Consider the following 55906-nt stretch of genomic DNA (forward strand, 5'->3'; position numbering starts at 1 on the left):
TGTTCATGCTAAAGATTTACTCGACGATATAAACGAGGCCGTAAAATATATGCAGTCACATGCTTCAGAATACGGATTTGCTTCGAAAGGTTACCATTTTTCGGGAATCAGCGCCGGTGCACATCTCGCGATGTTGTACAGTTATACGCGAAATGCTGGCGTCAAATCTGTAGCCGTGCTTTGCGGACCGACGCAATTCGATACCGACGAAAATAAGAAGCATATCGAAAAACTGCTATTGACCCAAGTACTCGAGCAGCTCGCCGATTCGAAATACGAAAAGGACAAAAAACCGAATGCGAAGTTTACCGCGATCAGTCCGTATGCGCGAATCAGCAATATCCCGACTTTGTTGTTTCACGGCGATAAGGACGAACTTGTACTGTATTCCCAATCGGTGTTGATGTTACAGGAATTGAAGAAAGCCAATGTGGAAAGCAAACTGATAACCCTCGAAGGCAAAGGGCACGACTGCGGCATGAATCAGCCCGATTCAGAAAAAATGGTACTCGACAACATCGAAAATTGGGTGAGGATACATTCGTAAAACCGTCATCCGTATGCTATTTTCAGAACGCTTATCACTCGACAGGCCGCGCAATGAAGATTTTACGCGGTACTACGAAATCAATTCCGATCCGCAGACCAATCTTTTCAATCCGAAAGGACCGATGGATTTCGATACCGCACGAACACGTTTCGACGGATTCCTGCAGCATTGGGAAGAACGCGATTTCGGAAGTTGGGTCGTCAGGCTTAAAGATTCCGGGCACATAATCGGTTTCGGCGGATTGTCTTATCTGATGTACGGCGATCAATTGCGGCTCAATTTGGGATACAGGTTTGACCAAGCGGCATGGCATAAAGGTTATGCGACCGAACTAAGTCGATTCGCGATCGCACACGGATTTTCAGATTTGCGATTGTCCGAAATATACGCACTCGTCAGACCCTCGCATTCGGTGTCGATAAAAATCCTTGAAAAATGCGGACTGACTTCGTTCGGTACTTTAGATGACGCGCCCGGTCAGCATCACAGTTTAGTATATAGGATCGAAAATCCGAAAGCGGTTTAAGGTACGAAATTATTCGTCCTTCATGCTTCTGACAATCGTCGCCAATCCGCGAAAAGCGAAATAAACGGCACCGAAACACATGGTAATCCCGACGGCAAGAACCACATAATGCCAATTGTTCTGTTGGTTCTGGAACGCGTTGTAAATCACGGGCGGCCCGATAAAAAAAAGAGGCAAGGCGTAAACCAGGAATTTGATTCCTTTGTTGAGTAAGTCTTTATCTGTCGGCATTTTCGTTGTTTTTTTCAAGTGATAGATTGATGCCGATGCTTATCGCAAAAGCAAGCGCGGTATGTAAAAAGCCACCAAAAAAAGCGGCTATGTAGCGCGCGTAACCATAGCGGTCGTGGCCTGTATCTATAACGTCGGTCGTGAGCAATACACTTTCCATAGCAAAGAAAAACAACAGGTTCACGATCAGGAACGTATTCCGGAAGCGCCATTTCCGGATCATCCATACAGAAATGATCCACAGCACCGGGCAAAGGACAAGTATGATCGGCACCATCCTTTTTGAAATTTACAGTTCGAGCTTTTTGGGATCGTAATGGTCTACGGCCTTGCGCACGCTTCCGTATTTCACGAGCATTTCGGACGCTTCTTCGTAAGAAACCGGGATTTCTCCCATAATCATGCGTACGCCTCTGTCTACTAGTTTGTCATTGCTGAGCTGCATGTCGACCATTTTGTTGCCTTTGACGCGTCCGAGTTGGATCATCGTCGCCGTCGAAATCATGTTAAGCACCAATTTTTGCGCGGTTCCGGCTTTCATTCGCGAGCTTCCGGTTACGAATTCCGGGCCTACGACAACCTCGATCGGAAATTGGGATACCAAAGCCAAAGGGCTTCCCGCATTACACGTAATTCCGCCGGTCAGGATATTCTTCTCGTTGCATTTGGTCAAGCCTCCGATCACATAAGGGGTCGTACCCGATGCCGCGATACCGATTACCGTATCATTCTCTGAAATGCCAGCTTGCTCAAGGTCGATCCACGCTTGTTGCGTATCGTCTTCGGCGTTTTCGACCGCACGTCGTATGGCTTTGTCACCACCGGCGATGATGCCGTTGACCAAATCGAAAGGCACGCCGAAAGTAGGCGGGCACTCCGACGCGTCCACGATGCCGAGACGTCCCGAAGTTCCGGCTCCTATGTAAAACAAACGCCCGCCGTTTTTCATCCTGAGCACGATTTGGGAAACCAAAGCCTCGATTTGCGGAAGCGCTTTTTCCACGGCCAAAGGAACGGTTTTGTCTTCGTTGTTGATGTTGCGCAACAATTCCGAAACGGGCATGTGCTCTAGCGAGTCGTATTTAGAGGATTGTTCGGTGGTTTTGGTGAAGTCGGTGGACATGTAATTTGTTTAAGCCGCGAATTGCACGAATTCCGCGAATGGGATAGTGAATCCGAGGTGTTGGACATTCTTTTTATTACGCGAATGACAAAGATAGGCAATGTAGCCGATGGAACTTCAAAACGTTGCTTCTTCGTCGAAAACAATCGCTAAAGAAAAGTCGCCAGCAAAATCCCGAGTACGATTACCGTAATCTTGGCGATATTGAATTTGTGGTTCTCGCTCGCCTCAAAAATGATCGTAGACGAAATATGGAACAAAATCCCGATCACGACGGCCGTAATCTGCGGATAATAAGCCGCCAATCCAGGCAACGCCACCGAAGCGTACGTGCCGATCGGCGTCATCAGCGCGAAAGTGAACATGAACGCGAACACTTTTGTCTTGTCCAATCCGGCGTTGAGGAAAAAAAGCGTGAGGATGATCGCTATAGGCAAGTGATGGATCGCGATTCCCCAAGCCAGATCGTGATGATGTCCGACAGGGAAACCTTCGAGCAGCGCGTGCAGACACAAACTGATGAAAAGCGACCACGGAATCTGGTTCATATGTCCGTGTCCGTGGACATGTCCGTGTTCGGCTCCTTTCGAAAAGAATTCGAGTACGATCTGCAGCAAAATCCCGCCCATGATAAAAATCCCGACAGACAAACCGTGGTTGTGTCCGTCTCCTGTTTCATGCGAGTGCGAAGTCGCTTCGTACACTTCGGGCAACAAATGCAACACCGTCAGCGAAAGCAGGAACGAGCCGCTGAACGCGAGCAACAGTTTGAGGTTGGTCTTTTTCTGCGGACGCAAAACCAAAGCGACCGCATATCCGATCAATACCGAAAGCAAAGGCAGCAGATAATTCATCATTTGAAAACCATGATTAGTCGTTCGCTATCGTTTTTGTGGAATTTGCGCAGCTTGTAATCGCCGAAAACGTCGAGCAGGTAAATGCCCGCCTGATCCATCATGGACTCGAAATCGGACAGGGTAAGCGCCTTCACTTTTTCGTAGAAGCAAAAATCCTGGGCGTCGTCGTTGAATTTGATTTCCTTGACGATGTGGTTGTCCTCGACGTATCGTTTGATATGGAAATCGATGCCGTCGACGCTTTTCGTTTCGGACGGCACGAGATTTTGTATCACTTGGTCGACGTTCATGAAATCGATGACCGCGAACCCGTATTCCGAAAGGCTGTCGTGGATGGCCTTGAGCGTCGTGAAATTGTCGTCGTCGCTCTCGAAATAGCCGAAACTCGTGAACAGGTTGAAGATCGCGTCGAATTTTTCTTCCCAAGGCTCACGCATATCGTGCACTTGGAAATGCAACGTTTCATTCGCGTATTTCGACGCTTCGTTAATGCTGTTTTCAGACAGATCGGCGCCTGTGACGTCGTATCCGAGTTGATTCAGGTAAATCGAATGTCGTCCTTTTCCGCACGCCAGATCGAGGATTTTAGCGTTTTCAGGCAAATTGAGGTAAGACGTGATGTTGTCCATGAACAACTGGGCTTCGGCATAATCACGGTCTTTGTAAAGGATATGGTAATAAGGCGTGTCGAACCAAGAGGCGTACCAGTTTTCGGGTTTGCCGCCATTGGTCGTCGTGCTGTGGGAATTTGGCATGTACGTATGGGCTGAGTCTTGCAAATTTAGACTATTTTTGCAGCGTTTAAGCGATTTCCGGATGGAAAATAATTTTGCGATGGTCGCCAAGACCTTCTTCGGATTTGAGGAAATTTTGGCCAAGGAACTACAACAATTGGGCGCCCAAAGGGTAGAACCCGGCGTGCGTATGGTAAGTTTCTTCGGAGATAAAGGGTTCATGTACAAAGCCAACCTGGCCTTGCGCACGGCGTTGAAAATCCTCAAGCCGATTCACAAGTTCCGAGCGTTCAACGAAGCGAGCCTGTATAAAGGCATCCAAATGATCGACTGGTCGGAGTTTATCGATGCGAACCAGACGTTCGTGATCGATGCGACCGTGCATTCCGATCATTTCAAGCATTCCGAATTCGTCGCCCAAAAGTGCAAGGATGCGATCGTGGACCAATTCCGCAACAAGACGGGCCAGCGTCCGAGCGTAGACAAAAACCACCCCGATCTGAGGATCAACATCCATATCGGGCGTGAGGATTGCAATGTTTCGCTCGATACGTCGGGTGCGTCGCTTCACCACAGAGGATATCGCACCGCCACGAACATCGCACCCATAAACGAAGTGCTTGCCGCGGGTATGCTTTTGCTTTCGGGTTGGGACGGACGCAGCGATTTTCTCGATCCCATGTGCGGTTCGGGAACCATTTTGGCTGAGGCCGCGATGATTGCATGCAACGTTCCGGCGAACATCAACCGAAAGGAATTCGCTTTCGAGAAATGGAAGGATTGGGACAACGAGCTTTTCGACATGATCGTGAATTCACTGCTTAAGAAGACACGCGAGTTCCATTATGCGATCGTGGGTTACGACAAGGCGCCATCGGCCGTAATGAAAGCCAAGGACAATATCCGCAACGCCAACCTTGAGGATTACGTCAAGATTTACGAACGCAATTTCTTCGATACGCAAAAAGAGAACAACGGGCCGTTGCACATGGTGTTCAATCCGCCGTATGGGGAAAGGCTCGACATACAGCTCGAGCGTTTTTACCGTGAACTTGGGGATACGCTCAAGAATTCCTATCCGAATACGAACGCGTGGTTCATCACCGCGAATCTGGAAGCGTTGAAATACGTCGGGCTCAAGCCTTCGCGCAAAATCAAACTGTTCAATGGCAGCCTAGAGGCACGTCTTGTGAAATACGAGATGTACGAAGGCAGCCGCAAAGCCAAATTCCAGCAATGACGCCACAAACCAAAGCTTTGATCTACAATTTCGTGGGATTCGCGATCCTGTATATCCCGTTGTATTTCATCATCCAGCACTTTACCGATCTGTCGGGTTGGTGGCGACCGATCACGGCAGCCGTGGCCACGACGATACTTTCGCCCAAATTCCAGGCGGTACGCACCAAAGACGGCATGAAGATCTTTATGTCGTGGTTGTTCGTCAAGGGATTGAGGGAAGTGAAGTAGGTATGGGCAGTGGCAGTGACAGTAGCAGAAAGCAGTTGCAGAAACAGTTAGTTCCGGTGATCATAATTCTCTCTGAAATATCAAAATGATTGAGCCTTTAATCGGATTTACGATCTTTTCCGTGTTTGTGTTTTTGCTTCTCAAATTACCCAATAAGACGAGAGCGGCACAATATAAAACGTTGATCGACAAAATAAAACCGCAAACCAAACGCTACATTGAACAAACAAAAAGTTCAACTTCTACTTGGGGATTGAATAATCCTGAGTTTTTATTCAATCGCTGCGATATCTATTTAACGCAAACGGCCATCGTAATTTTAGGTTTCACAAAAGATAGTTTTTTCAAGCAATTGTCATTGCCCATCATTTTGACAAAGGATATTTCGGCGTATGCTGCTGAATATCCGTATTGCCATGTGACACAAGTCAACAAGATGGATTTCGGAAATAATGTAGTGACGATTGACTTCGGAGAAAAAGGAATTCTCCAGACAGAAGTGAAAATAAGATTGGCTCACTTGGATGAAACCGCGATAGGTATGATGAAGCTTATTGTTGAGAAGAAGAACTGGTAACGGTCCTTTCTACAAAAATCCGAGTTGTTTTTTGATTTTGGGCGGAAGTTTATCTTTCACCAATCCATACGATTGCGTGATGTAGGCTTCGAGTTCCTTTTTTGCGATCGCATTCGCATCTTCGAGCAAAACCCATTTGTAGCGCGCCACGTATGGAGCCGGTTTGAAGATTTCTCCCGAAGTGAGTTCTTCGAATTCGGCATCGGTGACTTTGAACGTTATGGAAGTGGGCGTCTGGTCGAGACCGGTTACGCAAAACATTTTTTCGCCTACAGAAAACACGAGGTCGTGGCCCCATTTGATGTCTTCGGTGACCTTCTCAAGACTGTTGCAAAAACTTCTGATCGCTTCTACGTCTGTCATTTCTTTTTGGGTTTGGCTTCTTTTTCGGCGGCTTTTACTTTCGACTTGTAGATTGGAATGAAATACGAAACGGTATAATTCATACCGACGCCGAACTTCCCTTCGTAGGTGCGATGGAATCCGGGAATGTAAAGGTTCGCGAAATTATCGGGCGTTTTCTCGGAAACCATGTAATTGAGACGCGCGCTGAATCCGACATATATATTAGTCAATACTTCGGCTTTCATGCCTAAAACGACTTCGGCCCAACTTGCCGACAAACCTTTGAATTCCTCTCCCGAGATAATCGTGATTTCCTGTCCGTAATCGTTGTGCGGATTGTAGATTTTGTACGAATTCAGTTTTTGGCTGAACGAACTCACGCCGTAACGCAACCCGATCGTGATCACGTTCTCCATGTCGAGCCAGTTGTCGTAGAAATTGTAATCGAAGCCCACTTTGAAATACGTGCCTTTCGTGGTGAAGTTCACGCGGTCGTCGTCGGTCGTCTTGTCTTCGTTGCCGATTTCGGCGGCGAGGAAATAATTGCGCGTAAGACGGTAATCGCCTACGAGTTCGAGCCCGCGGTAATCGTCGTCCCAAAAGCTTCTGCTCAATTTGAAAAGATCGACCCCGACGCGAAGCCCGTGCCTGGTATATTTAGGCGCGACGGTATCGGTCTTGACGGCTACCGAATCCTTTTGGGCAAAAGACGCGGCGCAACAAAAAAGGCTAAAAATAAATGCGTATATGCGTTTCATCCTCAAATTCTATGGTATGGGTGTCGATTACGATATTCCTGATCCACGTGCCCGGATTCCCATTGTTCAAAATTACGGCCGGAATTCCTATGTCCTGACTCAAATCGAAAACGGTCTTGTAACCGCAGGCCCGAGACACATAAACATCTCTGGTAGCGTAATTGAACATGAGGGAATCGGTAAACGTAAGCGTGTTCGGGTTTTCGTCGTCGTTTATGGTAAACGCATACGTCGTTGTCGTGTCGAATGTCTTCAGCGGGACGAATACTTTGTTCGTGGCCGTGTAGGTAAGTACCGAATCGGTTTCGGTAGACTTCAACGTCATGTTGGTCACGTTCTTGGCCAGCGTCGTATTGTTGTAATCGTAGAATTCGACCACGATACGAGGCGTAGTAGGCGTAGATCCGCCGCATACGTCGTCGCGTTCGCAATTCACCTGGAATACGGCAAAAAGTACGACAAGACAGCAGCAAAAGATTCTTTTCATAGCAAAATCAGATCAGCGTTTTTCCAAAAGTACGACATTTTCTACGTGGTGCGTTTGCGGGAACATGTCTACCGGACGAACGCGAACCACTTTGTAAGCCGCATCCATCAATGCCAAATCACGTGCCTGCGTGGCCGAGTTACAGCTCACGTAAACGACTTTTTGAGGCGCGATCTTCAAGATCTGCTCGACGACGTCCTTGTGCATACCGTCTCGAGGCGGATCGGTAATCAGCACGTCGGGATGCCCGTGTTGTGCAATGAACGCGTCGTTGAACACCACTTTCATATCGCCCACGAAAAACTCGCAGTTGTCGATGTTGTTGCGTTTGGCGTTTTCCTTGGCTTCGGCGATCGCTTCGGGTACGCTTTCCACGCCGATTACCTTGCGCGCTTTTTTCGAGACGAATTGGGCGATGGTTCCGGTTCCGGTATATAAATCGTATACGAGCTCGTTTCCGGTCAATCCGGCGAAATCGCGCGTAATCTTATACAATTCGTAGGCTTGCGACGGATTCGTCTGATAGAACGATTTGGCGTTGATCGAAAACGTCAAGCCTTCCATTTCCTCGAAAATATGGTCGCGTCCCTTGTAGACTTTGACGTCCTGATCGTAAAGCGTGTCGTTCTGTTTTTGGTTGACGACATATAACAAGGACGTGATCTGCGGAAATCTCGCCGAAACAAAGTCGAGCAACAGTTCGCGTTGCTGCTTGTTGTCGTCGAAAAACTGTACGAGAACCATCACTTCTCCTGTCGACGAGGTTCGTATCATCAACGTCCTGAGCAATCCGTCGTGGTTTCTTGGGTCGAAGAACGGCAAATCGTTTTCTATCGCGAATTTCCTTATTTCATTGCGGATGTCGTTCGACGGATCTTCCTGCAACCAGCATTTATGGATGTCAAGAATCTTGTCCCACATTTTCGGAATGTGGAAACCAAGAGCGTTGCGGTCGTCCAAATCTGTAGTCGAGGCGATTTCCTGTTGGGTTAGCCAACGCGAATTCGAGAACGAGAACTCCATTTTGTTGCGATAGAAGAATTGCTTTTCGGAACCTAAAATCGGCTCGAATTCGGGCAATTCCACTTTTCCGATGCGTTTCAGGTGATTGAAAACCTCATTTTCTTTGTAATGCAATTGTCGCGAATAATCCATATTCTGCCATTTGCAACCTCCGCAAGAACCGAAATGCTCGCACACAGGTTCTACGCGATGTTCGGAAAGCGCATGGAAATTGACGGCCTTGCCTTCGTAATAGGCTTTGCGTTTCTTGAAAGTCTGCACGTCTATGACGTCGCCGGGAACGACATTCGGTATGAGAATCACTTTTCCGTCGGGCGCTTTGGCCACCGAAACCCCTTTGGCTCCCGCGTCGAGCACTTCTATGTTTTCGAAGACGATCTTGTCTTTGGTTTTTCTTGCCATGGCGCAAAAGTAATCACAATTGAGGTTTGATGGCGGGCAATTGACAATTTATTATGGATATGTAAAGTTTCGCATCAAGTCTAAGATAAATTTGCCTTGTCTGTAGATTTAATCTAAATTAGAGCAGCCGTTTCGGCAAAAAGCCCTTTATCTGCCTATGCGATTGTACAAACAACTATCCTCAGTTGGTTTTCTTAGGAAAAGCTATGCGTTCAAGTTCTTATTTGTAGCGTTTTTTGGAATACACATCCCGTTGATCGGACTGATTTTTTTCGTACTGTTTTCGAACGTGCGCGAAGAACCTGAAATCATTTTGCTGTTCACGCTTGTGATGACGCTTTTGGCGACGGCCATTACGTTGATTTTGCTCAGAAGATTGACGTGGCCCGTGCGTACGGCCGCGCATCAACTCGAGGAATATCGCACGAAAGGCATCATGCCAAGTTTGCCGCGCAGTTACCACGACGAAGCCGGTATTCTTATGGCCAACGTGCAACGCACCATAGAGGAAAACCACGATATGGGCAGTGAAAAGCTCGACCTGATTTATCTGCTGTCGCACGATTTGCGCAATTTCGCCGTGAATTCACAGGCATTGGCCAAATTGATAATTGAGGAAACCGAGAATCCTTCCGTCAATGAATATGCGGGGTTGATTGTCGATTCGACACAACAGCAATTCCACTTTCTTGAGAATTTCATCCGATTGATCAAAGATGAGGAAGAAATATCGAGAAAAGTTCCCGTACTGCGCATGTTCGCGATCAGTGAAATACTGGAAATCCTCAATAAAGAAAGAGGAAACGAACTTTCCAAGAAGGCTTTGGCTCTCGTGGTCGACCACAACGTTTCACACATCCAGCTCGCGGTCGAATTCGAATTGCTGATGCGCGTTTTGGTCAACCTGCTCGACAATGCGATCAAGTTTTCGCAAAGAGGTTCTTGTATCAGGCTCAATTTTCATGAAGACAAGGTCAAGACGCTGATCAGTATTTCCGACGAAGGTGTAGGATTCGACCCCGATAAAGCCGATGCGTTGTTCCGCAAATTCACGCCTATGGCTAGGAAAGGGACCGAGAGCGAACCGTCAACCGGAATCGGCCTGTATTTGTGTCGGAAAATAATCGAAAAATACGAAGGCAAACTTTTGGCCGAAAGCAAAGGACCTAATAAAGGCGCAACTTTCAGGATACTTTTCGCAACACCAGAAGTCTGACGCAATAAAAAATAAATAATAAACAATTAAGGAATATAAATACTACGAAACCTCATGAAAAGAAACGCAACCGCCGTATGGCAAGGATCGCTCAAAGACGGAGCGGGCAAATTGACGACACAGAGCAAAACGCTCGACAACACACAGTATTCGTTCAAAACGCGCTTTGAAGAAGGCGTCGGCACGAATCCCGAAGAATTGGTAGCGGCGGCGCACGCGGGCTGTTTCACGATGCAGCTTTCGGCTTTCCTCACACAGGAAGGACACAATATCGAATTTATCGAAACGCGTTGCGACATTGACTTACAGGACGGAACCATCGTAAGTTCCGAACTCAACCTGACTGCGAAGATTGAAGGTATTTCCGACGAGAAATTCCAGGAGCTCGTCACAAAAGCCGAAAAGAATTGTCCGATTTCGAAACTCTTCAATGCCAAAATCACCTCGACCGCGAAATTGGTATAAAAATGAAAAGCCCCGTAATACAACGGGGCTTTTTTATTGTTTGTGTTTTAATTATACGTGACTTCGAACGAACCGTCGGTAATGGTTTGGGTGCTTCCGTCCTCGGTAGAGACAAGCGTTCCCGAAAAAGTCCCTTTTATGTAATTGTTGTCGCTCTCGGTTACGTGCGTAATGAAGTGTTCGTCTTTTACGAAAGGTTCTTCTTCGTGGAAATGCGCGAAATACCAACTTGCGTCGTGTCCTGTCGCACCTTCCATGACTACGATGGAAATTGTGCGTGAAGGGTCGTTGTTGATCGAACCCGTAATTTCCACGTCGGTATATTCAAACCCATTCTCGTTATATGGGTGTTGTTCTACGACAAGCGTATTGAAAATATACGTCTGGCCGTCGATAGTGGCTTTGATGTTGCGGCCTCTTTGGTCGTTTTCGTCCGATGAACACGAGAGAAACGGTAATGCCGCTACGAACAGCAAAAGGGTAATTTTTTTCATAGGGATTCTTTGTTGTTGTTTCTCAAATATATCGCTTCACTATTATTTTACAATGGCCGAACGTTGTTTTAACATCGATTTCGGGTTTCGTTGAAAAGTAAAAAATTTCGACCCTTATTTTTTGTGGATTATTCATTATTTTTGACCAAAATTGGATGATTTCTCTCCACAAGCAGGAATTGCACAAAATAATTTAAATATTATCGAGAATGTCAGTTTTGCAGACCACAAAATCGGAAGCCCTCATGGGGTTGGAAAATGAATATGGAGCCCATAATTATCATCCGTTGCCCGTCGTATTGAACAAAGGCGAGGGTGTGTATGTATGGGATGTAGAAGGCAAGCGTTATTACGACTTTTTATCGGCCTATTCGGCAGTGAATCAAGGACATTGCCATCCGAAAATCATCGGTGCATTGATCAATCAAGCCCAAACCCTGACGCTTACCTCGAGAGCGTTTTACAACGACAAACTCGGTCCATACGAGCAATTCCTTACCGGATATTTCGGATTCGACAAAATGTTGCCGATGAATACCGGTGCCGAAGCCGTAGAAACCGCACTCAAAATCTGCCGTAAATGGGCGTATGAAGTCAAAGGAATAGAAGAAAAACAGGCTGAAATCATCGTGTGCGAAGGCAATTTCCATGGGCGTACGACGACTATCATCTCGTTTTCTAACGACGAAGGCGCGCGCAAGAACTTCGGGCCGTACACGCCAGGTTTCATCAAAATCCCGTACGACGATATCGAGGCTTTGGAAAAGGCGCTCGAATCTTCTAAAAATATCGCCGGTTTCCTTGTCGAACCGATCCAAGGAGAAGCTGGAGTTTACGTTCCTGCCGAAGGTTACCTTTCAAAAGCCAAGGCGCTTTGCGAAAAGCACAACGTCCTGTTCATCGCCGATGAAGTCCAAACCGGTGTAGCAAGAACGGGTAAACGCCTCGCGGTCGATCACGAAAACGTAAAGCCGGATGTGCTTATCCTTGGGAAAGCGCTTTCCGGAGGTGTCTATCCGGTTTCGGCCGTTTTGGCGAATAACGAGATCATGAACGTGATCAAACCAGGCCAGCATGGTTCTACTTTTGGTGGTAATCCGATCGCCGCCGCTGTCGCCGTTGCGGCACTTGAAGTGGTTACGGACGAGAATTTGAGCGAGAATGCCGAATATTTAGGGCGTTTGTTCCGTGAAAAAATAGGCGAGTACATCAAGACATCGAATATCGTGACCTTGGTCAGAGGTAAAGGATTGCTCAATGCGATCGTGATCAATGACAGCGAAGACAGTTCGACCGCTTGGGATATCTGTATGTCTTTGCGCGACAACGGTCTTTTGGCCAAGCCGACGCATGGCAACATCATCAGGTTCGCACCGCCTTTGGTCATGAACGAGGAACAGTTGCTCGACTGCGTTTCGATCATCACGAAAACCTTGAAAGCATTCGAAAAGTAAAAGAGTCCGCCAAATGGCGGATTTTTTTATGGTGTTTTGCGTTGACGAATTTACTTTTGCCGGGTTAACTTGCGTACTTTTGGATTTTTATTCTACTATGAAAAACTGGATGCTTCTGCTGATTTTGGCCGCCGTAGGTTTGGCCTTTTACGAACAATCGAAACCAAAACCGAGCCCGATAATAATGGCTGTGGCCGTTGCGATTTTTATGTTCGGAATCATGAAGTTCAGTTCGAAATTGCCATCAAAACACAAAGACGAAAATGACGACGACGTTTCAAAAAGGGGATAAGGTTTCGGTTCTCGACGATGCGTTCGAAGGCGTCGTCTTAAAGGTCGAAAACGGGGTCGTAACTATAGAAACTACCGATGGATTTCAGATGACTTATTTTGTCAATGAGTTAATTAAAGTAAATGATTCCAATAACTTACGATCTCAAATCGGAAGTTTTAATTCACAAAAGATAAAATCTGAAAAGGACGCGCCCAAAAAGCGTTACGATGTCGCCGACAAAAAAATAAAAGGCGAAATTCCGCCTCCAGAATTCGATCTGCACATAGAGAAACTCGTCAAGAATTTTCGCCACATGTCCAATTTCGACATTCTCAATATCCAAATGGAAACCGCCAAACGTCACCTCGATTTTGCGGTAAAGAACCGCATCCCGAAAATCGTTTTCATACACGGCGTCGGCGAAGGTATCCTCAAGTCGGAACTCGACTTTCTATTGGGCAGATATGACGGCATAGATTTTCGCGACGCCAATTTCCAAAAGTACGGTCAAGGCGCCACCGAAGTCTATTTCAAACAAAATTATTGATCAGTCTTCGCTGAGTTCGCCGTAAAGCAAGTCGTCGGCGATCTTGAACGAGAATGCATTGTCGCTTCTTCTCAGCGTCGCGTTCTTGATGCGGATACTGTGTACGAACCCGCCGCCGATCTGTGTCGTGGTCACCTCGATTATGCCACTGAGTCCGGAAACCCCGTCGTCTGCCGTCCAAACCTCGGTCGCTGATGGGATCAATGGCGGATAATCGGCGCAGAAATCGAAAGTAGATGCGCCCAAATCGGTGCCTTCCGCAAAACGCCTAAAGGTCACTTTGTTTGTGGTTTGACTGATAAGGCCGGTTTTAGGGGTATTCAGAATAGTGTTGTCCAGCAATGCCTGATCGATATCGATCGTGAACGAAGTGCGCGCGTCTTTTTTGTAGATAAGGTTCGGATCGCATTTGAGCGCTTCGGTACCGTAAGCGTTGAGTGCCGGCGCGATAAAGTCTTCGTCGTCGTAATATCCGAATTCGATCGTCGGGTCGATGATCTGGTTCGACGGTGTCTGCCAGGTCACGTTGCGGATCACGATGGCATGGCGCAGCGCAGTGATTTTTTCACCACCCGCGTAACCTTCTGTCGTATTCGCAGATTTCATCGCAACGGTCGTAATCTCTATTGTTCCCTGTATGGCGTTCCACTCTTCGATCACCGAAGGATTTGCGGGTTGTATGCTCGCACAGACGTTATTGTCGGTTGGTTCGCCGTCGAAAACGCGGTAAACCAGACGGATCGTGCTGTTATTGATGGCGAGTGTTGTAGGTGTTCCTCCTTCTGCTGTTGGTATGTTCGGTAACACGGCGTCGAGGTTCGGGATCTGCAGGATCAGCACATCGCGGTCGTTGAGTTTGTAAAGAATATCCCTATTGGACGTAGTACAACGGTCGGTTGCGATATCGGCAAAGTCGATCTCATCTGAAATAAGGTCGCCATCGTCGCATCCGTTGAGCAAAAAAGCGAAAAACAACACCGCAATAATTCTTTTCATAACGTCAATTTTGAGCAAAAATAAACGTTTTTGGTTTGCCGATGCGAGGCGTGATGACTATTAGAACAATTTTAACCGATATTAGGTATCTTTGCTATCCTTCGTAACCCGCACATCCCGATGAAAAAACTGATACTGACGCTGCTCATGGGAACCGCCGCATCTGCCCAATCGCTGCTTTCGCCTTCCAAACAGATACAGCTCGAGTTCAAGCTTGTCGACAATGGAAAACCGACCTATACGTTGACGTATAAAGGACGTCCCGTAATCGAGCAAAGCTTGTTGGGTTTGACACTCGAGCGGCCGCAAGCTCTCGAATCCGATTTTAAGACGATAAAAGCCGAGACAGCCACCGGAGACGAAACCTGGACACCGGTTCTGGGCGAGCAGTCGCGCATCCGCAACCATTACAACGAGCTTAAAGTGCAGCTTTTGCAGACGACAACCGAGCGCAAAATGAACATCGTTTTCCGTTTGTACGACGAAGGATTGGCGTTTCGATACGAATTCCCGAACCAATACCGCTGGAAATATTTCAAAGTAACGCGAGAAGTCACCGAATTCAACCTCACGGGCGACCACAAGGCATTCTGGATTCCGGGCGATTTCGACAGCCAGGAATACGTGTACAGCGAAACTCCGCTTTCGGCCATCAACGGCGACCAATCACAGATCAGCAACGGCATCGGTTTCAAAGGCCCGATGGAACAGACACGCGTACAATCGCCATTGATGATGAAAACCAAAGACGGTCTGTACATCAACATTTTCGAAGCGGCCGTGATTAATTATCCGGTGATGCATTTGAACCTGAATCCTAAAACCTTCTCGTTCCGTGCCGATTTGGCGCCAAATGCGATTGGCGATCTTGCCTATCTCGAAACGCCTTGCAAATTGCCGTGGCGAACCGTAATGGTTTCTGATGACGCCAAAGACATCGTCGGTTCGCGTATGATCCTCAATTTGAACGATCCGTCCAAAATTTCCGATGTCTCGTGGATCAAACCGATCAAATACGTCGGGATCTGGTGGGAAATGCACGTGGGGAAATCGACTTGGGATTATGCCGGATCGCAAAACGCACAAAACGCGCAGCCTGGCGTAATGATTCCGACAGGGAAACACGGAGCGACGACTGCAAACGCCAAAAAATACATCGATTTTGCAGCGAATAACGGATTCGACGGCGTGCTCATAGAGGGCTGGAACGTCGGTTGGGAAGACTGGTTCGGCAACTGGAAAGAGGAAGTGTTCGATTTCGTGACGCCTTATCCCGATTTCGACGTCAAGGAAGTCACCGATTACGCCAAATCGAAAAACGTGCAGATCATCATGCACCACGAAACGTCGGGTTCGGTTTCGAATTACGAAAGACGGCTCGACCGCGCCTACGATTTTATGGAAAAGTACGGATACAAAGCCGTGAAGACCGGATATGTCGGGCGTATCATACCAAGAGGCGAGTGGCACGACGGGCAAACGATGGTCAATCATTTCAACTGGGTCGTGCAGCGCGCCGCCGAGAGAAAGATCATGGTGAATTCGCACGAATCGTCACGTCCGACGGGCGTCCACAGGACTTGGCCGAACTATGTTTCTGCCGAAGCCGCACGCGGAAATGAATTCAACGCCTGGTCGACCGGAAATCCGCCGATGCACGAAACCATTTTGCCGTTCACGCGTTTGCTTGGCGGTCCGATGGACTATACGCCGGGAATTTTCGAAATCAAGATGTCGGCTTACGAACCGTCCAAAAAAGAACAGATCCATACGACATTGGCCAAGCAACTCGCGCTTTATGTGACGATGTATTCGCCTATCCAAATGGCCGCCGATTTACCTGAAAACTATGAAAAACATCAGGATGCTTTCCAATTCATAAAAGATGTCGCCGCCGATTGGGACGATACCAAAATCCTTGAGGCCGAGCCCGGCGATTATGTTACGATCGCTCGAAAGGCTAAAGGCAAAGACGCTTGGTTCGTAGGGGCGATCACCGATGAGAATGCGAGGAAATCAACCATTTTTCTCGATTTCCTTCCGACAGGCAAAAAATATAAAGCCACGATTTATGAAGACGGCAAAGACGCCGACTGGGAAAAGAACCCGAAATCGTATGCGATCAAAACGATCGAGGTCGATTCCAAATCAAAAATCAACCTGAATCTCGCGGCCGGAGGCGGAACGGCCATCAGCATTTTTCCCGCCAAATAAAACAAGACCATCCCAAATGAAAACCGTTTATTTAGACAATGCCGCCACCACGCAATTGCGATCTGAAGTGGTCGCGGAAATGACCAAAGTGCTTTCGGAAGACTACGGAAATCCTTCATCGACACATAGCGTCGGACGCCACGCCAAGAGCATCATCGAAACCTCGCGCAAGTCGATTGCCGCCAATCTCGGGTGTTTGGCCCAGGAAATCATCTTCACTTCGGGCGCGACCGAAGCCAACAACTGGATCATACGAAGCGCGGTCGTCGATTTCAAGGTCGAGCGCATCATCAGTACAAAAATCGAGCATCATGCGGTTCTGGAAGCCGTCGAACATATTGGCCATGAATTTTCGATTGACGTCCAATTCCTCAATATCGGCAACGATGGCGCTGTCGATTTGGCCCAGCTTAAAGAGTTGCTTTCGGACGGCGTACCGACTTTGGTTTCGCTCATGCACGTCAACAACGAAGTGGGAACGGTTCTCGATTTGGTTAAAGTAGGCAATATTTGTCGCCTGCATAACGCGTATTTCCATTCGGATACGGTCCAGTCGATCGGCAAGACCGAATTCAATTTCAAGGAACTTCCGGTTGATTTTGCCGTGGCAAGCGCGCATAAATTCCATGGGCCGAAAGGAGTCGGTTTTGCGTACATCCGAAAAGGGCTTGTCGTGAATCCGATGGTTTTCGGAGGCGAACAGGAGAAAGGAATCCGTCCAGGAACCGAAAGCGTGCATAATATCGCGGGTATGGCCAAGGCACTCGAGCTGTCTTACACCAATTTGGAAAGTGACAGAAGTTATATCGCTGGTTTGAAGAATTTTGCAATCGAATCATTGACGAAAACTTTTCCTAACATTAAGGTAAACGGAAGCCGCGAAAATGGATTCTACAACATCCTTAACGTATGCCTGCCGATGGACGAACAAAAAACGCTAATGATCCTTTTCCATCTCGATATGAAAGGCATCGCGGTATCCAGAGGAAGCGCTTGCCAGTCGGGTAGTGCGAAGCCTTCACACGTTTTGGCCGAGATGCTCACCGATGACGACATACGCAAACCGTCGTTGCGGATTTCGTTGAGCCATTACAATACTGAAGAAGACATCGATATTTTAGTGGACGCGTTGAAAGCGATCTGATGCGTTGGTTGGGTTTTCTTTTCCGAAAGCGCAATACCATTCATTTGGATAGCAAATTTTCCAGGGAAGACATCTCTGGTTTACTCGCCTCGCTTTCAGTCCAAAACACGATCATCGATTTTTGCGACCGAAAATTCCCGGACGGAAAACCATGGGCGAATTTCACTTACGCGCCTTTGAACGGAGAATGGAGGATGTGTTATTCGGCTCATGGCAGAAGCAAGGGTATTTATACGGTGCGCGAAAGCACGATCATCGGTCAGATTTTCGATTTGCTCAAAAAAGGACATATTTCGAATCTTGGAGTGAACAATAAAAGTCTGCCAGCCTTAGACCTTCAAGGTTTCGATAAAAACCTGAACATTGACGGCCAGCTTTTCGCTTCGCATAACAAAGTGAGTGAAAAGGCGTCGGATTACTTGATTTTCGGTCTATTTGACCATAGCGACTACTACAATACCCAAAGAATCTACAAAGTCACCCATCAGGGTTTGTTCGTCGATGCGCGTGAAAAGTCATATCGTGACGGGTATAAAGGCTATAGGTTCAAAGGCAGCCGCGTTCCGGATAATAAGGAGAATGTCGCGAGGACTTTGTGGAAGGCTTTTCCGAAAGATGTGCTTTCGAAACCTGCCCCAGGATTTTACGTCGCGGGCGGAAAAGATGCCGTGTCCGTTCTTTTTTCGTTTGGTAACGATCAATTTGCACGTACGTTTTCGCTGGATGTCTATTTTGGAAAATGGCCGAATGTGTCAAAAGAATTGCTTGATTTTGGCAAGCTGGTCGTGGAGGCGGTTCGGGAGATCGAGAAATAGTTCATTTCTCAAGGATGAGATAGCCCCAAGCTTCCAATTCAAAAACATCGTCGCCTTTCAACTCGATTTCCTTTCCCGAAAACACGTCTTTGTATTTCCCTTTCTGGTATTTCGAATCGAGTTTCACCGCTACTTTTTCTTTGCTGTAATTCACGACCGAAATCACGTGGTTGTCGTCTTTGGTGCGCGAAAACGAAATGACTTTATCGAGTTTGTCGTTGTAGATCCTAATCATGTGACCGCCGTCGTTTCCGTTCCAAAGCGCCTTGTTCTTGTGTTTGAGGTCGAAAAGCGTTTTGTATAGGGGCGCATACGGCAATTTCGACCAGTCTATTTCGTCTTTGTCGAAGAATTTGAGCGAACGGTCGAGCCCGGCTTCCTGTCCGCCGTAGCAAAGCGGCATGCCGTTGATGGTTGCGCACAAAACCATCGAAGCTTTGAGTGCAGGCCCGAAATTTTCGATCTGGTTGCCTTCCCAGGAATTCTTGTCGTGGTTGTCGGTAAACAGCATGCGATAGCCGCCTTTCGGAAACGTGCTTTCGTCGTGGGCGAGGTACTCCACAAGCTGGCCGATGCCTTTTCCGTCTTTGGTCACGGCCGTCATCGCATTCCAAAGCGACCAGGAATACGTCGCATCGAACGCATATTCATGCAAATCGCGCGATTCCCATTCGCCTAGCATGAAGACGGGTTTTACGGCATCCATTTCGGCTCTCGCGTTGTTCCAGAAATCGGTCGGGATAAAGCCTGCCGTGTCGCAACGGTAACCGTCTATGTCGAATTCTTTGACCCAATAGACGAGTGCTTCGGTCATGTATTGGCGCAATCCGGGTTGATCGTAGTCGAAATCTATCACGTCATCCCAATCGTACCACGGCGTAGGCTGGAAGTTGCCTTCGGGCGTTTTGGAATACCAATCGGGATGCTCTTTTGCAAGCGTATTGTCCCAAGCCGAATGGTTCGCGACCCAATCGATGATGATGTGCATGCCCATAGAATGCACTTTGTTTACTAGATGCCTGAAATCTTCTTTCGTGCCGAATTCGGGATTCACGCCGTAATAATCTTTTATCGAATATTCGCTTCCGAGCGTGCCTTTTCGCTTTTCGACCCCGATCGGATGGATCGGCATGAGCCAGACGATATCGACACCCATTTGCTTCAATCTAGGCAAATGCGATTCGAATGCCTTGAACGTGCCTTCTTTGGTGTATTGTCTTATGTTGACTTCGTAGATCGTCGCGGATTTGCTCCATTCCGGATGCTTGACTTTCACATATTCTTGCGGCTGGTACTTGTCTTCCGAAATTTTTTCATCCTTTTTTCGGGATGGCTCACAGCTTATCATCAACAATGACAAAGCCAATAACGACAAGTGAAACGACGATTTCATAAAGATGGTTTTATACTTAAATGTATTGATTTTGAACATATCGAATCAAAAAAATAATACCCAAAATGCAAATGCATAATATTCTTATGTATATTGCGTTCAAATAAAACAAATCTCAAATTCCAGCACGTAAGTTTTGGTTGGAAAATAATAATAGGAATAAACAATAATAAAATGATCTTCTCCTCCGAACTCATAAAAGGCACGCTCAAAACCATCGTGCTCAAACAACTCGAAGCGAACGGCCGCATGTACGGTTACGAAATCACCCAACGCGTCAAGGAATTGACTTTCGATAAGATCCAAATTACCGAGGGCGCGCTCTATCCGACACTTCACGCGCTCGAAGCGGACGGTTTGGTCGTTACGGAGACCGAATACATAGGCAAACGCATCCGCAAATACTATAGCCTAAGCCCGAAAGGCAAGACCAAAATCGAGGAAAAACTCAGTGAAATGGCCGAGTTTATGGAAACGATGAAGTTTCTTTTGGACCTGAAACCGATATGATCAATTATTGATTATTAGTATTATTTATTGACTGTGCGTCCAATAAAAAATAATAATAAATAATAAAAATAAGCATGTACAACCTCACCGACCAACAAATAGAATTCATCCGCAACGACATCAGTGCACGTGGCGTCGCGATGGTCAGCCTGCAGCACGACCTGTTGGATCACGTTTGTTGCGTCGTAGAGCACGGCCTCGAACCCGATGGTGATTTCGAGGCCTTCTATTCAAGCAGCATCCGCACTTTTTTTAAGGACGAGCTTCGCGAAATAGAACAGGAAACTATCACATTACTAACGTTTAAACACTATTATTTTATGAAAAAACTAATGTTGTTTACCGGTACGGTGTCGACTGTGGCGCTCACCGCCGGATTGATCTTCAAATTCATGCATTGGCCCGGAGCGGCGATACTCATCTTTTTGGGTGTCATTTTGCTAAGTCTCGTATTCCTTCCATTGCTGTTTACGCTCAAAGTACGCGAGAAACAGAACACGAAAGACAAGGTTATCATCGGAATAGGTACATTGGCCGGAATCTGCATCAGCTTTAGCGTACTTTTCAAGATCATGCATTGGCCCTTTGCCAATATGTTGGGAATTATCGCTTTGGGCATTACGGTTTTTATTTTCCTGCCGTTCTATTTTTTAAGCGGGATACGAAATCCGGAAACTAAAGTAAACACGATCGTATCGTCGGTCTTGATTTTGTATGCATGCTCACTTTTGCTCGTTTTGATCCGTTCTCCCAAAGCAAGCATGGAAGTTTTTGCGGCCGAAACGGAATCCGTCTACAGAAGCGAACGCATTTTCAAGGAGCAGGAAAAACTGACGTCGATCCTTGTCAAATCCGAATTGCCTTCCGATGGGAAGAACATTTTGCAGGCATGCGAAGAATTGAAGACCTATCTCGTGCAATGCGAAACCGGTATTCCCGAAATACGCGATAGCGAATCGACCCTGATCACCGACGGAAGTGCCGGAGAGTATCTGTCGCGCTCGCCCGAAATCGAAAAGAAACTCGTGGCTCTGAATTCGGAAATCGGGCGTTATAACCAGTCGCTTTCCGCTAAACAGCAAAAAGTCGAAGGCCTTTCCAAACTCGACGACAGACGCGTTTCTCAAGCCATCAACGACCTGATACAGGCGCAGATGGTCATTTTGCAGAATCAATCGACAATCGCGTTGAACAACTGAGGCTTCAATCATCATCATCAAAAAACGGCTGCGGATTTTGTCCGTGGCTTTTTTGTTTGTATTGCGTACATTTATTAGGTAAAACGAAAGACAAGCAACAATGAAATACAGAAAATTAGGCCAGACCGATCTCAATTTATCCGCAATCACGTTCGGCGCATGGGCGGCAGGCGGTTGGATGTGGGGCGGAAACGAATCGAACGACGCCATAAAAGCCATCGAAGCCGCTTTCGACGAAGGCGTAAATGCCATAGATACCGCACCGATTTACGGACAAGGCTTCAGCGAAGAAGTCGTAGGCGAGGCCGTCATGGGATTGCCGCGCGACCAAGTATATCTGCTTACCAAATTCGGGATGCGATGGGATTTGGCCAAAGGCGACTTCGCGATGAAGAGCAAGAACAACTTCGGCAAGGACATTGACATCTACAAATACGCCGGAGCCGAAAGCGTGGTCAAGGAATGCGAGGATAGCCTGCGCCGTTTGCGTACCGATTACATCGATTTGTACCAGATCCATTGGCCCGATTCGACGACGCCGATTGAAGAAACGTTCAAGGCCGTCGACAAATTGATCAAAGACGGAAAAGTTCGTTATGCGGGCGTCTGCAATTACAGCGTTTCCCAAATGGCAGAAGCCGAAAAATACGTGCGATTGGCTTCGAACCAAGTGCCGTTTTCGATGCTCAGGCGCGAAATCGAGAAGGAAACCGTGCCGTATTGCCTCGAGAACGAGAAAGGGATTTTGGCTTATAGCCCGATGGATCGCGGTTTGCTAACTGGTAAAATGAAACCCGGTCAGGAATTCAACGAAGGCGACCACCGTAAAAACTTGTGGCAATTCAAGGACGAGAACATCAAACGCACCAATGATTTTCTGCAAAAAATCAAACCTCTAGCCGACGAAAAAGGATTGACTTTAGGACAACTGGTTTTGTTGTGGACGATCGAACAACCCGGAATCACGATCGCTTTGGCCGGAGCCAGAAACGCCGAACAAGCCGTACAAAATGCAAGGGCGATGCGCGCAAGTTTAAGTACGGAAGAAGTCGAGAAGATTACGGGTGAATTGGAAACTCTGCAACTTGTAAGATAAGCTCAAGAGTTAGGGATAGTTGCCTAAAACAAAAAAATCCGCCTCGATAAATGGGCGGATTTTTCTATTTGGATTATTGCTTACAAGTGAATCACCTCACCGTACGCGTCGGCAGCAGCTTCCATAACCGCCTCGCTCATCGTCGGGTGCGGGTGGACCGATTTGATGATTTCGTGACCTGTGGTTTCGAGTTTACGCGCCACGACAGCCTCGGCGATCATATCGGTAACGCCGGCTCCGATCATGTGGCAACCTAGCCATTCGCCGTATTTCGCATCGAAAATCACTTTTACGAAACCGTCAGGCGTTCCTGCAGCTTTCGCTTTTCCGGATGCCGTGAACGGGAATTTCCCGATTTTGAGTTCGTATCCTTTTTCTTTCGCTTGTTTTTCGGTAAGTCCGACTGAAGCGATTTCGGGAGACGCATACGTACAGCCCGGAATGTTTCCGTAATCGATCTTGTCTACGTGAAGACCTGCGATTTTCTCGACGCAAGTGATTCCTTCGGCCGAAGCGACGTGTGCCAAAGCCTGCCCCGGAACGACGTCACCGATCGCGTAATAACCCGGAATGTTGGTCTGGTACCAATCGTTCACGAGGATTTTATCTCTGTCCGTCGCGATGCCGACTTCTTCAAGACCTATGTTTTCGATGTTGGTCTTGATTCCGACAGCCGAAAGCAAGATGTCCGCTTCAAGCGTCTCTTCGCCTTTTGCCGTTTTCACGAACGCTTTCACGCCGTTTCCGGAAGTGTCGATGCGCTCCACGGACGAATTCGTCATTACTTTGATGCCGTTTTTCTTCAAAGAACGCTCGAATTGTTTCGAGATGTCTTCATCTTCGACAGGAACGACGTTCGGCATGAATTCCACAATCGTCACTTCGGTTCCCATAGAGTTGTAGAAGTGTGCGAATTCAACCCCGATAGCTCCCGAACCTACGACGATCATCGATTTCGGTTGCTCGGGCAAATTCATCGCCTGACGATAACCGATCACTTTTTTACCGTCTTGCGGCAAATTCGGCAATTCGCGTGAACGAGCGCCCGTCGCGATGATGATATGGTCTGCGGAATATTCTGTAGTGGTTCCGTCTTCGGCCTTCACATCGATTTTCTTGCCTGGTTTCACTTTTCCGAAACCTTTGATGACGTCGATCTTATTTTTCTTCATAAGGAAATCGATGCCTTTGCTCATACCTTCGGCCACACCGCGTGAACGTTTGATGACCGCAGGGAAATCCTTGTCGAAAGCCGTCACGGTCAAACCGTAATCGGATGCGTGTTTCAGGTAGTCGAAAACCTGTGCCGATTTGAGCAATGCCTTCGTCGGGATACAACCCCAATTCAAGCAGATGCCGCCCAGGCTTTCCTTTTCAACGATAGCGGTCTTGAAACCGAGTTGAGACGCGCGGATGGCCGTAACATAACCGCCCGGTCCGCTTCCTAAAACTATAATGTCGTATTTCATGGTTGACTATTTTTTGCAGTGCGAAAGTACGGAAATTAGTGCTCAAGTGCAAGAGCGGATGTGGTCGTGTGAAAATGAAAGCTTACTCCGATTTTTCCTCCACGAGAAATTGCGAGAAATACAAATTGCGGTAATAGCCTTCGCTTTTTCCGAGCAGTTCCTGATGCGTGCCTTCCTCGACAATAAAACCTTTGTCCATCACAACGATTTTGTCGGCTTTGACGACGGTTGCCAATCTGTGTGCGATGACGATGGAAGTGCGTCCCGAGGTGATGGTTTCGGTGGCGCGCTGGATCAATTCTTCGGTATAGGTATCTACCGATGATGTCGCCTCGTCCAAAATCAAAATCCCCGGATTGCTCACGAACGCGCGCAAAAAGGCGATCAATTGGCGTTGTCCCGATGAAAGCATCACACCTCTTTCCTTGACGTTGTAATCGTATCCGCCGGGCAAACTCATGATGAAATCGTGCACGCCGATGCGCTTTGCAGCCGAAACGACCTGATCGCGCGAAATATCGGGATTGTTGAGCGTGATGTTGTTGAGAATCGTATCGGCAAACAGGAAAACGTCCTGAAGCACGATCGCGATCTGTTTTCGCAGCGATTCGAGTTTGTAATTGCGGATGTCTTCTCCGTCTATCGAAATGCTGCCTTCGTTGATTTCGTAAAAGCGGTTGAGCAGGTTGATGATCGTCGATTTTCCGGCGCCGGTCGATCCGACAATCGCAACGGTTTCGCCCGCGTTCACTTTGAGGTCGATGCCTTTTATGACTTCTTCATTGTCGATGTAACTGAAGCGCACCCCGGTAAAATCGATGTCGCCTTTAAAATCTGGAGCGTCGATAGAGCCGGTTTGCTGCACTTCTTCTTTGATGTCGAGGATTTCGAACACGCGGTTGGCCGAAATCATGCCCATTTGCATCTCGTTGAATTTATCGGCGATCTGTCGCAACGGGTTGAACAACATGCCGATGAACATCGTGTAGGTGAACAAGTCTCCGAAAGTCGTCGTCTTGTCGCCATCGAGTATCAGATTTCCGCCGTACCAAACCACCGCGCCCAAAGTGAGGGCCGAGATGATATCGGCAATAGGGAAGAAGATCGAGTTGTACAAAATCGTCTTGACCCAAGCCTTGCGGTGCTTGTCGTTGATGTCGCGGAATTTTTCGGCTTCTATGTCTTCGCGGTTGAACAGCTGTACGATTTTCATTCCCGTTACACGTTCCTGGACAAAAGTGTTCATTGCGGCGACTTGTGTACGTACTTCCTCGAACGCCAATTGCATCTTGCGTTGGAAAATACGCGTCACGTAGACCAAAACCGGCATCGCCAAAACCGCGATCCACGAAAGCTTCCAGTTGAGCGCGAACATGAACAGTAAAACGGCGACCATTTTCATCAGATCGGAAATGATCATGAAAAGACCTTGGCTGAAAATACGTGCGATTTGTTCGATATCCGATACGGAACGCGTCACGAGTTGGCCCACGGGCGCATTGTCGAAATAACGCATGCGGAAACTCATCATATGGCGGAACAGCTTGTTGCGGATGTCCTTGACAATATCCTGACCGAGCCAGTTGGCCCAATACACGAAATAGAATTGCGAGAAAACCTCGAGCAGCAACACCACACCCATGAGCATGATGTAGAACAACAGCCCTTGTCCGTCGTGTTTGGACACGTAATCGTCTACGGTGCGTTTGAGCAGGTACGGGCGCAATGCCGCGAATACCGAAAGGGAAACCGCGAAGGCGATCACGCCGTAGAATCTTGGTCGATACGGCTTCGTGTATTCTAATATGCGTGCGAAAAGTCGCGTGTCGAATGCTTTTGCTTTCATTTTTATGGCCGTTTTTCGGCTAAACCTCAAAGGTTTTATTACGCTGCGCTCCATACAATTCGGCTGCGCCTCGGGTTTAAAACCTTTGAGGTTTGATATAGTCATATTCTACTTTTGTGAGGTACAATCCGTGGGCAGGTACCGAAAAGCCTGCATTGCCGCGGTTTTTGCTCACGATTATCGCGTTGAAACCTTCGAGGTCTACTTTGTGCAACCCGACGTTTATCAGCGTTCCGACGATGGCTCTCACCATATTGCGCAAAAACCTGTCGGCGGCGACCGTAAATATAAGGCGATGGTCGTGCTGTTTCCAATCGGCCCGGAAAATTTGGCAATTGAACGTGCCTACGTCCGATCCGGTTTTCGAAAAGCACTCGAAATCGGTGTGTTCGAACAGGATTTTGGCGGCTTCGTTCATCTTGTCGACATCGAGCTGATGGTGTTGGTACCAACTCAAACCTTCGAGGAACACATCTTTTTTGGTGTGTATGTGATATTCGTACGTGCGTTTTTTCGCGTCGAATCTCGTATGGGCGTCGTCGTGCACCGGAATGATGTCGTGGATCGCGATGTCTTTGGGCAGGAACGAATTGAGCTTGTGACGCAATTGAGATGTCTCGAACCAACCTTCGTAATCGAAATGCGCGAACATCTGGCTTGCGTGTACGCCCGTATCGGTACGACCTGCGCCTACGACATCTATGGTCTCACCGAGTAATAACGATAGGCTCTTATTGATGGTTTCCTGCACAGAAACGGCATTCGGTTGGGATTGCCAGCCGTGGTAGTTCGTTCCGTTATAGGAGAATTCGAGGAAATAACGCATTTTCGGGACACGCTTCTCTTGAAGACACGCAACGTTTTACACACACTGCGCTTTAGACAAGCAGGATTTTGGTTTGTTGATGTGCAAAAATACGTATAATTCTCTATGGCTTGTGTTTTGCCGATACAAGGAAACGTTAATTCGCAGGAATGGACGTGAATGCGTACTTTTGGCCTTAGCCCCGATAGAAGCGGTTAGCCTTTTGACGGACGGATGCAGATTTTTCGCAGCGGTAAGGGCGACCAAAGGAAGCCTGCAACGCGGCTGAAAAATCCCAGCCGGACTAAAAAGCTAAAAGCGGATAGCGGGAACAGCTTCAAAAAATGAAAAAAATCCTTCTTTTATCGGATACGCACGGACATATAGACGATGTGATCCTCAAATACGTTTCCCAAGCCGACGAGGTTTGGCATGCGGGCGACATCGGAAATCTTGCGGTAACCGACGCAATCAAAGCGATCAAACCGTTGCGGGCGGTTTACGGCAATATAGACGGAGCGACGGCGCGATTAGAGTTTCCGTTGCACAACCGTTTCTTTTGCGAAAATGTCGATGTATGGATCACGCATATTGGCGGTTATCCCGATAAATACAATCCGGAATTGCGGGACGAATTGCGCAAAAATCCTCCTAAAATCTTCATTTGCGGACATTCGCATATCCTCAAGGTGATGTTCGACAAGAAACTCGGGCTTTTGCACCTGAATCCGGGAGCGGCGGGCAAAAGCGGTTTCCATCAGGTGCGGACGATGTTGCGTTTCACAATCGACGGCGAGAACATTCGCGATATGGAAATCGTCGAATTGGGCAAACGGGTTTAGTGTAGCGGAACGGAGACCTTGATTTCTGTACCTGTTCCGGGTTTGCTCGAAATCATGACTTTTCCTTTCATGGCCGAAATGCGTGCCTTGATTTGGGTGAGTCCGAAGCCGTCAGGTTTTGAGGTGTCGAAACCTTTGCCGTTGTCTTTGAGCGATAAGTGCAATTCGTTGTCGGCCGTCAATGTCAATCGCGCTTTCGATGCGCCGCTGTGCTTGATCACGTTGTTGAGCAATTCGCTTGTGATGAAGTAGATCCTGGTTTCGAAATCTTCGTCGTATCGCTTTACCGTGCCGTCGTCTTTGTATTTGAACTGCAATTCTGACGTCGAAAATTTCTCGCATAGGTCTTCGAGCGCATACGCCAATCCGAATTTGGCCAAAAGGGTAGGGACGAGCTCGTGCGACAGATCGCGTACCTTGTCGTGGGCTTCTTTGAGGATTTGCCGGGTTTTGGTGATTTCGTCGTTACTGCCTTGTTGGGATGAGAACGCAGTAAGTTGCAATCCGGCCGAGGAAAGCATCGCGCTGATGCTGTCGTGCAGTACCGATGCGATTTGTTTGCGTTCGGTTTCGCGCGCGTCAAGCGTGGCTGAGAGCAAGTTTTGTTGGGTTATGCTTTGCAATTCCTGTAGTTTGTTCTTTTGTTTCAATCGGCTGTTCTGATAAAAAAAGTAAAACAGGATGAGCGTAATGAAAATAACGGCTATAAAAATGAGCATGATTCTTTCGCGAAGTTCATTCTGATGTTCGAGCTCCGCTTTTTCGGCCCGTCTCTTTTCTTCCAGTTCCGCAATTTGATAACTCGCCGCAACATCGGCAAGACCTTTGGTCAATCGCGTGTCGTAATTCATGTCGGCCACCGTGAAAGCCTTGTCAGAGAAAAGATAAGCCTGTTTGTACTGCCCGAGTTGGTACAGAATATCGGCATAGGTATAGTAATATCCGCCGACATCCATCGATGTGGTGTCCTGCGGATTCAACGCGAAAAGCTTATCATATTCCAGTTTGGCCTTCTGGAAATTGTCGGTCCAATAATAATATGCTCCGCGATTGGTGTAAATCAAGGCGATTTGCTTTTTGTTGCCTGACTGGAAAGCGACCGTACTGGCACTGTCCAGATACTTTTTTGCAGTTTCGAATTGTTCCCTTTGCACGAGATAGGAAAAATAATTGTTGTAAGCCATGAACTTCGCATCAGGCGTATTGACCCGGCGACTGTAAAGCATGGTGCGTTCCAGGTAATATTTCGTACTGTCGGAATTACTGTAGGAATGCAGTAGGTATAAGGGCTGGTTCAACGAGAACAGAATGCTGTCGTTGTCGATTTTTTTTGCTCTGGCCAGAGCGGTATAAATATATTTAGACGATTTTATTGTGTCGTGCATCGTCGAATACACGCCACTAATGTTGCGATAAATGGCAATTTCTCCCACTTTTTCTCCATGCTTCTGAACTGTTTTGAGCCCGGCAAAAAGTACTTTTAAAGCTTTTTCATTGTCGCTTATGGCGCGGTAGATGTCTGAAATCTGTATGACCTTTTCGGTATACTTGATGTAGTTTTTTTGTTTGAGGCAACGCTGGGCGAGAAATTCGGCTTCTTTTTTTGCAAGTAAATAGTCGCCATTACCTATATGATAGGCGACACTGTCCTGTCCTTTTTGGGAACGGGCAGAAAAGGTGAGAAAAAGGGCGATTCCGAAGAACAGCCCTTTATGGAAAACTTTATTGCGCAATGGTCAAAGTTGGTTTTTTTGTCCTTTTGCTGGAGCCGTTCGGTTGGTCGAAGGTAACGCTCAGCGCATTATTGTATGACGCATATATTTCTGTGTACGGAACAAAAGTCGTTGACGGTTGAGTTTGGCCCGAATTGAGGTCAATGTCGATGCAGTAGAGTCCGTTCGACCCCGTTGAGCGACAATTGCAGTTATCCGGAATCGTAAAGTTCAACGTGTAGGTGTTGTTCCCAGAGGAACTCAAATCATAAGATCCTAAGTAAGCTGATGTAGTGGACATAAATGTTAGGTTTAAAGGTTAACTAAATTGTGTTTGATGGCATATTTCACTAGCCCGACAGAAGATTTCACTTCTAGTTTCTTCATCAGGTTCTTGCGGTGGCTCTCTACCGTGTGCTGACTGATGAAAAGTTCCTCGCTGATTTCCTTCCCGCTGTATTCAAGCGAGATTAGACGGATGATGTCGAGTTCGCGGTTGGTAAGGTTGGTGTTGAATGAAGGGGCTGTGGTATTTACTTTAGGATTGTTTTTGGCGAAAGTGTTGAAAATCTTATCGCTGATCGTCTTGCAAAAATATTCTTCTCCGCTGTTTACGACCTGGATCGCTTCTACGATATTTTCGCCGGCGCATTGCTTGGTCAGATAGCCCGAAGCACCCAGTTTCATGACTTCGCGAACGAGTTTGAGGTCATCGTAGCTTGAAAGTATGATGATCTTGAAAGGCAATTCGGTTACCGATAGGTCGCGAAGGACTTCAAGCCCGTCTTTTTGGGGCATGTTGATGTCCATCACCAAAATATCGGTTTTTTTGGAAACGGCATCTTCGACAAGGCCTAATCCGTTGAGGGAGAATCCGACAACGTTAAAACCAGCGGTAGTCTTGAGTACCGCGAGCATACCGTCGATGAGCAATTGATGGTCATCGGCTAGATAAATCTTGATCTCGGGGGTCATTTGTTTGGTATTGTCGTTCAAATTTAACACATTTTTCACATCGCTTGTATCCCTGAAAATAGGGATATTTCGGCTTTCCCTGTTTTTGGGGATAAATAGAAAAACCCGGAGGTCATCCGGGTTCTCTTTCGCACTAAAATAAACTAAGTTTCGTCGGATTATCGCAACCTGTCGACAGATTTTACGAGATCTTCGTCCTTCTTTATGGCCTTATTCGCAAGAACAAGGAAAACGATAGAAACGATAGGAAGAAACATCCCAATACCTTTCTCAGGCACGTTGGCGCCTCCAGATAAATTTAGCGAGTGGTACAGGAATAATCCTAACAAAATTAAATTTAATATCATGTTCAGCCTGTTGATCACAAACTGTTGTTGTCTTTTCTTGAACGTGAGGATAGCCAGCAACGCAAGTGTCGTACTCAATCCGAAAAAGATCGCATACAAAGACGACTGCATAAAGTAAACCGCCTTTGAATTCTCGGTCCAAAGCGGGAACATGAACGGCAACACGCCGCTCACCACAAAAGCCAAAATCAAATATACGGTTTGGATTCGCTGGAGCATCCGGACATTTTTAGTCCCGCAAAAATAATTTTTCTTTTTGATAATTGCTATTGGAAAAAACATTTTTATTCGTAATATTGCATCAGATAGCCGTAAGTACTTCAACAACGGCTCGTTAAATCACCACCCATTTTTTATTGCATTTCCATTTCCACTTAATCCCCATCTTTCATTCATGTTAGATATTTCTTCGTTAAAAGAGATGAAGCTTCCTGAGCTTCAGGATCTCGCCAAAGCGCGAAAAATTAAATTCGCCGGGGTAAAAAAAGATGCTCTTATTTACCAGATTATAGACCACGAAGCCGCGAATCCTTCCGAATCGCCTTCAAACGCTAAACAAGACAAGCAAAAACGCGCCAGGATCAAGCCGGAAAGGCCGCAAGAAGTTTCGGAACCTCAAGCGGAAGCGCAAACAGAAATGGCTTTCACCGAACCGGTCGCCAAGGAAAAATTCCAAAAGAACGATTTTCAGCAAGGCAAAAGAGGCCGCAAACCAGGCAATTTCGACAAATCCCGTGACAATGTCCAAACTCCTGCACCAACGGAGTATAAAGCTGAAGAACCAACAGAAACTGCCGTAGCGGCCGAACCGACACAGGAAAAGCCTCAGCACAAACACCAGCACCACCAAAAAAACCAGAATTACCAGAACGGTAATCAAAATGGCGGAAACAACCAAAATGGGAATAACCAGAACGGAAATTTCCAGCAACAAGGCCACAACCAAAAATACAAAGACAAGAAAACCCAGAATTTCCGCGATGCCGATTACGAATTCGACGGAATCATCGAAAGCGAAGGCGTGCTCGAAATGATGCCCGACGGATACGGTTTCCTTCGTTCTTCCGATTACAACTATCTCGCGTCTCCGGACGATATTTACCTGTCGACTTCGCAAATCCGCCTTTTCGGATTGAAAACGGGCGATACCGTAAAAGGAGTCGTGCGTCCGCCGAAAGAAGGCGAGAAGTTCTTCCCGCTCGTGCGTGTATTGAAAATCAACGGACACGATCCGCAAATCGTTCGAGACAGAATCTCTTTCGAGCATTTGACTCCGGTTTTTCCGACCGAAAAATTCAAACTCGCCGAAAAACAAAGTACGATTTCTACGCGAATCATCGATTTGTTTTCGCCAATCGGAAAAGGACAACGCGGTATGATCGTCGCTCAGCCGAAAACAGGTAAGACGATGTTACTCAAGGATGTAGCGAACGCGATTGCGGCGAACCATCCCGAGGCCTATCTTTTGGTCTTGCTTATCGATGAACGACCTGAAGAAGTTACCGACATGCAACGCAGCGTACGTGGAGAAGTCATTGCCTCTACGTTCGACCGCGAGCCTCAGGAACACGTCAAAATCGCGAACATCGTACTTGAAAAAGCCAAGCGTTTGGTAGAATGCGGACACGATGTGGTCATCCTTTTGGATTCGATCACACGTCTTGCACGTGCTTACAATACGGTTCAACCTGCGTCAGGAAAGGTACTCTCGGGAGGCGTGGACGCCAATGCGTTGCAAAAGCCGAAACGTTTCTTCGGAGCGGCGCGTAACGTGGAAAACGGCGGTTCTTTGAGTATCATCGCTACGGCACTTACCGAAACCGGTTCCAAAATGGACGAGGTCATCTTCGAGGAATTCAAGGGAACGGGCAACATGGAATTGCAGCTCGACCGCAAAATCGCGAACAAGCGCATTTTCCCGGCGATCGATTTGATGTCTTCGAGTACGCGTCGCGACGATCTGTTGCTCGACGACTCGACGTTGCAAAGAATGTGGATCATGCGCAAATACCTGAGCGACATGAATCCGGTAGAAGCCATGGACTTCATCAACGACAGATTCAAGAAAACAAGAAACAACGAAGAATTCCTGGTATCGATGAACAATTGATACATCGAGAATAGCAAATAAAAAATCCCGGTCGCAGTGGCCGGGATTTTTTTATGGGTTTCGGAAAATCGGATTTCCAAGTGAATTTTAATTCACGATCAACTTTTTCGTAGTCGATTTGTTGTCGAGAGAAGCGCGAACCAGATAGAATCCCGAAGGCAAATCGCTCACGGTGAACGTATCGTTCTCGAAAACCGGTTTTTCAATGTTTCGGATTACTTGTCCGTTGACGTTGTAGATTTCGATCGCATCCAACGCAATTTCAGACGTGATGTAAAAACGCCCGTCGTTGCTCGGGTTCGGATGAACGGAAATCTTGTCCATAGCGAATTCCTCATTGCCTAAAGCACAGGCTGCAGACCAAATCATACAAGCGTATTCCGGATGGTCGATAAAAGGGTTTCTGTTGTTTTGGTACGCATAAATCGCATTGTTTCTCGCAATCTCGCGCGCACTTACCGGATCTTGTTGGTGCCAAGTAAGCAAAATGTTGAGGAACCAATTGCTAAAAACCTGATCGCTCGTGCCGTTGAGCATCGCATGGCTGTAACCGCCTACGGTATTTTGGTAACGCACGGCGAAGTAAAGCAGGCAACGGGCCACATCGCCTTTGAATTCATTTATAGGTTCGAATACGATTCCCGAATAACCTGCCGTGGAATTGTTTCCTAATTTCGAGCCGTTTGTAGACGTCCAAGTAGGGTTGTTGACGACTCCAAATGCATAATTGCTTCGCATGCCGTTTACTTTTCCGTCGGTAGGAAGAATATGGTGCGGATCGGAAACCATCGGCGAATCTTCGTTGAATACACTTTGTGGCATCAAATGCTCGCGGTTGAAGCAATCGCCTTCGGAATTGTAATTTCCGCAACGATCGCCAGTATTGGTAGCGGAATACGTATATGAATCAGGTCCGTTTGGTTTTTCCGAATAAATGTCGAGAATCGTACCGTCATTTTCGTAAAAGTAATCGCGATCGGATGTCTGGTAACACGTATAAAGCATGTTATAGCTTTTTACCGTGTGGTTCTTGATGATGTTGTACAACTGCGTTTTGAGTGTGTAGCCCGTACCTGTCGCGGCATTGTAATATCCGGCCGGGATTTGTGCAAAGGCGCTAAGTCCTGTAAGAAGGATCGCAAAGCGTAAAAATGTTCTCATTAAATTTATTTTGGACGGCAAATGTAAGTGGAAATGTGATAGATGCAGAAATTTTAACTTTTGGATGTGGGTTTGATGTAGAGATGGGAAGGCAGTAGTAGCAGTAGCAGTGGCAGAAATGGAAGAGGGCATAAAAAGAAAAGCCCCTGTTTCCAGAGGCTTGAATGTTTTCTTTTAAAGCGTGATCAATTCACGATGATTTTCTTGACCATCGACTGGTTTTCGGTCGACAGCTTGACCAGGTAGAATCCTTGCGGCAAATTGTCTATGCTGTAATTGTGGTCGACGAATATCGGATTTTCGATTTTAAGTACGATTTGACCGTTTACCGAAACGACTTCGATTTCCTTAAGGTCGCGATCGCTGCTGATATTGATGTGATCGTGTGACGGATTCGGATATACCGAAACGGTCGAAGCCCATTCGAAATCGACAGTACTCAATCCCGGCCAGCGGTTCTGCGCTACAGGTCCGCCCCAAATTACGGTTGCCAGATACGGATTGTCGATAAACGGATTGCGGTTGCCTTGTCCATACGGATTGGCTGTCGTTCCCAAATACGTATTGCGGTTATCCTCGTATTGTGAAACCGGATCGTCTGCATTCCATTGCAGGAAAATCTGCGGAAGATTGGCGTCGGTCGTAGCAGTTGCGCCCAACCCCACAAAGGTCGGCAAGCATTGCGTGCCATAGTGCAAATACATATACATGACCATGCGTGCCACGTCGCCTTTCCATTCGTCACCCGGATACCAACCGCCACCGGCCGCACCGGAAGCAGTTCCCGATCCAGCCGCGAATTTTAGGTTTCCGCGTGAGCCGTTGCGCTGTACGTCGCAGGCGCGAAGGTGGTGTGCATCGGCACCTGGACCGGTTTGTCCCAAATCAGGGTCACCCAAAGCCTGTGCGAACGTGTGCTCGCGGTTCCATTGGCCGTTATTGCCGCCGTTGTTTTCCTTATTGCGGGAACGATCATTGGTCACGTTAGCATCTGTGCCATTTTCCCATCCGTAAAGCAAAAGCACGTTGCTCGAATTCGCCGGATCGAGATCGGTGTGTTTCAACGCGTCCCAAACCTCAGAATACGTAAGGTTGTTCGTATGTTTGTTTTGGGTCAGCGTCGCGAGCGCATTTTTCAACGCGGTTCCCGTAAGCGACCAGTTGAAGCCGTTGTAATAAGGAGAAGCGGGCGCTCCGTCTTGTGCGAACGAAACCGAGGCAATCGCGACCGCAATTAAAACGTAAAGTTTTTTCATAAGGGAATCTTATTGTTTTCTTTCTAATAATGCCATATAAAACCCGTCGAATCCCGATTCTGAGGCCAGGATTTTCTCGTCTTTCACAAAGGTAAAGTTTTTGCCCGCGTCCGTCGTTAAGAAACGCTTAATTTGATCTTGATTTTCAGATGGTAACACCGAACAGGTCGCGTATACCAACTTTCCTCCGGGTTTTACCATTCGCGAGTAGCTTTCGAGCACTTCAGATTGCACTTTGCGGATGTTGTCGATGAATTCCGGTTGTAGTTTCCACTTCGCGTCGGGATTCCTTTTGAGTACGCCAAGTCCGCTGCAAGGCGCATCAATCAACACGCGGTCTGCCTTTTCCTGTAGCTTTTTGATGACTTTCGTCGAATCGATGATGCGGTATTCGATATTGAATGCGCTGTTGCGTTTGGCGCGAAGTTTCAATTGCTTGAGTTTGCTTTCGTAAAGGTCCATCGCGATAAGCTGGCCTTTGTTTTCCATCAGAGACGCCAAATGCAGCGTTTTTCCTCCGGCTCCGGCACACGCATCAACGACGCGCATTCCGGGTTTGACGTCGAGTAGGGGCGCGACCAACTGAGAACTGGCGTCCTGAACCTCGAAAAGACCTTGTTTGAAAGCATCCGTAAGGAACACATTGGCGCGTTCTTTCAAAACCAAAGCATCGGCCTGGTCTTTAAGGTATTCGGTCTCTATGTTGAGATCCATGAGGATGGCGCGTAGTTTTTCCTTCGTCGTCTTGAGCGTATTGACGCGCAGGATCACTTTTGCGGGTTGGTTCTGGGCATGGATTTCTTTCGCCCATTTTTCTTCACCGAGTTCTTTCACGCCCAATTCGTCCATCCAATCGGGAATGGATTCCTTGAGCCTGCGGTTTTTGGAAAGTTCGTCGAAACGGCCTTTTATCTTGCGCTCCGGTGTGCCTTGCAATTGCGTCCAGTCTGGAATCGTATAGCCGCGAAGTACAGCCCAAACGGCAAAAACACGCCACAAGTTATCGCGGTCGAACGGTTCTTTCACTTCGGCGATTTCGGCGTAAAGCCTTTTCCATCGCACGATCTCGTATATGGTTTCGGCTACGAACTTGCGGTCGGCGCTTCCCCAACGCTTGTCTTTCTTGAGTGCGCGGGCTACGACCTTATCGGCGTACTCGCCTTCGTTGAAGATCGCGTTCAGGGAATCGATTGTCGTGTAAACCAGGTTTCGGTGTAGTCTCATTTTCGAAAATTGAGGGGCAAAGGTATCGCAAAAAAATCCCTAAATGTGCGTTTAGGGAATTTTTAGCTATTTGGGAATGTTATTCTTTGTTTTTGTAGACGCGGGTAAGTTCCATCTTTTCAGGCGGATGCAGCAAAAGCGGGAATTTCTCGACTTTTACCGAACTGCTGTCGAGTCCGAACGCTTTCTCTTCAGACAAACTGAACTTCTTCATTGCGAAATAGGTGTTCATGATGACTTTCTCGTCGAAGCCCAGATCGCTTTCGTTCGACAGGAATTTTTCTGAAAGCACGAATTTGAAATCGCCCACGATGTTGTTCCGGTTCAATGATTCGTAACGGCTCGTCACGTCCACTTCGCCTTTTTGTACCATGTCGCGCAACACTTCCTTGAACATCATCGAGATGCGCGTCGGTTCGCGGAATCCGAGGTTGAAATCGATGCGGAACAGATCGTCCTTGATGATTTCGGTAACTTTATATTCGCGTTTGTACGGTTCGTTGAGGATGTTTACGTGCACAAGCCAGTAAATGTCGGCGCGCTTCGGACGTTTCTGCAAAATCGAGATCATCACTTTTTCCTCGATTTCGTCGGTGCGGTTCGCATTGGTCATATAAACCAGGTGCGTGGCGTATTTCGGGATTGATAGGTCGACGCTGAGTTCGGCCAAAACTTTCTTGTATTCTTCGATCTTGACGAATTTCGTATAGTTCTTCGAGATTTTCTTGGCTTTGTTCCAGGTGGCCATCACGCCGATCAAAATACAGGTGATGAAAAGAGAGACATAACCTCCGTGTGGGAATTTGTCGAGGTTCGCGACCAGGAATCCGCCTTCGATTGCGAGATAAATCGTGATGATTGGAGAGAAAATGTACCACGGCAGGCGCTTCATGATCATGTAATAGTTCAAAAGGATTGTGGTCATGATCATACACAGTACGATTGCCAAACCATAAGCCGCCTCCATGTTTTTCGATTCCTTGAAGTGAAGCACGACGCCGATACATCCGAAAAGCAACAACCAGTTTATCGACGGGATGTAAAGCTGTCCTTTGAGTTCGGTCGGATACTTGATTTTCACTTTAGGCCAGAAACTCAAACGCATGGCCTCGTTGATGAGCGTGAACGAACCGCTGATCAACGCTTGCGACGCAATAACCGCAGCCATAGTCGCGATTACGATTCCAAACGGCTTGAACCAGTCGGCCATCACGAGATAGAACGGGTTTCCGAAATCGCCGCCCAAAGCCTGAAGTGTCTGTCCTTCGTGTTGGATCAGGTAAGCAGCCTGTCCGAAATAGTTCAGGACCAATGTAGCTTTTACGAAAATCCAGCTGATGCGGATGTTTTTACGGCCGCAGTGACCCATGTCGGAATACAACGCCTCGGCACCCGTCGTACATAGGAATACGAATCCGAGCACGTAAAACCCGTCGGGATGAATCATCAACAATTCATACGCATAATACGGGTTCAAGGCTTTGAAAACCTCGAAGTTGCCCACGATTTGTATAATACCCAAAACGCCGAGCATCCCGAACCAAATCAGCATCATAGGCGCGAAAAACTTGCCTACGAGCTTGGTTCCGAATTGTTGTATGATGAAAAGTATGACCAAAATCCCGATTACGATCGGAACGGTATTCAACCCCGGATAGAATGTACGGATTCCTTCGACCGCAGATGAAACCGAAATCGGAGGCGTGATGATCCCGTCGGCCAAAAGCGCAGATCCACCAATGATAGCCGGAACGATAAGCCATTTGACTTTAGTGCGTTTCACCAATGCGTAAAGCGCAAAAATCCCGCCTTCGCCGTGGTTATCGGCACTCAAGGTAATGATGACGTATTTTAAGGTGGTTTGTAAAGTGAGCGTCCAGAAGATGCAGGAAATTCCGCCCAGGACAATATCCCTGTTGATGGCGTGCTCACCTATGATGGCTTTCATTACGTAAAGTGGAGAAGTTCCGATGTCACCGTAAATGATGCCTAGGGTAATCAAAAGGCCCGCGAACGTTAGTTTGTTGTGAAGGCCGTGGTGTTGTGCACTCATGATTTCGTCAAAACATAAAGGGGCAAAGTTATGATTATTAAACAGATTACAACTAATAGTGCGGCGTTATTTTTAACAGTCTCAAAAAACGGAAGCACCACCGGTTTGGTGATGCTTCCGCCAAATATATTAGGGTTGTGAATTTAGTCGCGTCCTCGTCCGCCGCCGTGGCCTCTGTCGCCGCCGCCGTTTCCACGGGGTTGTTCCATTCTTGGGGCAGATTGACGTTCCACTCTTGGAGCGGATTGACGCTCTACTCGCGGAGCAGATTGTCTTTCCATTCGTGGAGCCGACTGTCGTTCCATTCTTGGTACTGCTTGTCGTTCTGCTCTTGGTGCCGATTCGCGTTGCGGTTGCGAGCGTTCCATTCTTGGTGTTTCGTTGCGTTCCGCGCGGTTCGGCTGATTGTCGCGGGTTACCGAACGCGGTGTCGATGTGCTTCTGGTTTCGCTTCTCTGGCCAGCGTTGTCACGTGTCCTTACTTCATTCGATTCGCGGTTGCGCACAGATGTATTGTCACGTGTGGCGTTTCTTACCGAACCTTCACGTCCGCCGTTCGGGTTGGAACGCGTCGGATAATCACGTGTCGCATTTCTTACAGTTCCCGATTCGTTGCTGCGTGTGCTTCTGCCTCCTTCATTTCGTGTGGCACGTGTTCCTTCGGTTCTTGTGCCGCGTGTAGCTTCGGTTCTCGTAGCGTTGTTGCCTCTTATGCCTTCGTTGCGTGTGCCTCGGTCAAGTCTGCGTGTCTTGTCGAGTTCGTGACGGTTGGCGACATTGGCGTGACGTTGGTTGAACGAACGTTCCGGATAACGTCTTGCGTAAGCGTCCGAACGACGTCCACTGTACATGGCTGCCGCGGTACGGCTACGTCTTACATTCACGTAATTGTAATGGTTGTGTACGTTGATGTGAACATGCACATGGTTTCTGTAACGGTAGATAGGCATCGGATGCCAAACATGCCAGTAGTGTGGGTAATATCCCCAATACCAAGTCGATACGTAAGGACGATAACCGACGGTCCACCAAAAGTCAAAGAATACAGGTCGGGCCACATAAACCGGCTCGTAAATGTAGTTCGGACCGTACATATACACATCACCGACCACTTGGACCTGAACGTCGTTTCCTCGTCTTTCGACTTCGATCGTCGCTACGTCCTGATAAACATCGCGGTCCAAAACGGCCTGAAGGATCACAAGTCTCGTGTTGTCCTGAGTCGATTCTATCACGCGGATGTAGTCGACCTCGTTGTCGTTGTTCAAATCGAGGTTCGAAATCTGGGCGTCCGGATCGTTAAGGCGTTGCTCGAAATCCTCAAGGTTGCGCGAGTCCCCAAAAATGGAAGCCACGGCTTTAAGATCGAGGTTGTCGCTCACGTCATAATTGGTTGCCGTAACCGTGGTCCGGTCTTGGGCGAATGCCCCTGCTGCGACGAACAGGGATAAAAACGAGTATATTATTTTGGTTTTCATGATCGGGTGAATTTTTTGGTTTCTGAATTCGGGAAGCGGAAATCCAAACACTGTGCCAAAAAAATGCTACCTGTTCCGCAACCCGATTTTTTGACTAACTTTAGGTACGAAAGTTACCCCATTCCAATATGAAATATCTTACAGCATTTTGGCTAATGTTCTTGTTTTTTGCAGGAAACACAAACCGTTCGACCGCAGTCCAATACACGAAGGTCCAAATCGACACTTTGTTCGCCGGAAACTTTTCGAGCCGCGCGATCCTTATCGACGGGAATAAAATCTGGTACGGAGCCGACCGTTCGCGTTACGGTTATTACGACCTCGAAACCAAAAAGAACGTATCGAAGTCGTTTTCTCCGGATACGCTCGAATTCCGCAGCATCGCATCCACATCCAAAAACATTTTTCTGCTCAACGCCGGAAGCCCTGCATTTTTGCTCAGGGTTGATAAAACTTCAGGAAATGCCGAAGTCGTGCACAACGATCCCAACAAAAAGATTTTTTACGACAGCATGCGCTTCTGGAACGAGTCGGAAGGCATTGCGATGGGCGATCCCGTCGAAAATTGCCTGAGTGTGCTCATTACAAGGGATGCCGGAAATTCATGGGAGAAAATCCCGTGTTCCAAATTGCCGAAAACCGAAGAAGGAGAAGCCGCTTTTGCCGCCTCGAACACGAACGTCATCGTAAAAGGGACGAATACCTGGATCGCAACCGGCGGAAAAAAAGCGCGTGTGCTGTTTTCGCCCGATAAAGGCAAAAGTTGGTCGATTTACGATACGCCGATCGTCAGCGGTAAATCGATGACCGGAATTTTCACCGCCGATTTCTACGATGCCAAAACCGGAATCGCAGCCGGTGGCGATTACGAACGCCAGAACCGCAACCAGGAAAACAAGGCCGTCACGCATGACGGTGGCAAAACCTGGGAATTGATCGCCGAGAACAAAGCGTTCGGATATGCTTCCTGCGTACAATATGTTCCGCATTCGAAAGGCTTGGGAATCGCAAGCGTCGGCGCTTCGGGTTTATATTATTCGGCCGATGGCGGAAAGGAGTGGAAGCAACTGCACAACGATTATTCGCTTTTCACGATACGCTTCAAAGACGACAGCACTGCTTTTGCTGCAGGAAAAGGCAAAATAGTCCGCATCCGTTTCAAAAAATAAGGAGCCTAAATAAGACTCCTTTTGTTTGCTTGGTTTTTAATCGCGTTTCTTTCTGTATTGCTGCAACAGTTTTTTATTGAAGTCTTCCTCGGCTTTTTTGAGTTTGATGATTTTTAACGGACCGATTACCGGTTTCAAATCTGATATCAGCTTTTTCTTCAACTGATAGAGTTCGGCTTCGGTGCTTTCCATTTGTGCGAGCAGCGCCGAAGCTTCTTTTTCGCTCATTTTTTCGATGGCTCCGTCGTCCATGCGTTTGCGGAAAGCGCCCATTTTTTCCTTGCGGAGTTCGAATTGTTTGTCGTCGAAGGCATTGTAGATCGGCCAAAATTTTTCGGCTTCATCCGACGTCAGCTGAAGCTGTTCGGTGATGAACGCCACTTTAAGTGTTTTGATCTGCTCTTTCTTCTCCTTCAAAAGTCCTCCGCCTTGTGCAAAAATGCCATACGAAATCAGGACGAGCAAAAGCGTTAAGATGTTTTTCGTTTTCATATCGTCTTATTCTGTTATGATGTGTTCGATGTTGTTTCCGTAAAGTTGGTATTCTATGGCTTCATCCGAAACCGGCAATTCGCTTTGTTCCTGTAATTTCTGGATATCTTCAGGCTCGAGAACCGTAAGCAAATCGAATTGGTTGAGTCCCGATTCGTACGCAAGATAATGCTCAAGCGCCGCGTCTTCTATATTTTCGGATGGTTTGGTGAGCAAATTGTACAACGGGATCATCAATGCGAGCACCAGAATAGCGGCGACCGCGTAAATGGTTTTGCGATGGCGTGTAAAAAGCGGAATCACTTTGGGTTCCGTTGCCATAAGTCGCGCCATGACTTGGTCTTCCAATCCGTCGAAATAACCGTCGGGCGTTTTGAAGCCGCTGTCGTGGCGAGGTCCGTTCTCTAAATCGAATGAGTTCATATGCATTTGACTTTTAATTTTACACAGGGTTTAATTTCCCTTTACGTATTCTTCTATTTTCTTGACCGCATGGTGATAGGACGCTTTGAGCGCGCCTACCGAGGTGCCGAGTACATCCGAGATGTCTTCGTATTTCATTTCCTGGTAATATTTCATCTTGAACACCAATTGCTGTTTTTCGGGCAATAAGGCGACCGCTTTCTGGAGTTTGAGTTCGATTTCGGATCCGTCGTAATGGATGTCGGCCTGCAGGTTCTCGACCATTTTCGATTGCAAAGCCTCGCTGCCGATACCGCTTTTACGCGCTTTCTGGTTCAAAAAAGTGATGGCTTCGTTGGTCGCGATGCGGTACATCCACGAAAACAATTTGCTTTCGCCCTTGAACCCCGAAAGGAACTGGAAAACCTTCACGAATGTGTTCTGCAACACGTCGTCGGCATCGTCGTGATCGATCACGATGCTTCGGATATGGCTGTACAACGGACGCTTATACTCATGCATAAGCTGCCGGAACGCCTCGTTTTGCGTCTTCGGGTCGAGCAATCGTTTTATGAACTCCTGTTCTTCCAATTTAGCGATTTGTGGGTTAGAATAGGATTTTGGGCGAAGGTTTAATCGCGGTCGGATGTAAAAAACAGCATCACTGGATCGAGAATTCGTCCGTGCTGTTTTCGGCAGGTTTTGGCTCGACGGGTTGTCGCGTGACGGCCGGTTTCGGTGGCTGCGCGATCGATCGTATCGGAAAATAGATGTGCGTTACCCATTTTGACGGGCTTTTCGTGTCTTCTATGTTTTTGTTGAGCACTTCGATCACACGAATGTTCGGATCGCGTTCGAGTTTGGCTTTCGAAATATAATCCGAAGCGCGTTGCCAAGCCTCGGGTCGGTGCGAATAATCGCCGTTGAGCGTGACTTTGATCGACTTCATCGCATCGAATTCCCCGAATGAAATGTCGCTTCCGGGAGCCGTCCTGATTTCGTCCTTTACCGGCATACATACCGAAAAGCGCGTCAATCCGTTTGCCGTATCGTACGAATGATAAAGGATAAAAGGTTTTCCGTAAGCCGAAATGTCGTTTTTGCGAAAGAAGAACTGCATTTTCGAAAGCATGATGCGCATGTTTTTCGGAGCGTTCGCGATCGTGCTTAAAATGGTCTTTTTCAGGAATTTCGAGCCGCTTTTGTACACCGTTCCGTTTTCTGAAATCGAATAGGTGTTGACTTCGTAAACCAGCGTCTTGTCGAGATTGGCAAGGCTTTGCTCGTTCATCGCGCCCAACATCCGCTCGAGCCCGCCTTTTGCCACCGATTGCACTTTGTACCAGAAGTTGACTTTTCCTTTGGTTTTCCAGGTGACTTTGGTGCCGCCGACCACATCTTCGAATTTCCATGAGATTTCCGATGGCGAACCGTTGAATTCCATCTTCTGGAACAAACTGTCGTTGTCTTTTGCGAAATAAGTGGCTATTTTTCCTTCTCCGTCGCCCGATTTCCATGAAGCCGAACCGCCTTTTCCCGAAGTGACCGCCGGAAAGGTGAATTTAGCCGAAGCGTCGTCTTTTGCCCAGGCGATGAAATTTTCCCAGTTCCTGAAATCGTTCACATAACCATAGACGACGGAACGCGGCGATTTCACGACGCGCGAAGAAACGATCTCGTAATTACCTTTCTGGGTCGCGACGAAAACGGTCACACCCACTAAAGCGAGTACGATGAGCAGGAAAATATATTTGAGTATCCGCATAGGAAAGGCAGGTCGTAGATTGTGGGTTAAAGTTATGAAACCGATTCCAAAACAAAAACCGATTTGGCTTTACGCCAACAATTAATGCTTGAGGTAATATTTGATCGCGAACAAAGCGGCGACGAACAGCAAGAATACGATCAATACACGGTAACTGCCTTTGTACATCTTATTGTGAAGCGCGGCGTCCCTTCTGTACATAACGATCGCGGCGATGATGAAGCACACTAAAAAAAGCCCTGCGAAAATGAGTTGACCTCTTGAAAACATTGTGTATAAATTTGTCGCAAATGTAGCCAAAGCAAAGCAGTAACGACCTATTTTGCACTTGAAATTAAACGTTACGACCATGCAGAAACAACTCAATTCAGTCAAGGAATTCCACACGGCTTTCGGGCTCGGATATGCCGAATCGCCACGCGGTGATTTGGGCGAAAGCAAGAACATGCTGCGCTTCAATCTGATGAAAGAAGAAAATGAGGAATATTTGGAAGCCGTCCAGAACGACGATGTTGTCGAAATCGCCGACGCTTTGGGCGACATGCTCTATATTTTGTGCGGAACGATCATCGAACACGGCCTTCAACATAAAATTGAGGAAGTTTTCGACGAAATCCAGCGCAGTAACATGAGCAAATTGGGTGAAGACGGAAAACCGATCTATCGCGAAGACGGGAAAGTGATGAAAGGCCCGAATTATTTCAAACCCGATTTTTCGAAAATCCTCGAAAATATAGCATATTGATTATTGACATTATTTATTGCTGATAGAACACAAAATGAAAATCCCGGTTTTGACCGGGATTTTTTTATAGGAAATAAAAAAATAGCAATAAAGAATAGATCAAACTTTCACCATCCATCCGAAATCATCAGTTTCCAAACCATATTGAAGGTTGGTCAATTTTTCCTTGAGTTGAGAAGCGAACGAGTTTTCGACTTTCGGAAGTTCGTAATACGTATCGTCATAACTGAATCCGACAATAGGATTGACTACCGCGGCCGTTCCGGCTCCGAAAACTTCTTTGAGCGAACCGTTTTTGGCAGCATCGACAAGTTCCGAAACCAAAACCGAACGCACGTCTACGTCGATTCCTTGTTTTTTCGCGATTTCGATCAAACTTTTTCGCGTGACGCCGTCTAGAATCCTTTCACTCGTCGGTGCCGTGTAAAGCGTATCGTTGATGCGGAAGAACACGTTCATCGTTCCGGCTTCTTCCAATTTCGTGTGCGTGGCGTCATCCGTCCAGATGATTTGCTGGAAACCTTTTTCGTTGGCGAGTTTTGTCGGATAGAACTGTGCCGAATAATTACCCGCCGCTTTTGCCGCTCCGATTCCACCGTTCGCCGCACGACTGTAATGGTCGGCGATGATGACTTTCACTTCTCCCTGATAATACGATTTTGCAGGCGAAAGGATGATCATGAAACGGTATTGTGTAGAAGGCGCGGCCACGACTCCGGAACCGATCGCGATCATGAACGGACGTATGTAAAGCGTATTTCCTTTTCCTTTTTTGACCCAATTGCGCTCCAAATCGATGAGTTGTTTCATCCCGTCGATGAAGATCGAAGACGGGATTTCGGGCATGGCCAAACGCTCCGCCGATTTGTTGAAACGGTCCCAATTCTGGTCGGGGCGGAACAACCAAACGCTTTCGTCTTCGTGTTTATAGGCTTTCATGCCTTCAAAAATCGCCTGTCCGTAATGGAAAACCTTAGCCGAAGGATCGAGTAGGAAAGGCTCGTACGGTTTTATGACGGGCTTTTCCCACGCGCCGTTGCGAAAATCGCAGGTCAGCATGTGGTCGGAAAAAATATTCCCGAAAACCAGGTTCTCGAAGTCTACGGTATCGATTTTAGAAGAAGAAGCCTTAACTATATCGATTTCGTTCGCGGTATTTATGCTCATTCCGTTTTGGTTTTGAACGGATTTTAAAATTCAATCCACTGAATTTCAGAGTGTTGAAAATAAAATCCAGATTTTTTTGTTGACACCATCGTCAGCGGGCTAAAATACTAAAAATCGAAATCATAAAAAATGGGCATCCAAATATTTATAAACGTTTATGAACATGGTTTGACCCGAAACGGCGGGCATTCGCATTAACCCGTTAAATTATAGCGGCTTGTTCGAAAAACTGTTTATTTTTGCCCAAACTGAAAAAACGCAAACGATATATATTATGAAAAAAGTAGTGTTGTTATCGGCTGTATTCCTTGCTTTTGCAGCTTGCAAGCAAGAAAGTAAACCGGCACCGGACCAGCCTGTGGAAACTCCCGCGGACACGATCAAAAAAGACACCGTCGCGCAAATCACGACAAAGGAAGGCAAATTGCTAGCCGTGAATTTCACTGCGAGAACCGCGGACGCACGTTTCCCGGAAATCCTGACGACCGAACAACAAGAGCCGAATTATAAGTCTTTCGGAAAGAAAATCACGTCCGATAAGGCTTTGTCCGATGCGGCCATGCTCAAGAAATATCAAGGCTTGAAAAAAGGCGATACGATCCAGATCAAATTCAAGTCGAAGGTTTCGAGCGTATGCAAGAAAAAAGGGTGCTGGATGAAAATGGATCTTCCGCAAAAGAAGAACGCATTCGTACGCTTTAAGGATTACGAGTTTTTCGTTCCGCTGAATGCCGATAATTCGACCGCAATCGTAAGCGGGAAGGCATACATCGACGAGGTTTCGGTTGCCGAATTGAAGCATTACGCCAAAGACGGCGGCAAATCGCAGGAAGAAATCGACAAAATCAAGGAACCGCAAATCACTTACGCTTTCATGGCCGACGGCGTTCTTTTGGCTGAATGATGCGTTACCTGATTGCCACATTTGCTTGTGCGTTATTGGTTTCATGCGGTTCCAAGGAATCAAGCGATAACCAAAGCGCTGTCGATTCCGTTGCCGTTGCCAAAGATTCCGCTTCGGGGAAGAAGTTCGAGATGTACGAGATGTCTGAGATGGCGATGCTCATGGAGCAGATGTACGTCGACAACAACCGCTTGAAGGAAAGGATCAAGAACGGCGATACCATTGGCGCGTTCCCGAACCATTTCATGAAAATCCACAGCGCGGTGATGACCGATCCGAAAGAGAACGACGATTTCTTCAAGGAAAAGGCGGCGGCGTTCATCAAGGCGCAGGAATTGATCTATAAGGACCCGAAAAACGCCCAAAAGCACTTCAACGACGGCGTAGATGCATGCGTGCAATGCCACGAAGTCAAATGCGCCGGACCGATTACAAGAATCAAGAAACTTTACATCAAATAGTGAAACGCGAGATCATCCGCACGGCCGACGGCTCAACGACGATCCATTTGCCCGATTGGGGCGAGTCGTACCATTCCAAACACGGTGCGATCCAGGAAGCGTATCACGTATTCATAAAAAACGGGCTTTCGCTTTTCGAGGGAAAGCCCGTTTCTATTCTGGAAATCGGGTTCGGCACCGGATTGAACGCCTTCATTACGTTTCTTGAATCGGAAAGTAAAAACTTCAAAATCGATTATGTCGGGGTGGAAGCCTATCCTATCGAAGCGTCCGAAGTCGTTTCGATGAATTATGTCGATGAACTCAAGGCGTCCGATCATTCGCCGACGTTTGCAACAATGCACGAATCGGATTGGGAAATACCGATCGCTATTTCGCAAAATTTCACATTGACCAAGCGCAAACAATTCTTCCATGAAATCGATGACGTCGATCAATTCGATCTTATTTACTTCGACGCATTCGGTTATCGCGTGCAGCCCGAACTTTGGAGCACCGAAATCTTCACCAAAATGTTCACGGCGCTCAATCAAAAAGGCGTTTTGGTCACTTATGCGGCGAGAAGTCCTATAAAACGTGCCATGACAGAAGCAGGATTTACCGTAGAGAAATTGGCCGGACCACCGGGAAAACGTGAAATGTTTCGAGCTGCGAAACATTAGAATCCTTTTTCAAATGTTTCGGGCAGTAAAACAGTAGAATGTCGTTCACTGTTAAATAAGAAAATTCCGAATTTTGGATTTTATGATTTTTTTAGCATTTGATATTCTTTAGATGGCTAAAATTCAGGCGTAAGACAAAATTGTTGAAAAATCCATTGTTAATTAACAAAGCTCTTTTGCAATTTGAAAGGAAATTTTTAGTTACATTTGAGAGAACCAACAATCAGTTTTACCCAATAATAACGTTCAAACACAGTATGAAGAGAACCATGTTTATTTACACAAAAGAGATTCTGGAAAGAGTCAGTTTTGATCCTTCACTGTTCCTTAAAGAACTGCAAAAAGCATTAAAAGTATTACTTCCCTATGAGGTCGAACAATTAAAAGAGTGGCTGGTAGGATTTACGGTCGAAAAGCCCGAATTGAAACCCTGCCTGTCCTACGTTAACAAATAAAACTAAAGGAGCTTAAACGGCTCCTTTTTTTATTGCTCTATATTATTTTTTTTGTAGGATTTTACTTTTTTATTTTATTAAAAAATGTATTTCATCGATGTTTTAAACACTTTGTCGGTTATTTTTTGACTTTTTCTTTGGCTATAACGATTTAGTTTTCTAGTTTTACTTCAAGTTCTTACTAAGATAAACCCTAAATCTTACGTTATGCCGCGAATGATCTACGATTACACCAAAAACGTTCTCGAGCGGGTAAGTTTTGACCCGAAGTTGTTCGTAAAGGAGCTGAGGAAAGCGCTCAAAGCGTTGCTGCCTTACGAACTCGAGATGCTAAAAAAATGGTTGGACTATTTCACGAACCAAAAACCGGAACTGAAACCGTGTCTCACCGTAATCCAATAAAAAAGGAAGCCCGCAAGGCTTCCTTTTTTATTTGGAATGCTTACTGCGCCAGTCTTCGATTTTTTTCTTGGCCTTACGGGAATTGTAAAGCACGAACAGAAAGCCGATTCCAAGAGCGATCAACATTGGACTAAATTATTTCTTCGGAAGCGGGCTTATGATTTCCACATTCTGGAAAACGATCGCGCCTTTTATCACGCCTGCAATCGTCGAACGCAACGCTTCGATAATATGGATCTTGAGTTCTGTTTTGGGAAATACCAGACTCACTTCTCGCGAAGGTTTCGGATCTTCGAAATGATGCAGCTTTTTCTTGTCGGATTCCTTGAGATCTAATGTATGAAGATACGGTAGGAGCGTGGTGCCCAGACCTTCGTCGGCCAATTTGATAAGGGTTTCGAAACTGCCGCTCGCAATCGTAAAATGCCCGTTCTCGTTAAGGTCGGATCGCTTGCAAAGATTGAGGATACCGTCGCGGAAACAGTGTCCGTCCTGAAGCAGCAGGATCTCGTCGATATTCAAATCGGATATTTCGAGTTCTTTCTTTTGTGCGACCGCATGGCCTTCGGGAATATACGCCACGAAAGGTTCGTAATAGAGCACGATTTCCTTGAGTTTTTCCTCTTGCAAAGGCGTGGCGGCTATCGCTGCGTCGAGATGGCCGTTCTTGAGACGCGTGATGATTTCCTCGGTGTTCAATTCTTCGATCACCAATTTTACTTTCGGATATTTCTTGATGAAATTATTGAGGAACATCGGCAGCAACGTCGGCATGATCGTCGGGATGATCCCAATGCGGAATTCGCCACCCACAAAGCCTTTCTGTTGATCGACGATATCCTTGATGCGTGTCGATTCGTTTACGATGTTCTTGGCCTGAGTCACGATTTTCTGGCCGATGTCGGTCAATTGGATCGGTTTTTTGCTGCGGTCGAAAATCAAAACGCCGAGTTCTTCCTCGACTTTCTGGATCTGCATCGAAAGCGTGGGTTGGGTCACGAAGCACTTTTCGGCGGCAAGCGTGAAGTTCTTGTGTTCGGCAACCGCGAGTACATATTGTAATTGAGTGATGGTCATCTATTGAAATTTGTGATAAAAATAAGGAAACCATCATTTTTTATTATCGAAAATTGCGGTAATTTTCAGGTACGAAACATAAAAATCTTAAAAGCATGAAAACCAATATGTTAGGGTTGCCGATTGCCGAATCCGAAAAGATCGTCAAGGAACTCAATACGTTACTGTCGAATTTCCAGGTCTATTACCAGAATTTACGCGGCATCCATTGGAACATCCGCGGTAAGCGTTTCTTCGATCTTCACGTGAAGTTTGAGGAATTGTACAACGACGCCCAACTTAAAATCGATATGATCGCCGAACGCGTGCTTACCATCGGCGGCACGCCTTTGCATCGTTTCGAAGATTACCTGAAGCACAACCAACTCGAAATCGGGCACAACATTTCTAAAGATGAAACGGCTGTTCAGTTGATCGTTTCTTCTTTGACGGATCTGCTCAAAATCGAGCGCGACATCCTCAAGAAAACCGCCGAAATCGGCGATGAAGGCACGAATTCGATGATGTCCGACTTCATATCCGAACAAGAAAAAACGATTTGGATGATGAATGCGTGGCTCGAAGAGTCGATATAAGTTATCAACGAAAACGTTTGAGGCCTGAAACCGCAAAATTCGCGGTTTCAGGCTTTTGCGTTTTAGCCGTTAAATTTATTTTAAATTAATCTTGATTACGTTTGCAAAACCATGTCTACCGTCTATTTTTGCGACATGAGAGCGATCGTAAGACTTGTTTTGCTGATGTTCGTGTTTTTCCTTTCCACGCCGACGATTGTCAGCGTGATCAAGAAATCGTGCGATACTTCCTGCATTTTCAACATGTCTGAAGAGGAGCTCGCGCATAAGGAAGTCAAGGCCGAACTCAAGTGCTATTTTCCTTATCATTTGCCTGTGGCGGTAGAGGAAACGATCCAACCTGTCGCGGCAAAACCCATCGATATGGTCGATTCGTTTTCGGCCCGTATCCTGATCCCGCCTCCAGAACTGGTTTAATACATATAGCCCGGATGACGCAAAGTGCGTTCGTCCTCACATTGTATTAAATTTCAGGTCATGACAAAAAAGACAAATATTTTTGCATACCTCAAGTCCGATTTTGCATCGGGACTCGTGGTATTCCTCGTGGCGCTTCCCTTGTGTTTGGGAATTGCGCTTGCTTCGGGCGCTCCGCCGCTTTCTGGCATCATCGCCGGTGTAATTGGCGGTATCATCGTCGGTTTTTTGAGTAAATCGCATTTGAGCGTTTCGGGTCCGGCGGCCGGTCTTACGGCTATCGTATTGACGGCGATTACGGATTTCGGTGCTTTCGACGTGTTCCTGCTTTCGGTCATCATCGCGGGATTGATCCAACTCACGCTCGGATTCCTTAAAGCCGGGACGATTTCCAATTATTTTCCGAACAACGTCATAGAAGGCATGCTCGCCGGTATCGGCGTGATCATTATCCTCAAGCAAATTCCGCACGCCGTGGGTTACGACGCCGATTTCGAAGGCGACCAGGCGTTTGTTGAAACCGACGGATCGAATACGTTCTCATCGATTTTCGGGGCTTTGGATTATGTACAGCTCGGATCGATCGTAGTCACGTTGGTGTCGCTGGCGATACTGATTTCTTGGGACAAGATCGATTTCCTCAAAAAACTCAAACTCGTTCCGGGCGCATTGGTCGCGGTAATCACGGGTATTGCGCTCAATCAGATTTTTATCGCTACGGGAAGCAGCCTCGCGATTTCGGGCGATCATTTGGTTTCGCTGCCGGTTCCGAAATCGATTGGTGACTTGGCCAATTTTGTGACGCTTCCGGATTTTTCGGCTATCGGAAACTCTAAAGTCTGGATTACGGGCGCGACGATTGCCGTTGTAGCTTCAATCGAAACCTTGCTCTGTATCGAAGCCGCCGACCGTATGGACGTGCAAAAACGCTACACCGACACGAACAACGAACTCAAGGCCCAAGGTATCGGAAACCTTATCAGCGGTATGATCGGCGGTTTGCCTATGACTTCGGTCGTAGTGCGTACTTCGGCCAATAACAATGCCGGTGCGAAATCGAAAATGTCGACGATGATACACGGTGTTTTGCTGTTGATCTGCGTACTTTCGATCCCGATGGTACTCAACCTGATCCCGTTGGCTACGTTGGCGGCCGTGCTTTTGCTTGTCGGATACAAACTTGCGAAACCTGCCACGGTATTGCACTTTTGGCATCAAGGCAAATATCAGTTCATCCCGTTCATCGCGACATTGATAGGCGTGGTGTTCACCGATTTGCTCAAAGGAGTTGCCATCGGATTGGCGATCAGCGTCATTTTCATCTTACGCGGGAACCTCAAGCGCGCCTACAATTTCCGCAAGGAACAATACGCCGACGGAGACGTGATCCACATCGATCTTGCGCAGGAAGTCTCGTTCCTCAACAAGGCGGCGATCAAGGCTACGCTTAGTGAAATCCCAGAAAATTCGAAAGTGATCATCGATGCTTCGGATACGGTTTACATCGCACACGACATCCTCGATTTGATCCACGAATTCAAGACGACCCGTGCCGTAGACGAAAATATCCGCTTACGCCTCAAAGGTTTCAAAGAGGCCTATAACCTTGAAAATTCAGAGGAAATCCTCAACAAGGTGAGCGTGCATCATCGCGAGGAAGCCGTAAAAAGATTCGAGAACCAACAGCTGCGCAAAAGCGAATTTGCAGAAGCCGCCGACGTTCTCGACAGGAATGACTAACTTTAAACCAAATTACAAACAGAAAAATATCCTAAAAAATGGAACAAGATTTTTATAAAAAGATACTAGACAATAACAAAAAGTTCGTAGAAGAAACGTTAAAAACCGATCCTGATTTTTTCAATGATCTTGCAAAAGCGCAACATCCGCCGTTGCTTTGGATCGGATGTTCAGACAGCCGCGTTCCCGCAAACCAGATCACGGGCACTAAACCGGGCGAAGTTTTCGTTCATAGGAATATCGCGAACATGGTCATCCACAGCGACATGAACATGCTCAGCGTGCTCGATTATTCGGTCAACGTTCTGAAAGTCAAGCATGTGATCGTATGCGGACACTACGGATGCGGCGGCGTGAAAGCGGCTTTGGGCAACCAGTCGATCGGAATCATCGACAATTGGATCCGTCATATCAAGGATGTGTACCGTTTGCACCACACTTATTTGGATTCGATCGTCAATGAAGAGGAACGATTCAATAAATTTGTCGAAATTAACGTCAAGGAGCAGGTTTTCGATTTGGCGAAGACGTCGATCGTACAGGCTGCCTGGAGAAACGGCCAGGATTTGACACTTCACGGATGGGTTTTCGGACTCAACTCAGGATACGTGACCGATTTGGATGTGACGCTTACATCTGAAAAGGATCTCGATAGCGTTTACCAGTTGCAATTCAAAAAGTAACTAGGTAGTTAAAAGTGACCCTTGGGCCGGACAGAAGTGTTCGGCTCTTTTTTTAGAACTCCTTTTTACAGTTGAAGATTGGCTGCAAAATCATCTTTTTCGCCCATTTTTCTGGTTTTCCTCGTTACGTAGCGCTGCTATGCGCCTCGAAAAACCAGAAAACTGAACAAAAAATCTTGATTTTTCGCTTCAATCTTCAACTGTAAAAATGAGTTCATTTTGACTCTGCTTAGCCACGAATAGCACTAATGTCACTAATTCGTATTGGTTGATTCCTATTAAGTTCGAGATATGAAGAAGAAAGTTTTCAATCAGTTTTGGAAATTCGTGAATTCATGTAATTCGTGGCAAACTATTCCGTTTCGCTATTCTCGTTGAACGCCGACGGCAGCATTTGCGGAATAAATTTGATCAGGATCGGCAACAGAAGACTTCCGCCCGGAAGCAGGAAAATCGTAAGCGACGGAATCGTCTTGCAGATGTCGAGAATCTGTTTACGGATTTTTTTCTTTTCCTTTTCGTCGAGGTCACGTGTAGTCGAAAGCGCGAGCAGTTTCATAAGTTCGCCGCTTTGTGTGATTTCCTTCATCAGACGGCTGCGGTTGCGTTTGATGAGAATCACCACGCTTTCGGTCATGTGGTCGTAAAAATGACGCACCGGGTTCGAATAGTTGAAATACGCGATTTCTTTTTTGTGCTTGACGATGAAGTCGTTCACTTCGATCATGCTGTCTTCGACGAAAGGTGTAGGCAATTGCATGAGTTCGCCCAATTTATACAGGAAATAACGCTCTTCGTTTTCCATGACGCCATCGCTCCACATCGCCATTCCGGCTAAATCGAGCAGGTAGTATTTCTCGAGCGGATTGTCGAAAAAACTCACGTCGATGGCTTCGGGATTCACGACCGTAATCTGTGAGAATTTGCTGAAGCGCAACGAAGCTTCGAATAAACGGATCAACAGCGTATCGTATTGGGATTTTCGCACTTTAGTCTGCAACGCAAGCGATACGACACTGATGATGAGCTCTTCGGCCCGTTTGAGGTATTTATCGGGAATGCTGCCGGTTTCAAGGAATTTTTGGAACGCGATCACATCGATGAACAGCAGCGCATTGGTCACGATATGCGAGAAATTCTTGCTGATGATGTTGTCGTTCGTCTGCACGCGCTCATCGATGATTTCCTCAAGTTTGAGCGATGGTGGCTGACCTGGCAACACTTTCCTGAGCAGATTGAATCCTTTCGGATGCATTTCGTTATAGAAAGCGATCGTTTCGGCTATGAATTTTTCACGGTCATCGACTTCACGGATTTCCACATAAAGCCGATGCAAGATCACAAGCAACGCCAATTTGGACACTTCTTCGTCAAGCCAGCCATGGTTTTCGACCTTGTGCGAGGTGTAAAGTGAAATGATGTGGCCGTAAATAAAACCCGTATGGCGGATTTCGCGGTAAAAGGTTTCGGCAGTACCCGTCGGTTGGTCCTTCCCGGGCTCGAGCTCGAGAAAATACTTATCGATCCAGCCGTGTACCGATGGGTTGATCATGAGGCAAAGCTAGTAAAAGGCTTTAAGCTTTATAGGGTCGGCCACAAGCTTTTTTTAAAACGACAAAGAAACCGGATGAGGCTCAATTTTTGAGAACGGCCGGAAGCACGTATTCCTGCATGATCGTATCGACCTGCGGATGCGCATACGGTCGATTGAAAGCCGTCGCGGTGACGACTACCGTAAGCGGCAAATCTTTGAAGATGAATATCTTGTTACCGCCATTTCCCGCACAATAAAACACGTCGTACGTTTTATCGCCTACTTTGTAGGTCTTGTTCCAGAACAGGTATCCGTAAAATTCGTGATCGCGATCTGGGATCGGCAGTTGACTTGAAAGCGATGCGTCCACCCACTTTTTTGGGAGGATGCGCTTGCCTTTCCAAAGGCCGCCATTTTGGTACAATTGCCCGATTTTGGCCAAATCGAGGCTGTTCATGCGCAATCCGCCCGCCGTGTTCACCACCTTTTGAGGTGTGTATTCCCATTTGTAATCGGTTATTCCCATGGGTTTGAACAGTTTCTTGTCGGCATATTTCTCAAGCCCATCGGCGACGGACTTATCGAGTATATCACCCAAAAGCACTACGCCGGCGGTAAAATAATCCCAATGTTTCTGCTTTTGTTTTTTGGGATCGATGGGTAAATCGAGCGCGAATTTCATCCAGTTATCGGTAGGATACATGTTTTCTTCGTTGCCCGGCGATTCGCTGTTTTGGTCCGATCCGTCAAAAATCGAACTCATCGTGAGTAAGTCTTTGAGCGTAATCTTGGCCTTCTCATCCGAATAATTGGCGAATTTCCGCAACTCGTAAAAATCGCCGAGAACCTGATTTTCGTTTTTGATGAACCCGTCCGAAATGGCCATGCCCATAAACGCTGACGTAAACGATTTACCCACAGAACGCGTGTCGTGTAGCGTATTGCGGTCGGCTCCATTGAAATATTCTTCCAATAACAGCTTACCGTTTTTAACGACGACGACGATACTCGTGATCTGTCGGAAATTCTCGAGTGCGATCTGCCTGTTGAGTTCCTTTATTTTTTGGGTATCGCAATC

The 55906-nt window shown here is 47.0% G+C and carries 61 protein-coding genes (2 of these 61 cut by a window edge); 29 read left to right on the forward strand and 32 right to left on the reverse strand.

From position 1 onward, the window contains the following. Together HZF10_RS00575 and HZF10_RS00580 are read left to right on the forward strand one after the other, a co-directional pair. Positions 1–547, forward strand: the 3' portion of a protein-coding gene (locus HZF10_RS00575; RefSeq protein ID WP_176004216.1) for an alpha/beta hydrolase. 275 nt of this gene lie to the left of the window's left edge; the window shows 547 of its 822 coding nt (coding positions 276–822); its start codon lies beyond the left edge, outside the window; the stop codon is at positions 545–547. 13 nt (positions 548–560) lie between these two features. Continuing rightward, positions 561–1076 (forward strand): GNAT family N-acetyltransferase, encoded by a 516-nt coding sequence (locus tag HZF10_RS00580; protein ID WP_176004217.1) that lies wholly within the window; start codon positions 561–563, stop codon positions 1074–1076. Positions 1077–1085: 9 nt separating this feature from the next. On the opposite strand, the gene HZF10_RS00585 is transcribed toward HZF10_RS00580, so the two are convergent. From HZF10_RS00585 to HZF10_RS00605, 5 genes are all read right to left on the reverse strand, one after another. Then, positions 1086–1307 (reverse strand): DUF6095 family protein, encoded by a 222-nt coding sequence (locus tag HZF10_RS00585; RefSeq protein ID WP_176004218.1) that lies wholly within the window; start codon positions 1305–1307, stop codon positions 1086–1088. Continuing rightward, a complete protein-coding gene (locus tag HZF10_RS00590; RefSeq protein WP_176004219.1) occupies positions 1294–1584 on the reverse strand; it encodes a hypothetical protein in 291 nt (96 codons plus the stop codon). The genes HZF10_RS00585 and HZF10_RS00590 overlap by 14 nt, the downstream gene beginning before the upstream one ends. A 12-nt stretch (positions 1585–1596) precedes the next feature. Further along, on the reverse strand, positions 1597–2430 hold the full coding sequence (gene murQ, locus HZF10_RS00595) for an N-acetylmuramic acid 6-phosphate etherase (RefSeq protein WP_176004220.1): 834 nt from the start codon (positions 2428–2430) through the stop codon (positions 1597–1599). Between the two features lie 149 nt (positions 2431–2579). After that, positions 2580–3284, reverse strand: a complete 705-nt coding sequence (locus tag HZF10_RS00600; protein WP_176004312.1) for a ZIP family metal transporter — start codon at positions 3282–3284, stop codon at positions 2580–2582. Then, complete coding sequence (locus HZF10_RS00605; RefSeq protein ID WP_176004311.1) at positions 3284–4042, reverse strand: class I SAM-dependent methyltransferase; 759 nt, start codon at positions 4040–4042, stop codon at positions 3284–3286. Before HZF10_RS00605 ends, HZF10_RS00600 begins: the two co-directional genes overlap by 1 nt. A gap of 61 nt (positions 4043–4103) precedes the next feature. Here HZF10_RS00605 and HZF10_RS00610 point away from each other — a divergent pair, with 61 nt between their 5' ends. The 3 genes from HZF10_RS00610 to HZF10_RS00620 all read left to right on the forward strand — a co-directional run bounded on the left by HZF10_RS00610 (position 4104) and on the right by HZF10_RS00620 (position 6068). Further along, positions 4104–5261 carry a THUMP domain-containing class I SAM-dependent RNA methyltransferase gene (locus HZF10_RS00610; RefSeq protein WP_176004221.1) on the forward strand — a complete coding sequence of 386 codons (1158 nt, stop codon included), beginning with the start codon at positions 4104–4106 and terminating at the stop codon, positions 5259–5261. Continuing rightward, positions 5258–5491 carry a hypothetical protein gene (locus tag HZF10_RS00615; RefSeq protein ID WP_176004222.1) on the forward strand — a complete coding sequence of 78 codons (234 nt, stop codon included), beginning with the start codon at positions 5258–5260 and terminating at the stop codon, positions 5489–5491. The genes HZF10_RS00610 and HZF10_RS00615 overlap by 4 nt, the downstream gene beginning before the upstream one ends. 85 nt (positions 5492–5576) lie before the next feature. Further along, entirely contained in the window at positions 5577–6068 is a 492-nt protein-coding gene (locus HZF10_RS00620; RefSeq protein WP_176004223.1) for a hypothetical protein, read from the forward strand. A gap of 9 nt (positions 6069–6077) precedes the next feature. Here HZF10_RS00620 and HZF10_RS00625 read toward each other — a convergent pair whose 3' ends face one another. Genes HZF10_RS00625 through rlmD form a run of 4 tightly spaced genes read right to left on the reverse strand, consistent with a single transcriptional unit; the run spans position 6078 to position 9083 of the window. Next, complete coding sequence (locus tag HZF10_RS00625) at positions 6078–6431, reverse strand: MmcQ/YjbR family DNA-binding protein (RefSeq protein ID WP_176004224.1); 354 nt, start codon at positions 6429–6431, stop codon at positions 6078–6080. Then, on the reverse strand, positions 6428–7171 hold the full coding sequence (locus tag HZF10_RS00630) for a DUF6048 family protein (RefSeq protein WP_176004225.1): 744 nt from the start codon (positions 7169–7171) through the stop codon (positions 6428–6430). Before HZF10_RS00630 ends, HZF10_RS00625 begins: the two co-directional genes overlap by 4 nt. Beyond that, positions 7143–7658 (reverse strand): DUF6452 family protein, encoded by a 516-nt coding sequence (locus HZF10_RS00635; RefSeq protein ID WP_176004226.1) that lies wholly within the window; start codon positions 7656–7658, stop codon positions 7143–7145. The genes HZF10_RS00630 and HZF10_RS00635 overlap by 29 nt, the downstream gene beginning before the upstream one ends. A 12-nt stretch (positions 7659–7670) precedes the next feature. Then, positions 7671–9083: a 23S rRNA (uracil(1939)-C(5))-methyltransferase RlmD gene (gene rlmD / locus HZF10_RS00640; RefSeq protein WP_176004227.1), complete on the reverse strand. Its 1413-nt coding sequence runs from the start codon at positions 9081–9083 to the stop codon at positions 7671–7673. A 253-nt stretch (positions 9084–9336) separates the two neighbouring features. Here rlmD and HZF10_RS00645 point away from each other — a divergent pair, with 253 nt between their 5' ends. Both HZF10_RS00645 and HZF10_RS00650 read left to right on the forward strand, forming a co-directional pair. Next, positions 9337–10299, forward strand: a complete 963-nt coding sequence (locus HZF10_RS00645) for a sensor histidine kinase (RefSeq protein WP_176004228.1) — start codon at positions 9337–9339, stop codon at positions 10297–10299. Between the two features lie 54 nt (positions 10300–10353). Beyond that, positions 10354–10764 (forward strand): OsmC family protein, encoded by a 411-nt coding sequence (locus HZF10_RS00650; RefSeq protein ID WP_176004229.1) that lies wholly within the window; start codon positions 10354–10356, stop codon positions 10762–10764. A gap of 47 nt (positions 10765–10811) precedes the next feature. Here HZF10_RS00650 and HZF10_RS00655 read toward each other — a convergent pair whose 3' ends face one another. Beyond that, positions 10812–11258: a hypothetical protein gene (locus HZF10_RS00655; RefSeq protein WP_176004230.1), complete on the reverse strand. Its 447-nt coding sequence runs from the start codon at positions 11256–11258 to the stop codon at positions 10812–10814. Between the two features lie 209 nt (positions 11259–11467). Here HZF10_RS00655 and rocD point away from each other — a divergent pair, with 209 nt between their 5' ends. From rocD to HZF10_RS00670, 3 genes are all read left to right on the forward strand, one after another. Further along, the gene (rocD, locus tag HZF10_RS00660) at positions 11468–12712 is read left to right on the forward strand and encodes an ornithine--oxo-acid transaminase (protein WP_176004231.1); all 1245 of its coding nucleotides are present in this window, start codon (positions 11468–11470) and stop codon (positions 12710–12712) included. A 97-nt stretch (positions 12713–12809) separates the two neighbouring features. After that, a complete protein-coding gene (locus HZF10_RS00665) occupies positions 12810–13004 on the forward strand; it encodes a hypothetical protein (protein ID WP_176004232.1) in 195 nt (64 codons plus the stop codon). Then, positions 12976–13533 carry a Smr/MutS family protein gene (locus HZF10_RS00670; RefSeq protein WP_176004233.1) on the forward strand — a complete coding sequence of 186 codons (558 nt, stop codon included), beginning with the start codon at positions 12976–12978 and terminating at the stop codon, positions 13531–13533. Before HZF10_RS00665 ends, HZF10_RS00670 begins: the two co-directional genes overlap by 29 nt. On the opposite strand, the gene HZF10_RS00675 is transcribed toward HZF10_RS00670, so the two are convergent. Continuing rightward, positions 13534–14529: a hypothetical protein gene (locus HZF10_RS00675; RefSeq protein WP_176004234.1), complete on the reverse strand. Its 996-nt coding sequence runs from the start codon at positions 14527–14529 to the stop codon at positions 13534–13536. 120 nt (positions 14530–14649) lie between these two features. Between HZF10_RS00675 and HZF10_RS00680 the strand changes: the two genes are divergently transcribed. From HZF10_RS00680 to HZF10_RS00690, 3 genes are read left to right on the forward strand one after another with little or no spacing between them, the layout of a single operon-like run. Then, positions 14650–16743 (forward strand): glycoside hydrolase family 97 protein, encoded by a 2094-nt coding sequence (locus tag HZF10_RS00680; RefSeq protein WP_176004235.1) that lies wholly within the window; start codon positions 14650–14652, stop codon positions 16741–16743. Positions 16744–16759: 16 nt separating this feature from the next. Continuing rightward, on the forward strand, positions 16760–17887 hold the full coding sequence (locus HZF10_RS00685; RefSeq protein WP_176004236.1) for a cysteine desulfurase family protein: 1128 nt from the start codon (positions 16760–16762) through the stop codon (positions 17885–17887). Positions 17888–17931: 44 nt separating this feature from the next. Next, positions 17932–18702, forward strand: a complete 771-nt coding sequence (locus HZF10_RS00690; protein ID WP_176004237.1) for a hypothetical protein — start codon at positions 17932–17934, stop codon at positions 18700–18702. A 1-nt stretch (position 18703) separates the two neighbouring features. On the opposite strand, the gene HZF10_RS00695 is transcribed toward HZF10_RS00690, so the two are convergent. Next, positions 18704–20095 (reverse strand): alpha-amylase family glycosyl hydrolase, encoded by a 1392-nt coding sequence (locus HZF10_RS00695; protein WP_176004238.1) that lies wholly within the window; start codon positions 20093–20095, stop codon positions 18704–18706. Between the two features lie 177 nt (positions 20096–20272). Between HZF10_RS00695 and HZF10_RS00700 the strand changes: the two genes are divergently transcribed. The 3 genes from HZF10_RS00700 (at position 20273) to HZF10_RS00710 (ending at position 22900) form a co-directional block, all read left to right on the forward strand. Further along, the gene (locus HZF10_RS00700; RefSeq protein ID WP_176004313.1) at positions 20273–20605 is read left to right on the forward strand and encodes a PadR family transcriptional regulator; all 333 of its coding nucleotides are present in this window, start codon (positions 20273–20275) and stop codon (positions 20603–20605) included. 74 nt (positions 20606–20679) lie between these two features. Continuing rightward, positions 20680–21804 carry a hypothetical protein gene (locus tag HZF10_RS00705; protein ID WP_176004239.1) on the forward strand — a complete coding sequence of 375 codons (1125 nt, stop codon included), beginning with the start codon at positions 20680–20682 and terminating at the stop codon, positions 21802–21804. 100 nt (positions 21805–21904) lie between these two features. Beyond that, entirely contained in the window at positions 21905–22900 is a 996-nt protein-coding gene (locus HZF10_RS00710) for an aldo/keto reductase (RefSeq protein WP_176004240.1), read from the forward strand. An 80-nt stretch (positions 22901–22980) separates the two neighbouring features. On the opposite strand, the gene lpdA is transcribed toward HZF10_RS00710, so the two are convergent. The 3 genes from lpdA to truA all read right to left on the reverse strand — a co-directional run bounded on the left by lpdA (position 22981) and on the right by truA (position 27041). Next, positions 22981–24369 (reverse strand): dihydrolipoyl dehydrogenase, encoded by a 1389-nt coding sequence (lpdA, locus tag HZF10_RS00715; protein ID WP_176004241.1) that lies wholly within the window; start codon positions 24367–24369, stop codon positions 22981–22983. 82 nt (positions 24370–24451) lie between these two features. Then, positions 24452–26215, reverse strand: a complete 1764-nt coding sequence (locus HZF10_RS00720; protein ID WP_176004242.1) for an ABC transporter ATP-binding protein — start codon at positions 26213–26215, stop codon at positions 24452–24454. Between the two features lie 76 nt (positions 26216–26291). Next, complete coding sequence (truA, locus tag HZF10_RS00725; RefSeq protein ID WP_176004243.1) at positions 26292–27041, reverse strand: tRNA pseudouridine(38-40) synthase TruA; 750 nt, start codon at positions 27039–27041, stop codon at positions 26292–26294. 323 nt (positions 27042–27364) lie between these two features. On the opposite strand from truA, the gene HZF10_RS00730 reads away from it, so the two are divergent. Next, positions 27365–27862: a metallophosphoesterase family protein gene (locus HZF10_RS00730; protein WP_176004244.1), complete on the forward strand. Its 498-nt coding sequence runs from the start codon at positions 27365–27367 to the stop codon at positions 27860–27862. Here the strand turns inward: HZF10_RS00730 and HZF10_RS00735 are convergent. The 3 genes from HZF10_RS00735 to HZF10_RS00745 all read right to left on the reverse strand — a co-directional run bounded on the left by HZF10_RS00735 (position 27859) and on the right by HZF10_RS00745 (position 31115). Next, entirely contained in the window at positions 27859–29595 is a 1737-nt protein-coding gene (locus tag HZF10_RS00735; protein WP_176004245.1) for a tetratricopeptide repeat-containing sensor histidine kinase, read from the reverse strand. The two genes, HZF10_RS00730 and HZF10_RS00735, sit on opposite strands and share 4 nt — an antisense overlap. Before the next feature lie 291 nt (positions 29596–29886). Next, on the reverse strand, positions 29887–30549 hold the full coding sequence (locus HZF10_RS00740) for a response regulator (RefSeq protein WP_176004246.1): 663 nt from the start codon (positions 30547–30549) through the stop codon (positions 29887–29889). Between the two features lie 158 nt (positions 30550–30707). After that, on the reverse strand, positions 30708–31115 hold the full coding sequence (locus tag HZF10_RS00745) for a DUF4293 domain-containing protein (RefSeq protein WP_176004247.1): 408 nt from the start codon (positions 31113–31115) through the stop codon (positions 30708–30710). A gap of 175 nt (positions 31116–31290) precedes the next feature. Here HZF10_RS00745 and rho point away from each other — a divergent pair, with 175 nt between their 5' ends. Further along, positions 31291–33006, forward strand: coding sequence for a transcription termination factor Rho (gene rho, locus HZF10_RS00750; protein ID WP_176004248.1), 1716 nt, complete (start codon positions 31291–31293; stop codon positions 33004–33006). Between the two features lie 87 nt (positions 33007–33093). On the opposite strand, the gene HZF10_RS00755 is transcribed toward rho, so the two are convergent. From HZF10_RS00755 to HZF10_RS00775, 5 genes are all read right to left on the reverse strand, one after another. Further along, the gene (locus HZF10_RS00755) at positions 33094–34167 is read right to left on the reverse strand and encodes an endonuclease (protein WP_176004249.1); all 1074 of its coding nucleotides are present in this window, start codon (positions 34165–34167) and stop codon (positions 33094–33096) included. Between the two features lie 185 nt (positions 34168–34352). Then, positions 34353–35423, reverse strand: coding sequence for an endonuclease (locus HZF10_RS00760; protein ID WP_176004250.1), 1071 nt, complete (start codon positions 35421–35423; stop codon positions 34353–34355). A gap of 9 nt (positions 35424–35432) precedes the next feature. After that, positions 35433–36647 carry an RsmB/NOP family class I SAM-dependent RNA methyltransferase gene (locus HZF10_RS00765; RefSeq protein WP_176004251.1) on the reverse strand — a complete coding sequence of 405 codons (1215 nt, stop codon included), beginning with the start codon at positions 36645–36647 and terminating at the stop codon, positions 35433–35435. A 79-nt stretch (positions 36648–36726) separates the two neighbouring features. Next, on the reverse strand, positions 36727–38700 hold the full coding sequence (locus HZF10_RS00770; RefSeq protein ID WP_176004252.1) for a KUP/HAK/KT family potassium transporter: 1974 nt from the start codon (positions 38698–38700) through the stop codon (positions 36727–36729). Positions 38701–38843: 143 nt separating this feature from the next. After that, complete coding sequence (locus HZF10_RS00775) at positions 38844–40178, reverse strand: hypothetical protein (RefSeq protein ID WP_176004253.1); 1335 nt, start codon at positions 40176–40178, stop codon at positions 38844–38846. Between the two features lie 128 nt (positions 40179–40306). On the opposite strand from HZF10_RS00775, the gene HZF10_RS00780 reads away from it, so the two are divergent. Further along, the gene (locus HZF10_RS00780; protein WP_176004254.1) at positions 40307–41347 is read left to right on the forward strand and encodes a sialidase family protein; all 1041 of its coding nucleotides are present in this window, start codon (positions 40307–40309) and stop codon (positions 41345–41347) included. 36 nt (positions 41348–41383) lie between these two features. Here HZF10_RS00780 and HZF10_RS00785 read toward each other — a convergent pair whose 3' ends face one another. The 5 genes from HZF10_RS00785 to HZF10_RS00805 all read right to left on the reverse strand — a co-directional run bounded on the left by HZF10_RS00785 (position 41384) and on the right by HZF10_RS00805 (position 44276). Next, complete coding sequence (locus tag HZF10_RS00785; RefSeq protein WP_176004255.1) at positions 41384–41839, reverse strand: sensor of ECF-type sigma factor; 456 nt, start codon at positions 41837–41839, stop codon at positions 41384–41386. A 6-nt stretch (positions 41840–41845) separates the two neighbouring features. Further along, positions 41846–42268 (reverse strand): hypothetical protein, encoded by a 423-nt coding sequence (locus tag HZF10_RS00790; RefSeq protein ID WP_176004256.1) that lies wholly within the window; start codon positions 42266–42268, stop codon positions 41846–41848. Between the two features lie 24 nt (positions 42269–42292). Then, entirely contained in the window at positions 42293–42832 is a 540-nt protein-coding gene (locus tag HZF10_RS00795) for an RNA polymerase sigma factor (RefSeq protein ID WP_246282410.1), read from the reverse strand. A 70-nt stretch (positions 42833–42902) separates the two neighbouring features. Next, positions 42903–44006, reverse strand: coding sequence for an SRPBCC family protein (locus HZF10_RS00800; RefSeq protein ID WP_176004257.1), 1104 nt, complete (start codon positions 44004–44006; stop codon positions 42903–42905). A gap of 81 nt (positions 44007–44087) precedes the next feature. Next, entirely contained in the window at positions 44088–44276 is a 189-nt protein-coding gene (locus HZF10_RS00805; protein ID WP_176004258.1) for a hypothetical protein, read from the reverse strand. Positions 44277–44355: 79 nt separating this feature from the next. On the opposite strand from HZF10_RS00805, the gene HZF10_RS00810 reads away from it, so the two are divergent. Continuing rightward, entirely contained in the window at positions 44356–44751 is a 396-nt protein-coding gene (locus tag HZF10_RS00810) for a pyrophosphohydrolase domain-containing protein (protein WP_176004259.1), read from the forward strand. A gap of 99 nt (positions 44752–44850) precedes the next feature. Here the strand turns inward: HZF10_RS00810 and HZF10_RS00815 are convergent, their stop codons facing one another. After that, on the reverse strand, positions 44851–45918 hold the full coding sequence (locus HZF10_RS00815) for a branched-chain amino acid aminotransferase (protein ID WP_176004260.1): 1068 nt from the start codon (positions 45916–45918) through the stop codon (positions 44851–44853). Positions 45919–46192: 274 nt separating this feature from the next. Here HZF10_RS00815 and HZF10_RS00820 point away from each other — a divergent pair, with 274 nt between their 5' ends. The 5 genes from HZF10_RS00820 (at position 46193) to HZF10_RS00840 (ending at position 48802) form a co-directional block, all read left to right on the forward strand. After that, positions 46193–46822 carry a DUF4920 domain-containing protein gene (locus HZF10_RS00820; RefSeq protein WP_176004261.1) on the forward strand — a complete coding sequence of 210 codons (630 nt, stop codon included), beginning with the start codon at positions 46193–46195 and terminating at the stop codon, positions 46820–46822. Beyond that, positions 46819–47283, forward strand: a complete 465-nt coding sequence (locus tag HZF10_RS00825; protein WP_246282411.1) for a hypothetical protein — start codon at positions 46819–46821, stop codon at positions 47281–47283. The genes HZF10_RS00820 and HZF10_RS00825 overlap by 4 nt, the downstream gene beginning before the upstream one ends. Then, positions 47283–47945 (forward strand): tRNA (5-methylaminomethyl-2-thiouridine)(34)-methyltransferase MnmC2, encoded by a 663-nt coding sequence (gene mnmC2, locus HZF10_RS00830; protein ID WP_176004262.1) that lies wholly within the window; start codon positions 47283–47285, stop codon positions 47943–47945. The genes HZF10_RS00825 and mnmC2 overlap by 1 nt, the downstream gene beginning before the upstream one ends. 257 nt (positions 47946–48202) lie before the next feature. Further along, the gene (locus tag HZF10_RS00835; RefSeq protein WP_176004263.1) at positions 48203–48400 is read left to right on the forward strand and encodes a hypothetical protein; all 198 of its coding nucleotides are present in this window, start codon (positions 48203–48205) and stop codon (positions 48398–48400) included. 207 nt (positions 48401–48607) lie between these two features. Next, positions 48608–48802 (forward strand): hypothetical protein, encoded by a 195-nt coding sequence (locus HZF10_RS00840; RefSeq protein ID WP_176004264.1) that lies wholly within the window; start codon positions 48608–48610, stop codon positions 48800–48802. 135 nt (positions 48803–48937) lie between these two features. On the opposite strand, the gene HZF10_RS00845 is transcribed toward HZF10_RS00840, so the two are convergent. Continuing rightward, the gene (locus tag HZF10_RS00845; RefSeq protein WP_176004265.1) at positions 48938–49879 is read right to left on the reverse strand and encodes a LysR substrate-binding domain-containing protein; all 942 of its coding nucleotides are present in this window, start codon (positions 49877–49879) and stop codon (positions 48938–48940) included. 95 nt (positions 49880–49974) lie between these two features. Between HZF10_RS00845 and HZF10_RS00850 the strand changes: the two genes are divergently transcribed. From HZF10_RS00850 to can, 4 genes are all read left to right on the forward strand, one after another. Next, positions 49975–50454 carry a Dps family protein gene (locus tag HZF10_RS00850; RefSeq protein WP_176004266.1) on the forward strand — a complete coding sequence of 160 codons (480 nt, stop codon included), beginning with the start codon at positions 49975–49977 and terminating at the stop codon, positions 50452–50454. Positions 50455–50565: 111 nt separating this feature from the next. Then, positions 50566–50871, forward strand: a complete 306-nt coding sequence (locus tag HZF10_RS00855; protein ID WP_176004267.1) for a hypothetical protein — start codon at positions 50566–50568, stop codon at positions 50869–50871. A 60-nt stretch (positions 50872–50931) separates the two neighbouring features. Next, positions 50932–52611 carry a SulP family inorganic anion transporter gene (locus HZF10_RS00860; protein WP_176004268.1) on the forward strand — a complete coding sequence of 560 codons (1680 nt, stop codon included), beginning with the start codon at positions 50932–50934 and terminating at the stop codon, positions 52609–52611. A gap of 38 nt (positions 52612–52649) precedes the next feature. Continuing rightward, entirely contained in the window at positions 52650–53294 is a 645-nt protein-coding gene (gene can / locus HZF10_RS00865) for a carbonate dehydratase (protein ID WP_176004269.1), read from the forward strand. A gap of 352 nt (positions 53295–53646) precedes the next feature. Here can and HZF10_RS00870 read toward each other — a convergent pair whose 3' ends face one another. Then, complete coding sequence (locus HZF10_RS00870) at positions 53647–54846, reverse strand: LETM1-related biofilm-associated protein (RefSeq protein ID WP_176004270.1); 1200 nt, start codon at positions 54844–54846, stop codon at positions 53647–53649. A gap of 82 nt (positions 54847–54928) precedes the next feature. Further along, positions 54929–55906: the 3' portion of a serine hydrolase domain-containing protein gene (locus HZF10_RS00875; protein ID WP_246282417.1), read on the reverse strand. The gene runs 651 nt beyond the window's last position; the window shows 978 of its 1629 coding nt (coding positions 652–1629); its start codon lies beyond the right edge, outside the window; its stop codon occupies positions 54929–54931.

The sequence above is a fragment of the Flavobacterium agri genome (assembly GCF_013401995.1).
Classification (GTDB): Bacteria; Bacteroidota; Bacteroidia; order Flavobacteriales; family Flavobacteriaceae; genus Flavobacterium; species Flavobacterium agri.

Excerpts from the sequence above, each read along its gene's own strand:
- HZF10_RS00580 (WP_176004217.1), top strand. The coding sequence starts at position 561 with ATGCTATTTTCAGAACGCTTATCACTCGACAGGCCGCGCAATGAAGAT.
- HZF10_RS00585 (WP_176004218.1), bottom strand. The coding sequence starts at position 1,307 with ATGCCGACAGATAAAGACTTACTCAACAAAGGAATCAAATTCCTGGTT.
- HZF10_RS00590 (WP_176004219.1), bottom strand. The coding sequence starts at position 1,584 with ATGGTGCCGATCATACTTGTCCTTTGCCCGGTGCTGTGGATCATTTCT.
- murQ (WP_176004220.1), bottom strand. The coding sequence starts at position 2,430 with ATGTCCACCGACTTCACCAAAACCACCGAACAATCCTCTAAATACGAC.
- HZF10_RS00600 (WP_176004312.1), bottom strand. The coding sequence starts at position 3,284 with ATGAATTATCTGCTGCCTTTGCTTTCGGTATTGATCGGATATGCGGTC.
- HZF10_RS00605 (WP_176004311.1), bottom strand. The coding sequence starts at position 4,042 with ATGCCAAATTCCCACAGCACGACGACCAATGGCGGCAAACCCGAAAAC.
- HZF10_RS00610 (WP_176004221.1), top strand. The coding sequence starts at position 4,104 with ATGGAAAATAATTTTGCGATGGTCGCCAAGACCTTCTTCGGATTTGAG.
- HZF10_RS00615 (WP_176004222.1), top strand. The coding sequence starts at position 5,258 with ATGACGCCACAAACCAAAGCTTTGATCTACAATTTCGTGGGATTCGCG.
- HZF10_RS00620 (WP_176004223.1), top strand. The coding sequence starts at position 5,577 with ATGATTGAGCCTTTAATCGGATTTACGATCTTTTCCGTGTTTGTGTTT.
- HZF10_RS00625 (WP_176004224.1), bottom strand. The coding sequence starts at position 6,431 with ATGACAGACGTAGAAGCGATCAGAAGTTTTTGCAACAGTCTTGAGAAG.
- HZF10_RS00630 (WP_176004225.1), bottom strand. The coding sequence starts at position 7,171 with ATGAAACGCATATACGCATTTATTTTTAGCCTTTTTTGTTGCGCCGCG.
- HZF10_RS00635 (WP_176004226.1), bottom strand. The coding sequence starts at position 7,658 with ATGAAAAGAATCTTTTGCTGCTGTCTTGTCGTACTTTTTGCCGTATTC.
- rlmD (WP_176004227.1), bottom strand. The coding sequence starts at position 9,083 with ATGGCAAGAAAAACCAAAGACAAGATCGTCTTCGAAAACATAGAAGTG.
- HZF10_RS00650 (WP_176004229.1), top strand. The coding sequence starts at position 10,354 with ATGAAAAGAAACGCAACCGCCGTATGGCAAGGATCGCTCAAAGACGGA.
- HZF10_RS00655 (WP_176004230.1), bottom strand. The coding sequence starts at position 11,258 with ATGAAAAAAATTACCCTTTTGCTGTTCGTAGCGGCATTACCGTTTCTC.
- rocD (WP_176004231.1), top strand. The coding sequence starts at position 11,468 with ATGTCAGTTTTGCAGACCACAAAATCGGAAGCCCTCATGGGGTTGGAA.
- HZF10_RS00665 (WP_176004232.1), top strand. The coding sequence starts at position 12,810 with ATGAAAAACTGGATGCTTCTGCTGATTTTGGCCGCCGTAGGTTTGGCC.
- HZF10_RS00670 (WP_176004233.1), top strand. The coding sequence starts at position 12,976 with ATGACGACGACGTTTCAAAAAGGGGATAAGGTTTCGGTTCTCGACGAT.
- HZF10_RS00675 (WP_176004234.1), bottom strand. The coding sequence starts at position 14,529 with ATGAAAAGAATTATTGCGGTGTTGTTTTTCGCTTTTTTGCTCAACGGA.
- HZF10_RS00680 (WP_176004235.1), top strand. The coding sequence starts at position 14,650 with ATGAAAAAACTGATACTGACGCTGCTCATGGGAACCGCCGCATCTGCC.
- HZF10_RS00685 (WP_176004236.1), top strand. The coding sequence starts at position 16,760 with ATGAAAACCGTTTATTTAGACAATGCCGCCACCACGCAATTGCGATCT.
- HZF10_RS00695 (WP_176004238.1), bottom strand. The coding sequence starts at position 20,095 with ATGAAATCGTCGTTTCACTTGTCGTTATTGGCTTTGTCATTGTTGATG.
- HZF10_RS00705 (WP_176004239.1), top strand. The coding sequence starts at position 20,680 with ATGTACAACCTCACCGACCAACAAATAGAATTCATCCGCAACGACATC.
- HZF10_RS00710 (WP_176004240.1), top strand. The coding sequence starts at position 21,905 with ATGAAATACAGAAAATTAGGCCAGACCGATCTCAATTTATCCGCAATC.
- lpdA (WP_176004241.1), bottom strand. The coding sequence starts at position 24,369 with ATGAAATACGACATTATAGTTTTAGGAAGCGGACCGGGCGGTTATGTT.
- HZF10_RS00720 (WP_176004242.1), bottom strand. The coding sequence starts at position 26,215 with ATGAAAGCAAAAGCATTCGACACGCGACTTTTCGCACGCATATTAGAA.
- truA (WP_176004243.1), bottom strand. The coding sequence starts at position 27,041 with ATGCGTTATTTCCTCGAATTCTCCTATAACGGAACGAACTACCACGGC.
- HZF10_RS00730 (WP_176004244.1), top strand. The coding sequence starts at position 27,365 with ATGAAAAAAATCCTTCTTTTATCGGATACGCACGGACATATAGACGAT.
- HZF10_RS00740 (WP_176004246.1), bottom strand. The coding sequence starts at position 30,549 with ATGACCCCCGAGATCAAGATTTATCTAGCCGATGACCATCAATTGCTC.
- HZF10_RS00745 (WP_176004247.1), bottom strand. The coding sequence starts at position 31,115 with ATGCTCCAGCGAATCCAAACCGTATATTTGATTTTGGCTTTTGTGGTG.
- rho (WP_176004248.1), top strand. The coding sequence starts at position 31,291 with ATGTTAGATATTTCTTCGTTAAAAGAGATGAAGCTTCCTGAGCTTCAG.
- HZF10_RS00755 (WP_176004249.1), bottom strand. The coding sequence starts at position 34,167 with ATGAGAACATTTTTACGCTTTGCGATCCTTCTTACAGGACTTAGCGCC.
- HZF10_RS00760 (WP_176004250.1), bottom strand. The coding sequence starts at position 35,423 with ATGAAAAAACTTTACGTTTTAATTGCGGTCGCGATTGCCTCGGTTTCG.
- HZF10_RS00765 (WP_176004251.1), bottom strand. The coding sequence starts at position 36,647 with ATGAGACTACACCGAAACCTGGTTTACACGACAATCGATTCCCTGAAC.
- HZF10_RS00770 (WP_176004252.1), bottom strand. The coding sequence starts at position 38,700 with ATGAGTGCACAACACCACGGCCTTCACAACAAACTAACGTTCGCGGGC.
- HZF10_RS00775 (WP_176004253.1), bottom strand. The coding sequence starts at position 40,178 with ATGAAAACCAAAATAATATACTCGTTTTTATCCCTGTTCGTCGCAGCA.
- HZF10_RS00780 (WP_176004254.1), top strand. The coding sequence starts at position 40,307 with ATGAAATATCTTACAGCATTTTGGCTAATGTTCTTGTTTTTTGCAGGA.
- HZF10_RS00785 (WP_176004255.1), bottom strand. The coding sequence starts at position 41,839 with ATGAAAACGAAAAACATCTTAACGCTTTTGCTCGTCCTGATTTCGTAT.
- HZF10_RS00790 (WP_176004256.1), bottom strand. The coding sequence starts at position 42,268 with ATGCATATGAACTCATTCGATTTAGAGAACGGACCTCGCCACGACAGC.
- HZF10_RS00800 (WP_176004257.1), bottom strand. The coding sequence starts at position 44,006 with ATGCGGATACTCAAATATATTTTCCTGCTCATCGTACTCGCTTTAGTG.
- HZF10_RS00805 (WP_176004258.1), bottom strand. The coding sequence starts at position 44,276 with ATGTTTTCAAGAGGTCAACTCATTTTCGCAGGGCTTTTTTTAGTGTGC.
- HZF10_RS00810 (WP_176004259.1), top strand. The coding sequence starts at position 44,356 with ATGCAGAAACAACTCAATTCAGTCAAGGAATTCCACACGGCTTTCGGG.
- HZF10_RS00815 (WP_176004260.1), bottom strand. The coding sequence starts at position 45,918 with ATGAGCATAAATACCGCGAACGAAATCGATATAGTTAAGGCTTCTTCT.
- HZF10_RS00820 (WP_176004261.1), top strand. The coding sequence starts at position 46,193 with ATGAAAAAAGTAGTGTTGTTATCGGCTGTATTCCTTGCTTTTGCAGCT.
- HZF10_RS00825 (WP_246282411.1), top strand. The coding sequence starts at position 46,819 with ATGATGCGTTACCTGATTGCCACATTTGCTTGTGCGTTATTGGTTTCA.
- HZF10_RS00835 (WP_176004263.1), top strand. The coding sequence starts at position 48,203 with ATGAAGAGAACCATGTTTATTTACACAAAAGAGATTCTGGAAAGAGTC.
- HZF10_RS00840 (WP_176004264.1), top strand. The coding sequence starts at position 48,608 with ATGCCGCGAATGATCTACGATTACACCAAAAACGTTCTCGAGCGGGTA.
- HZF10_RS00845 (WP_176004265.1), bottom strand. The coding sequence starts at position 49,879 with ATGACCATCACTCAATTACAATATGTACTCGCGGTTGCCGAACACAAG.
- HZF10_RS00850 (WP_176004266.1), top strand. The coding sequence starts at position 49,975 with ATGAAAACCAATATGTTAGGGTTGCCGATTGCCGAATCCGAAAAGATC.
- HZF10_RS00855 (WP_176004267.1), top strand. The coding sequence starts at position 50,566 with ATGTCTACCGTCTATTTTTGCGACATGAGAGCGATCGTAAGACTTGTT.
- HZF10_RS00860 (WP_176004268.1), top strand. The coding sequence starts at position 50,932 with ATGACAAAAAAGACAAATATTTTTGCATACCTCAAGTCCGATTTTGCA.
- can (WP_176004269.1), top strand. The coding sequence starts at position 52,650 with ATGGAACAAGATTTTTATAAAAAGATACTAGACAATAACAAAAAGTTC.
- HZF10_RS00870 (WP_176004270.1), bottom strand. The coding sequence starts at position 54,846 with ATGATCAACCCATCGGTACACGGCTGGATCGATAAGTATTTTCTCGAG.